Origin of the sequence: Serratia sp. Ag1 (assembly GCF_000743355.1) — a bacterium.
Taxonomy (GTDB): Bacteria; Pseudomonadota; Gammaproteobacteria; order Enterobacterales; family Enterobacteriaceae; genus Chania.
On the sequence record NZ_JQEI01000047.1, the window covers coordinates 1 to 46,484 of the forward strand.

The window sequence follows — 46,484 nt, forward strand, 5'->3', positions numbered from 1 at the left end:
AATATGCTCAGTTACCGCCACAGTTTTCACGCTGGCAACCACGCCGACGTGCTCAAGCACACCGTTCAGAGCCTGATCATTGAAGCGCTGAAAGAAAAAGAGAAACCGCTGCTGTATCTGGATACTCACTCCGGTGCCGGGCGTTATCAATTGAGCGGTGAACACGCTGAGCGCACCGGGGAATACCTGGAGGGCATCGGCCTGCTGTGGCAGCGTGACGATCTGCCGGAAGAACTGGCGGCTTACATGAGCGTGGTACATAACTTCAACCGTTCGGGCACCCTGCGTTACTACCCAGGCTCGCCACTGATTGCCCGCCAATTGCTGCGCCCGCAGGATAAAATCCACCTCACCGAGCTGCACCCGAGCGATTACCCGCTGCTGCGCAGTGAGTTCCAGAAAGATGAACGTGCCAAAGTGCAGCGTGCCGACGGTTACCAGCAGCTCAAATCCCAGTTGCCGCCCCCTTCGCGCCGTGGCCTGATCCTGATGGATCCTCCTTATGAGATGAAAACCGACTATCAGGACGTGGTCAAAGGCATTCAGGAAGGTTACAAGCGTTTCGCCACCGGCACCTATGCGCTGTGGTACCCAGTGGTGCTGCGCCAGCAGATCAAACGCATGCTGAAAGAGCTGGAAGCCAGCGGCATTCGTCGTATCCTGCAGATCGAACTGGCGGTCAAGCCCGACAGCGATCAGCGCGGCATGACCGCCTCTGGCATGATCGTGATTAACCCACCGTGGAAGCTGGAGCAGCAGATGAATAACGTGCTGCCATGGCTGCACAAAGTGCTGGTGCCCTCTGGCATCGGCCACCATCTGGTGAACTGGGTGGTTCCCGAGTAATCCCCCGCCTGGCCGCCTGCCTGGGCGGCCTGCTTATCATCGCCGTTATTTACCGACCAGTACCACCTGAATACCACTCTTACGCAACCCCTCGAGGCTTGCGGCTGAAATATCACTATCCGTGATCACCATGTGTATACGCTGTATATCAATGATCTTATGCAGGCTGGAACGATCAAACTTGCTGGAATCAGTGACCACAATGATCCGTTCAGCCACCTCACACATCCGGCGGTTGAGGCGCGCCTCATCTTCATTATGGGTGCTGACGCCGCGTTCCAGATCGATAGCATCAACCCCCAGAAACAGCATATCGAAATGGTAGTTCTGCAACGACTGATCGGCCTGATCGCCATAAAATGACAGGGATTGGCGGCGCAGGTGCCCACCGGTCATCAGCAGTTCCACGCCTTCGGCTTCCAGCAGCGCATTGGCGACGTTCATGCCATTCGTCATGGCAATCACCTCTTTATGCTGGCGCATCAGGCGTGCGATCTCATACGTGGTGGTGCCTGAGTCGAGAATAACCCGGTGACCGGGCTTGATCAGCTCTACCGCCGCACGCGCAATGCTCCGTTTCAGGGAAGTATTCAAGGAGCTTTTATCTTCCAGCGAAGGCTCCACCGGGGGAGTGGACGGATCGCATATCAGCGCGCCGCCATAAGCGCGTACCGCAATCCCCTGCTTTTCCAGAAAAGCCAGATCGTTACGGATAGTCACGGTAGAAACGCTGAAAAAAGCCGATAAGTCATTGACCTGTACGCTGCCCTGCTGGCGTAAACGCTGGATGATTTGCTCGCGTCTTTCGCTAGTCCCAATGATGCGCTTTTCGGTAACGGAATCGCTGTTATGCATAGAAGATCCTTTCATAAAATCCTTTGTTTCATTTCGCTTGGCCTATTAAGTCCTTTCTTTTGCTGGAAAGCAAGCCTTGCCCTGAAGAGCCATTAGCGGTTTCACCTGTTACCAACCTTTCGTTTCATGCCTTTTGTGAAACGGATCGCAACTTAAATATCCTTTTCTTTATTTTAATCTGACGTTAACGCAGTATAAACAGACGCAAATCGAAAGATATCACACCAAAAAACCGATATGGAGAAGAAAGTGAAACATTTAATCGAGTTTGTGGCCAACCATAAACAGGACAAACGTTGTGGTATCTTTGCGGTTTGTTCTGCTCATCCGCTGGTGCTGGAAGCCGCCATGCGGCACGCCAAAGCAACCCACTCGGCTCTGCTGATCGAAGCCACCTCAAATCAGGTTGATCAGTACGGTGGCTACACCGGTATGATGCCCGCCGACTTCCGCCGCTTCGTTTTGCAGTTAGCCGATCAACAACATTTTCCTCACCAGCATCTGATCCTGGGCGGCGACCACCTTGGCCCGAACCGCTGGCAAAACCAACCTGCCGCAGAAGCCATGGCCAAGGCCGATGAGCTGATTCGCAGCTATGTGCGCGCCGGGTTCAAAAAAATCCATCTCGATTGCAGCATGTCCTGCGCCGACGATCCGGTGCCGTTAACCGATGCGATCGTTGCCGAACGGGCAGCGCGCTTAGCGCGAATCGCCGAGCAAACCTGCATTGCGCAGTTTGGGGAATCCGATCTGGTGTACGTTATCGGCACCGAAGTGCCGGTGCCGGGTGGCGCGCATGAAACGCTGGCGGCGTTGGCCGTCACCACGCCGCAGGCGGCAAAAGCCACGCTTGCAGCCCATCACCATGCGCTGGAGCAGCAAGGACTGAGCGATATCTGGCCGCGCATTATCGGGCTGGTGGTACAGCCGGGCGTCGAGTTCGATCATACGCAAGTCATTGATTTTCAGCCACAGAAGGCGTTGGCACTCAGCCAGATGATCGAGGCTTCTGACACTATGGTGTTTGAGGCCCACTCCACCGATTACCAGACTCCGCTCGCCCTGCAACAACTGGTTCAACATCACTTTGCGATCCTGAAAGTCGGCCCAGCGCTCACCTTTGCCCTACGTGAAGCCCTGTTCTCGCTAGCGGCCATCGAACGGGAACTGCACCCGGCGCATCAGTGCTCGGGGTTGCGTGATGTGCTGGAAAGCGTGATGCAGGATCACCCGCAATATTGGCAGCAGCATTATCAGGGCAGCGGTGAAGCATTACGTCTGGCACGCGGCTACAGCTACTCTGACCGCGTGCGCTACTACTGGCCCGATCGGGATATCGACGGCGCCTACGATCGGCTGGTCAGCAATCTGGCCAGCGAACCCATTCCGCAGCCGCTGATCAGCCAATATCTGCCGCTGCAATATGCCAAAGTTCGTGAAGGGTTGATTGTCGCAACGCCACACGAACTGATTATCGACCATATCCAGGATGTGCTACGCCAATACCATGCTGCCTGCATGGGCCAATCTCCATCTATTTAACACAATGATAATAAGGGGAAAACATGCCAAACATTGTATTAAGCCGCATTGATGAACGCCTGATCCACGGTCAGGTTGGCGTGCAGTGGGTCGGTTTTGCCGGTGCCAATCTGGTGCTGGTCGCTAACGATGCCGTTGCAGAAGATTCCGTGCAGCAAAACCTGATGGAGATGGTGCTTGCTGAAGGGATTGCCGTGCGTTTCTGGCCGCTGCAGAAAGTGATCGATAACATTCACCGCGCTGCCGATCATCAGAAGATCCTGCTGGTTTGCAAGAGCCCGCAAGATTTCCTCACCCTGGTACAAGGCAACGTACCGCTCAAACGTATCAACGTCGGCAACATGCACTACGCCGAAGGCAAAAAACAAATCGCCAAGACCGTCTCTGTAGATGCTCAGGACATTAGCGCCTTCAACGGCCTGCAAGAGGCCGGTGTGGAGTGCTTTGTCCAGGGCGTCCCGACTGAACCGGCTCAGGATCTCTACAAAATTCTCTGAGGTATCTGTTATGGAAATCAGCTTATTACAAGCAGCAGCGCTGGGTCTCCTGGCCTTTATTGCCGGGTTGGATATGTTCAACGGCCTGACGCACCTGCACCGCCCGGTGGTACTCGGCCCGCTGGTGGGCCTGATTCTGGGCGATCTGCATACCGGTATTTTAACCGGCGGCACGCTGGAACTGGTGTGGATGGGGTTGGCTCCGCTGGCCGGGGCGCAACCGCCCAACGTGATTATCGGCACCATTGTCGGTACCACCTTTGCCATCACTACCGGGGTCAAACCGGAAGTCGCCGTTGGGGTAGCAGTGCCATTCGCGGTTGCGGTGCAGATGGGGATTACCTTCCTGTTCTCGATCATGTCCGGCGTAATGTCGCGAGCCGATCGCATGGCGGCCAATGCGGATACCCACGGCATTGAACGCATTAACTATATCGCGCTGCTGGTGCTCGGCATTTTCTACTTCCTCTGCGCCTTCCTGCCCATCTATTTCGGGGCCGAACACGCGAAGTCGGTCATTGATGTGCTGCCCGCACGGCTGATCGACGGCCTCGGCGTGGCAGGCGGCATTATGCCAGCCATCGGTTTTGCCGTGCTGCTGAAGATCATGATGAAGAACGCTTACATCCCCTATTTCATTCTCGGTTTCGTTGGTGCTGCCTGGCTGAAACTTCCGGTGCTGGCGATTGCCGCCGCCGCACTTGCCATGGCTCTGATGGAGTTGATGCGTAAAGAACCGACTCCGCCGCAACCTTCCCGCGTACAGCAAGAGGAATTTGAAGATGGCATCTGATACCCAGACTCTGCCGCACACTGGTGGGCAAGAAACCCTGCTCAGCGACGGTAACGACAGCACTTATGAAGATCAGACGGTTGGCGTAGAGCTGACCAGGCAAGATATCAACCGCGTGGCATGGCGCTCTATGCTGTTGCAGGCGTCGTTCAACTATGAACGTATGCAGGCCTGCGGCTGGCTTTACGGCCTACTGCCCGCGCTGAAGAAGATCCACACCAACAAACGCGATCTGGCGCGGGCGATGAAAGGCCATATGGGCTTCTTTAATACCCACCCGTTCCTGGTCACCTTTGTGATTGGCATTATCCTGGCGATGGAGCGCTCCAAGCAGGATGTGAACAGCATCCAGAGCACCAAAATCGCTGTCGGCGCACCGTTGGGTGGGATTGGCGATGCCATGTTCTGGTTGACCCTGCTGCCGATCTGCGGCGGTATCGGGGCCAGCTTGGCGCTGCAAGGCTCGATCCTTGGCGCGGTGGTGTTTATGGTGATGTTCAACGTCGTCCATCTCGGGCTGCGTTTCGGGCTGGCCCACTATGCTTACCGCAAGGGGGTGGCGGCGATCCCGTTGATTAAGGCCAACACCCGGAAGGTCGGCCACGCTGCTTCGATTGTTGGGATGACGGTGATCGGTGCGCTGGTTGCGACTTACGTGCGCCTCTCTACCACGCTGGAAATCACGGCGGGCGATGCGGTGGTGAAACTGCAAGCCGATGTGATCGACAAACTGATGCCTGCTTTTTTACCGCTGGTCTACACCCTGCTGATGTACGCCCTGGTGCGTCGCGGTTGGAGCCCGCTGCGGCTGATCGGCATCACCGTGCTGCTCGGGATTGTCGGCAAGTTTGCTCACTTCTTGTAACCCACGAATAAGGAGAGAAGACGCATGTTAAGCATCATTCTTAGCGGCCACGGTGGGTTTGCCAGCGGGTTAGAACAAGCGATGAAGCAGATCCTGGGCGAACAGCCGCAGATTATTGCCATCGACTTTCCTGAGAGCTCCACCACCGCGTTGCTGAAAAGCCAGTTTGAACAGGCAATAGCCACACTCGACGCGAGCGAAGGGCTGATATTTTTAACCGACCTGTTGGGTGGCACGCCGTTCCGCGTCGCCTCAACGCTGGCGTTGCAGAAGCCAGGGTACGAAGTGATTACCGGCATCAACCTGCAATTGCTGTTAGAGATGGTGCTGGAACGCGAAGGGCTGAGCAGTAACGAGTTTCGCCTGATGGCGCTGGAATGTGGCCACCGTGGCCTGACCAGCCTGGTGGACGAAATGGGCCGTGAGCGGACAACCGAGGTGGCTGAAGAGGGAATATGATCCCTTTCACTTCCCGGCCTTAGGTCTGTGGCCTGCGAGCGCACAGACCTTTCTTTTCCTTTTCTTTAAATCTTACCCTCGCGCACCACCTCCGCAATAATTCAATAAATAGAAAGACAAAGCTGATTATCAACACCGATCACAAACTCCGTTTTATTTCCTTTTCTTTGTTGATCTTTCATTTCGTTTTATATAGATTTTGTTTAAGCATAAAGCTGACTCAACGAAACGAAAGGTTGCCCTCTTCTGCTTTGTGCTCCCCCGTCGAATATGCACTGCTAAGGATTGAGTTATGAGTAGAACCCGCACTTCCGGCACCTCAACCTGGACCGAACAAGAGATCCGCCAGCAACCCACCAGTTGGATGGCTTCGCTGAAAAATATCGAGAGCCTGCACGCCAGCATTGCGGCTTTCCTGGCACCGCTCCTACAGAATAACGACCTGAAGATCGTCCTGACCGGTGCAGGCACCTCTGCCTTTATCGGTGACATGATTGCGCCTTGGCTGGCACGCCATACCGGCAAAAACGTGGTTGCGGTACCCACCACCGATCTGGTCACCAACCCCGCTGACTATCTGTACGCCGAGCAGCCAACGCTGTTGGTTTCTTTCGCACGTTCCGGCAACAGCCCGGAAAGCGTCGCGGCGGTTGACTTGGCTAACCAGATCGTCCGGCACTGCCACCACTTGGTGATCACCTGCAACGAAGCAGGCAGCCTGTATAAAAACGCCACCCACAGCGATAACGCACTGGCGCTGCTGATGCCAGCAGAAACCCACGATCGCGGCTTCGCCATGACCAGCAGCATCACCACCATGATGGTCAGTTGCCTGGCGGTGTTTGCGGCGGACGTGATTAACAGCACGACCTTTCAGGATGTGGCCACACGCTGCGCACAAATTATCACGACCCAAGATGATTTCAGCACCGCCCTGTTCGGCGATCTGCCCTTCAAACGCATCGTCTATCTCGGTAGCGGCGGGCTACAAGGTGTTGCGCGCGAAGCCGCGCTGAAAGTGCTTGAGCTGACAGCAGGCAAACTGGCGGCGTTTTATGACTCCCCCACCGGCTTTCGCCACGGCCCTAAATCGCTGGTTAACGGCGAAACTCTGGTGGTGGTGATGGTGTCCAGCCATCCGTACACCCGCCAGTACGATCTGGATTTACTCGCCGAACTGCGCCGCGATCGGCAGGCAATGCATGTGGTCGCTCTTGCCGCAACCACCAGCCCGGAAATTGAAGCTGGCCCGCATATTCTGCTGCCAGCGGCTCGCGAGTTTCTCGACGTCGAACAGGCGTTCTGCTTCCTGATCTACGCGCAAATTTTTGCATTAACCGAATCCATTAAAGCAGGCATCACCCCAGATACCCCTTCTGCCAGCGGCACGGTAAACCGCGTGGTGCAAGGCGTGATGATTCATCCCTGGAAAGGCTGAGAGGATTACGTTATGAGCATTATCTCCACCAAGTATCTGCTGCAAGACGCACAGGCCAGAGGCTACGCTGTGCCTGCCTTCAATATCCACAATGCAGAAACCATTCAGGCAATCCTCGAGGTCTGCCAAGAGATGCAATCCCCGGTGATCCTCGCGGGCACGCCAGGCACCTTCAAGCATATTGCCTTCAGCGAAATCTACGCGCTGTGCGCAGCCTACTCGGCAAGCTACAACATGCCGTTTGCGCTGCACCTCGATCATCACGAATCCCTCGACGACATCAGTAACAAGGTCAGAGCCGGTGTGCGCAGTGCCATGATCGACGGCAGCCACTTGCCGTTTGCCGAAAACGTTAAGCTGGTGAAATCGGTGGTGGATTTCTGCCATCGCTATGATTGTAGCGTCGAGGCTGAGCTGGGCCGTCTCGGTGGTGTGGAGGACGATATGGATGTCGATGAAGAAAGCGCGTTTTTGACCGATCCGCAGGAAGCCTGTCGCTTTGCCGCCCAGACCGGGGTCGACAGCCTCGCCGTAGCGATCGGCACCGCCCATGGCCTGTACAGCAAACGCCCGAAGATTGATTTCAAGCGCCTGGCGGCGATCCGCGAAGTGGTTGCCATTCCGCTGGTGCTGCACGGTGCAAGCGATGTGCCGGATGAATTCGTGCGCAGGGCAATTGAGCTTGGCGTCTGCAAAGTGAATGTCGCCACCGAGCTGAAAATTGCTTTCGCCGCCGCAGTGAAAAACTGGTTTGCCGATAACCCACAAGGTAACGACCCACGCTATTACATGCGCGTCGGCATGGACGCCATGAAAGCCGTGGTGCGCAACAAAATCACCGTGTGCGGTTCGGCAGATAAACTGATCCCGCAAACCTGCACCTCACAGTAAACCTAGAGAAAAAGGATCTTTTGATGAAAACCATGATAAAGAGCTCGTTACTGTTGCTGCTTGTCAGCAATGCCGCTTTCGCCGCCCAGCATCAGTTGAGTAACGACAATATCGCCATCTCGTTTGATGACAGCAACTCAGCGCTGGTGGTCAAGGATAAGGGTTCCGAGCATCAACTTTCACCCAATGAACTGTTCTTTCTCACCCTGCCGGATGAACGCGTGATCCACGCTGCCGATTTTAAAATCAAGCATGTCCAGCAGAAAGGCGATGCGCTTCATATCGATTATGACCATCAGGACTTCGCCGTTAGCGTGGTGTTGAACGTGCTGAAAGGGAAATACGCCAGCATTGACTATACCCTGCAAGCGAAGGGCCAAGCGCAGGAGGTAGCAAAAATCACCTTCTTCCCCACCAAAGGCAAATCACAAGCGCCTTACGTGGACGGCGCGATTAACAGTTCGCCCATCGTCGCCGACAGCTTCTTCATGCTGCCCAATAAGCCTATCGTCAACACCTATGCCTATGAGACCACCACTAACCTTAACGTCGAGCTCAAAACGCCGATCAAAACCGACGCACCGGTCAGCTATACCCTTTATTTCGGTACCTTTGATGAGCCAAGCCAACTGCGCCGCAGCGTAAATCAGTTTATTAACGTCATGCGCCCGCGCCCATATCAACCCTACCTGCACTATAACAGCTGGATGGATATCGGCTTTTTCACCACCTATACCGAGCAAGAAGTGCTCGACCGGATGGACACCTATGCCAATGAGCTGATTAAAAAGCGCGGTGTAAAACTGGACGGCTTCCTGCTGGATGACGGCTGGGACGATCGCACCGGCAAATGGCTGTTTGGCCCGGCGTTCAAAGACGGTTTTGGTGTAGTGAAAGCCAAAGCCGATAACCTGCACACGTCCGTGGGTCTGTGGCTTTCACCGTGGGGCGGCTATAACAAGCCACGCGATATCCGCGTTTCTCATGCTAAAGAGAATGGCTTTGAAACTGTGGACGGAAAATTTGCCCTCTCCGGCCCGAACTATTTCCATAACTTCAACCAGCAGATCGGCAAGCTGATCAAAGACGAGCACATCACTTCGTTCAAGCTGGATGGCATGGGCAACGCCAACTCGTACATTAAAGGCAGCCAGTTCGCTTCCGACTTTGATGCTTCTATCGAGCTGATTAAAAACATGCGCGAGGCTAACAAAGACCTGTTTATCAACCTGACCACCGGCACCAATGCCAGCCCGTCCTGGCTGTTCTATGCCGACTCCATCTGGCGCCAGGGCGACGACATCAACGTCTACGGTAAAGGCTCGCCCGCACAGCAGTGGATGACCTATCGTGACGCCGAAACCTACCGTTCTATCGTAAGAAAGGGGCCACTCTTCCCGCTCAATTCGCTGATGTATCATGGCATTGTCAGCGCCGAGAACGCCTACTTTGGTTTAGAGAAAGTACAAACCGATAGCGATTTTGCCGATCAGGCGTGGAGCTACTTCGCTACCGGCACCCAATTGCAGGAGATGTACATCACGCCATCCATGCTGAACAACGCCAAGTGGGATGCCTTGGCAGCGGCAGCCAAATGGGCGCGGGCAAACAGCGATGTGCTGGTCGACACCCATTGGATTGGCGGCGATCCGACGTTGCTGGAAGCTTATGGCTGGGCATCGTGGAATAAAGACAAGGCTGTTTTTGGGCTGCGTAATCCGTCAGACAAAGAGCAAAGTTACTATCTGGACCTGGCCAAAAGCTTTGAAGTGCCGCAGGGCGAAACCACCCGCTTTGCGCTGAAATCCGTCTACGGCCAAAATGCCACGCTACCCGCAAACTACAGCCAACCGGTGGTCATCACCCTGAAGCCCTTGGAGACGCTGGTGATGGAGGCAATGCCGGTTAAATAACCCTACATTCAGGCCACGCTTCACCAGAAGAAAAAACCACCTTGCCTCTGGTGGCGTGGCTTATTGAATTTCATACTCTTAATTCAAGCTCCCATTTGTGCTGACTCTACCGACAGCGTAATTCAGTCGGTCACTAAAATCATATAATGGCCCCGTGATTCAATGCGAGATAATCATCGATAATTGATGTATGACCTGACGTAGGAAGCAATCTCCCTTGCATTATGCCTACGAGATCATCGACTTGGCTAATATTTAATGATTCCCCATCAGCAGTATTTATGCTCTCTAACTTACCATTACTAAAAACAGCACCCTTATTATTATCAAACCAGTGATGTATTGTAATCTGATCAGTAGAGTTCAATATTGAAATGACAAGATTATCACTATCAGTAGGGGAACCTTTAACTCGGCTGAACCAAAGCTGGTCTATATTAATGTCATTTAAAATCAGGGTATCTACATCACCTTTGCCTAAAGTATCGTTATTGTATTCCCAGATAACATCCTTTCCGTCACCTTTATTAAAAATATAGGTATCGCTACCGTTGAAGCCTTGTAATGTATCATTCCCCTTACCACCGATTAAGATATCATTGGCATAGATACTACCATTGATTGAGTTATTTAACTCATTCCCTATCACCGTTATCTGGGCGTTATTTGATGATAACATGGTATTTGCTCTGAAATTTTCGACATTAGCTGGCAGATGAATAATTGTGTTAGCTTGAATACTACCCAAAAACTCAATAGTATCTGATGCGCCCCCATTTTTATCTTCAAAAATCTCATAACTGGCATTGGCCGCACCTATGACATATTTATCATCGCCATTTCCCCCGTAAAGATAGTTGACGCTGTTATTACCGAGGTAAAAAGTATCATTTCCATCGCCGCCGTTTAATGTTTTGACACCTGCTCCACCATAGAGAATATCCTTACCTTCTCCACCATACAGCACGTCATTACCTGCGCCGCTATGGAGCACATCATTGCCTTTTCCACCATAAAGCGTATCATTGCCATTATTTCCTTTAATAACATTATTTAAATCATTACCATATATTATATCATTGCCTTGAGTTCCATTCGCGTTTTCGATATTTGCACCATAGGCAATACCAATAGCATTGGTTCCATCATAGCTTATTGAGTTTAAGTATGATTTTTCAGGGGCAAGCTTAGGGACTTCAACATAGATTGAACTTCTGGTGCCGCCATTCAGATTGATGACTGAACCCAGGTTAAATGCGCTAACATCGAGTGTATCATTACCCCCGCCATCCCAGATGGTATCAAAAAAATTCAGCTTGTCTGGCGTATATTTGTAAGTTGTATTATCTGCATTGAAATGGGTATTCTTACCATAAATATACTGTAAAGCTTGAATATCAAGAATACCGTAGCTGATGGTTTTGGCCTCATCCAGGTATACCCCCTTAGAATTATATAAGGCCGTTTTTTCCTGCGGATAATGTAAAGAATTCCGCATCTGATTATAAGACATAAGAGTATCCAAGAGCGTAACGTCAGTGAGGTTGCTTGCCTCTTTCCACTGTCCATTAATCTTGACTTGAGTATGGCTGAGCCCCATCGCATGGCCGATTTCGTGTGCGGCAATATAAAATGAGGGTGGAACAGTGACGCCATTAGGCGGGTCGATTTTAAATACCAAGGTGCTAACGCCATTAATTCCAGTGCTGATTCCAGCAGCCCTGAAATTTATCTCATTACTCGCCATGAAGCGCAAATCACCCATTCCGCTTTTGCTTTCATCAATCTCTTTAAAAGTGACATTTGCAAAAGAGCTGAGGTTGCTCAATGATTTCCTGATTAAATCATTGTAAGGATTGTCTGCTGGAATAGGAATGTATGTGGTTCCGAACTCTGTACTGGGTACAGGATTAGTATATGAGGTTTTGGCCATACTCCATGTATAGACGTTACCACCGCCACTAGGTAATGCCTTGTATTGCCTGAAAATAAAATCGATTCCAGGGTTTCCGCTTAAAGGCAATTTTACATTTTCCATAAAATGTCCTCTTAGATGCTTTAAAAATATTAACCCTTGCAGTCATGTCTTTTGATATTTACTTAAAAAAGACTTCCATGTATCAGTAAATACCCTGCAATCTGCCAGGATATTGAATGAGAACTTCAACTAATACGGGAAATATGCGAGAGAATATTGTTAACCACCTATTGCACTGACATTCACTTCCAATGTAATTTTTCACCTCGGTCTTTTTTATATAGTTAGCCTAAGCATCAAAGTCAAGGCGATTGGCAACATGACGACGCGATCTGGCGTCACTTTTTCTGCTTCTGACGGGAGCACAAGCCTCTGCCTATCACAACTATTGACGCAATCTTTGCGACAACCCCCTGCCAGGCGTTAAACTCTAACCTTATTCGAATCACACAACTCATGGAAACCCCAGATGACGAAACATTATGATTATCTAGCAATTGGCGGCGGCAGCGGCGGTATCGCATCGATCAACCGGGCAGCCATGTATGGCCAGAAATGCGCATTGATTGAAGCCAAAGAACTGGGTGGCACCTGCGTGAACGTGGGTTGTGTACCGAAAAAAGTGATGTGGCATGCGGCACAGATCGCTGAAGCTATTCATCTCTATGGCCCAGACTACGGCTTTGATACCACGGTTAACGCATTTGACTGGAAAAAGCTGGTAGCGAACCGTACCGCCTACATTGATCGCATTCATAACTCCTACGACAACGTACTGGCTAAAAACAAAGTTGATGTGATCAAAGGATTCGCCCGCTTCGTTGACGCCCACACGGTAGAAGTCAACGGCGAAACCATTACCGCCGATCACATCCTGATCGCCACCGGTGGCCGTCCAAGCTACCCGAATATTCCTGGCGCAGAATACGGCATCAACTCAGACGGCTTTTTCGAGCTGGACGCCATGCCGAAACGCGTAGCCGTGGTGGGCGCGGGCTACATTGCGGTGGAATTGGCCGGGGTAATGAACGCACTGGGAGCAGAAACCCATCTGTTCGTGCGCAAACAGACACCGCTGCGCGCATTTGATCCGATGATTGTAGAAACGCTGGTTGAGGTGATGAACACCGAAGGGCCACAATTGCACACCGAATCCGTGCCAAAAGCCATCGTCAAAAACGCCGATGGTAGCCTGACGCTACAACTGGAAAACGGCAAAGAGTTCATCGTCGACAGCCTGGTATGGGCGATTGGCCGTGAACCCGCTACCGACAACCTGAATCTGGCGGTCACCGGGGTGAAAACCAACGCCAAAGGTTACATTGAAGTGGATAAATTCCAGAACACCAATGTAAAAGGCATCTACGCCGTTGGTGACAACACGGGTGCGGTTGAGCTGACTCCGGTCGCGGTTGCCGCTGGCCGCCGTCTGTCTGAACGCCTGTTTAACAACAAGCCGGACGAGCATCTGGATTACAGCAATATTGCTACCGTGGTATTCAGCCACCCGCCGATCGGTACTATTGGCCTGACCGAGCCACAGGCAAAAGAGCAGTTTGGCGAAGATCAGGTTAAGGTCTATAAATCTGCCTTTACCCCCATGTACAGCGCCATCACCCAGCACCGCCAGCCGTGCCGCATGAAGCTGGTGTGCGTGGGTGCAGAAGAGAAGATCGTCGGCCTGCACGGCATTGGTTTTGCCATGGATGAAATCCTGCAGGGCTTCGCCGTGGCAGTCAAAATGGGCGCAACCAAGAAAGATTTCGACAACACCGTGGCGATCCACCCAACCGTAGCGGAAGAGTTTGTGACCATGCGCTAACCGGCGCTGTTTATTCAAAGGCATTCTGACCTCAGACTGCTGACAAAGCCGGTTATTAGGGGGAGCGTGCCGAAGGGGTCGTAACGGCGTAAGCCGTCGACAAATTTGCCGGGAGCAAATTTGAACGACGTTATGTCGGCCCGTAGGGTGGGACACAGGGATGTGTCCCATCATAGCCCCTCGGTGCGCTAGACCCGGGTATCTCGGGCTAGAAGACCACTTGGTCATCAACCTCAGGCCAGATGCAAACGCATTCTGGCCTTTTTACCGATCAATCCCCTTATACATTTGCGACAGTATCAGAAGTCGATTTTTAATTTGGCATAAAAACCGTTTGAGGTGACATCGCTGTTATATGCACCGGTGTAGGAGATGCCGAACGTCGCCGCGTTGTTAAGTTTGGTTTCAATGCCCAACCCCACGCCAAGCAGATGAGACAATTTACCGCCCTGGATTTTAGCCACTCCGCTATCGGCCAGGTGCATCGTCGCTTCCGGTGTGGTGTCCCCAAAGAAACGCGTCCCATACAGATCGCTTTTCACGGCCATCTTCACGTCACCCAAGGTAAATGGCAGCGCAGCACGGGCACCCAACGTGGTGACCTGTAGATTCTGGTTATCAACGTCGGTGGTGAACTGCATATTGTTAACCGTTTCAACATAACCATTGGATTCAACATGCAACCAACCGAAACCGGCATACGACTCAACGGAATAGCTCTCCGTCGTCCATCCTGAATAGGCCGCTTCGGCAAACAGTTGGGTAATATTCACATCCGGGGAAACGGAATTGCTGGCGGTTTGATCGAGAACCTGCAAAGTGCGATGAGCATCACGACTTTGCCGGGTGTGCATCGCACCATAATTCAGCGAAACCAGGTCGGCGATGTTAGAAACACCGTACACCCCAAAGTGCAGATCGTCGCTGTCGATTTTACTCTGCCTATCCCCTTTAAAATCGGTACTGCCCGCACCGAAGTACAGGCCCAGCTTGGTGCTGGGGCTGGCATCAATTTCACCACCGATTAAAGCCGCATAAAAATCGACGTCCATGCTTGATTGGCCGTAATCCACCGTAGACCAGCTACCGATTGGCGCAACCCAAAGGCGGCCTGCACCCCCCGACGTTTCCACATAACGGCCACCGCCTACACCAACGGCCTGATCTTTAACCACCCGCGACAGGGTCATGGCATTCACAATGCTGGCATTTTGCGTATTCAGGTACATATCACTGCCGAGAGCATCGTTAGTATTGCGAACCTCATCGCCAGAGGCCATGAGCAGGGTATCGAACAAGGTGCCCGAACCGCTGCCTTCAATCGCCTGACCGATAGACCGGCCATTGTGGCTTGAGGCGTAAGAAGCGAATGTCACGTCCTGATTACGGCCAAAGCGGGCAGTCAGTGAATTACCGGAGATATCGACATCGGTTTTGAAGAATGCATACTGCGGTGTGGCTGTGGCTTGGTCGGCCCCGGTTAATGTCTCCGCAGTGACAGTTCCGGTCACTACGGTGCCATGATTAAACACCTCCTCGAACACGTCTTTATCGGTGGAACCCACGGTAATCATCGAGCCATGATTAAAGGTGAGCTGGCCTACGTTGACACTTGCACCCGTGCTGACCACATAAGTCCCGCCTGCGTTGACCTCAATATTCGCCTTATGGCTTTCGGTTGCAGCCAGTTCACCCTTCAGCGTAAAGGCATCGTTATAGCGGGCTAGAACACCGAATTTACCGCCGTTTACCGCCACGGTGCCGCTGCCAAATGACTCGGTGAAACCATACAAAGCCCCCTGTTCCACACGGGTATTGCCCTGATAGGTGTTATCACCCGTCATGATCAACGTGCCTGCACCGAGCTTCACCAGAGAACCGGTATAAAGATCGGCATCAATCCTGGCTTGAATAGCCGCCGCACGCTGGCTGTAGTAATCTTGCCGCCATTGTTCAGCATCTGCTTGGCTAACGATGTGATCCGTTGGATCGTTGTTACCGTCGTTGACCACGAAGCTGTTACCTAACTCGTAGGCTCCACCCGCCGCAATGCCCTGAGCCTGGTAGTTCTGTAGCCAAGCCAGATCTTCCTGTTCACGCGCATCCAACGCTTGCTGGCTGATATTATTGCTCCAGACGTCAAGCGGCGTGCTGGCAAGGTTGTACTCAAACTTGCCGAGGAATTGACCGGGCCCATACATGCCTTTATCCAGATCCGGCACACCCCAGCCGTAGCGAACATCGGGCACACCATCAGCCGCCGTCCAGTTTTCCAAGGTGCTACCATCCAGGTTCTGGTGGCTGGCAGTAGTAAGCAACACCTCTCGCACCTGAAGCGCACTCATATCCTGATAGCGCGAGAGCAGAACGCCCATGGCACCGGCAACGTGCGGCGCAGACATTGAGGTGCCGGATGAATTACCCCAGCCAGCCGCGCCGGTTGCTGCATTCACCGTGGTTGAGTAGATGCCACTTCCCGGTGCTGCCACGGTCCACCATTTGGCCTCGCCAGCCTCGTTCCAGGTATAAGACAGCGCGTATTTGTCAGTACCCGTGACCCGCTGTAGCCCGGCAACCGCTATCCAATGCTGCTCGGCTTCAGGATGATAATAGGGGTAAAGTGCGCGATAAAATGGATTGGCGAAGTCGCGGTTACCAGTGGTAAATATCTGCACCACCGTTGTTCCCTTCACAGCATCGTAGGCGGCGTCCACAAAGGAGGGATTGGCACCATACTTTTTATTGAAATAGAAATACTCATATTCCGACTGGGTCATATTATTTGCCGGTAGGTGAACCCCGGTGTTGCCGCCGTCATTACCGGTTGAGCCGTTGTCAGCAATACGAATATTAGTGCCCCAACTGTTATTAATCACTTCAGCACCGGCATCGACCAGCGCTTTCCAACCGGTATAGAAAAACGAATAATCCTGGAACGGGCCATAGTTATTGCCGTCAGTTCCGCCGGTATTAGCGACATAAATATCGGCCCCCCAGGCGACACCATGCATTCCTTCACCGTCGCGATTAGCCCCAACGGTGCCAGTCACGTGGGTTCCGTGCCCATCATTCACCTCGGCGATCCATTGGCCGGTAAGATCGAAGGCTTCACCCGCAGTATATTCGCCCTGTGAACCCACCGCCGACTGGGGATAACGCAAACCGGAGGAACCGTAATTACCAACCGCTGCCACCGCATGGAAACGATCGCTATTGAGATCCGGATGAATAAAAAGCAGCGCACCGGAATCCATGACGCCAACCCTGGCCCCTTGCCCGGAGAAACCCAGCATATAAGCACTGGAAGCTTTCATCGCAGCCAGGCCCCAATCTTTGCTGTACTCTTCGGTTTCCCAACTGGCTTTATCGCCAATCAGGCCCGGCTCTGCATAGGCTGCCCCGTCCATTGGCAACATGGCGGCGGTAATCGCCAAGGCAATCAGAGACTTATTAGGCGTTACCTTACCCCTTTGGGTTGCATTCGCTATGTTATGTTCTTGGTAAGCTCGGTAAAAAAATATCTTTGAAATCAATTTCATGCTGATATTCCTTTTGATGATACTTATAGACAGGATTTTTGTTCCAAGCGAGCAACGCTAGCTTGTTCGCTGCCCAATCTGTCACATATCGACAAGTATCAACATATTTTTTTACAATACGAAGAGGTTACTGATATAACGGTTTTTATTAATCAAACCGGTGGCTATAAACGACGCATAAGCCTATCCCGAATGCTCAATTGGGAGTTTTCTGTCACAAGGTAGCCTGATAAATTCGTAACTCTAAAATTCTCACCTATGATGATTGGGATACACTGATGTTCACCCACTTGCTCAGAATAATCACTTTGGCGTTCGCTGCTCTGGTGATCGGTCAATCTCCTGCATTAAGTTTCACGCTGGAAGTCACAGGGAATATCAGCCACTTTACGGATGAGGCAAATCACCGCTATATCTTTACCGATGAACAGCTATTTTCCATGCCGGTACACACGATCAGCACCACGACGCCTTGGACTCCATTGGAAAAATTTGAGGGTATTGCGCTGTCTGAAATATTGAATACTGTTGGAGCCAAGGGAACCATGATGGCGTTTTACGCGTTGAACGATTATTACATCAATATCCCCATCAGCGACGTTGAAAAATATCACATGATTCTGGCCTATAAGATGGGAGGAAATCGGCTGAAGATACGTGATTTCGGGCCATTATTTCTCATTTACCCCCGTGATGCCGGTGGGAAGGAGTTGAATTCCCCGCTGTACAATTCACGCTTTATCTGGCAAGTCTATCGGATCGAAATCAAATGAAGCTGACTCAGTATTAAACATGGCAGCAAGTTAGCGATTCCAGCGGCTTTCGCGGTATTATTTTTAGTTGCCTCTGCAGTAACGCTTTATTCTTACAGTGCGATCCTCTCCCAAAAAGGGCTGTATGCGATTGCTGGTACTCAGGAAAACTACTCTTGGTCAATTGCCAAATTTGCCATCAAGTTGTCTGAGTTCGAAACCTTCATTGAACAGCAAAAAAATACCAGCCAACGTGACATTGAAGAATTAAAACTGAAATTCGAGATCCTGTACTCGCGTTTTTCGGTGCTGGAAAAGGTCTCTGAATCTACGCAACCCTTGTATCGGGAACCCGGTTATGCGCAGGTCATCCAAAAAATGCGTCATCAGATCGATAATCTTGATGACCTGTTTAACCAGCAAAGCCTTAACTTTCAACAGATCTCACAAGCCTTAACCCAGCTCAAGCCACTGTCTATTGAAATGGCCAATCTCACGGATCATGCAGAAGTTAAACAGCGTACTGGGGCCTATGATGATTTTATCGAGAAGCGCCGCATTATTTTCTATGGGCTGGTGATTGTTATCTTTTCGGTCACCGCCCTGATCGTGATCACTTTGCTGGTTTTGCGCCAGCAACGCCTGACCATTCGGCAACAGGCGCTGGCAATCGAAGCAGAGAAAGCCACTCGCACTAAAAATGCCTTCTTGGGTGCCATCGGCCACGAACTGCGGACCTCGCTGCAAAGTATCATGTCTGCGATTGATGTCCTGGTGAATACCCAGTTCTCGGCTGAACATGCGGATACTTTCCAGCGCCTGGAGAGCGCAGCGCAACAAATTGAACGGCAGATGAGAGACTTAACCGATTATGCTCACCTGGAAAGTGGTATGATGGAACTGCGCATAGTGCCATTTAGCGCCAGAAAACTGATTAAAGAGACTGCCGACGAAATTGCCCTGCTGACGCACAAGAAAAACATCAAACTCATCTGCGAGTTAGATCTCAATACAGCGCTGATTTATTCCGATCCGCTGCGGATCCGGCAAATTCTTATCAATCTGCTGACCAATGCCTTTAAATACACCGAGCACGGAACCATTACCTTACGCAGCCGCCTTAGCAGCCAACCAGAGGGTTCGGCACTGGTTGTCGAAGTAGCCGATACCGGGATTGGTATCAGAGAAGAGGCCCTGCCACAGATTTTCCAGCCTTTTACCCAACTGGATCAGTCACATACTCGTCGCTACAGTGGCGTCGGCATGGGGTTGGCCATCGTCTACGGCTTGGTCGAATTGCTTAAAGGCTCGATTAAAGTCACCAGCGAAGTGAAAAAGGGCAGCACCTTTAGCGTCAGCATTCCTGTTGAAATCAGCACAGAGGAGCCAGCAGAAGCCAATCCACCGCCGGAAACCTCGTCGCTGAGGAAACAACAGCAGATTCTGATCGTGGACGATAACCCAGCCGTCGGCCATGCATTCATCACCTTGCTCGACAAATTGGGCTATCAGTATGAGTTGTGCAGTTCATCGGAGCGCGCCTTGCAAAAACTGCTGCGCCGCCCTTACGACGCGCTGCTGCTCGATCTGCAAATGCCCGGAATGGATGGAGCTATGGTCGCGAAACAGTTGCGTAGCCAGCGAGGCCCAAACCGCAACATTCCGATTATCGGTATCAGCGCCTATGCGCCCGAATTACTTTCTACCGAACAGCGGGCCATGTTTGATGACTACCTGATGAAACCGGTGCGCATGAGTATGCTGTCTACGTCCTTGAATGCCCTGTTTACCGCTAAAGATTAAAGCAACGCTGCAGTGCGGCTTCGATCACATGGAGCCGCACCGGTTTTTCATAAGGGCCAAGCACGTCATAATCACGCATCGCTCTGGCGATTTCAGATTCACGCAGGCCAGTGCCCAGTTGCCCGGTCAATACCAATACCGGTGCATCGGGATGATCGGAATTACGAATGGTTTCAATACACTTCTGCGCCGTTTCCTGCCCTATCAGCCAATCCACGACATAACCATCAAACGGGCTTTTATGCAGCGCCTGGCACAAGCTATCAACATCGTAGAAAGCAACGGCGTTAAAACCTTGAGCAGTAAGATATTTGGTTAATTCGTCAGCGGCCTGATGGGCGTCATCCAATACCGCAATACTTAAACGCTCATCTTCAACGCTACCAGGGCGGATTTCGATCAGCTCCACGCAAAAACGCTGGCCCGCAGGAGCCTCATTTGCGCGATAAATCGTCCACTGGCCTTCCTGCTGCAAGGCAACAAATTCAGCCAACTGGGGGCCAGCCAGCTCATCACCGATATGGCCAATGCAAGGAAGCGCGACACCGGCTACCGAAAAGATGGCATCCTGCGCCATAGTTTGGCTAAACACTGCGTATTCGGGGAGAATATCAATGATGGCCGCCGGGTTTTCACCCAAAGCCATAGCTACACGATTGATTTGCTCCAGCGTCCACGGGCTTTGCCCTTTCAGCTTACGGTGAGCGTGCGAAAAGCTGAGATCCAATATCCGACTGAGCTCTTTTGCATGCTGACGCTTACCAATCCCATGGTGAAGAAAGAGTTCCCTGACCTTGCCTGCAATCGACTGCGAATCGAATTTTTGCTGATTGTTATACATTTTATCCTTCGATCTTTTTTACTGATTTATCAGTCGCTTTGGTGCTTTCTGTGTAGAAACGTTATCGAAAACTCGCATATTATGCAATCTCAAATCAAAAGCTTGCTTGACACGCCATCTTTTATAGTCAAACATGGCATGAAAAGCTACATATTATAAAAACGATACTAGACTCATCCGTTCATAATAACCATAACAGCACCAGGGAAATTTTGAACCGGTCGCAGTTCCTGAAATCAGGACGTATGCATCAGGTGTTCTGCAAGCCGTGTGTAGTTTAGCCATCGTGCTAGTCGTTTTACCCACCATTGAACCGGGCCCGCAAGGGTTCCGGTTTTTTATTGGCTGCAATGCCCCGTAGCGATGGATGATGCTCTTGCCAAATTGCAGCGCTATCCATAAAACGCGCCCTGCTCGAGATGCATAAAGTGGTATTGTGTAGGGGGGTTAAAAACGATTCAGCGTTTTTTCATGCAATGAAAAGCGATTATACCCAAAATAATTCGAACTGCCTGTAGGCAGCCACCAGGAGCATAGCGGACTGTGTGACTGAGGCGAGGGTGCGCAGCCAACACCCAAGCAACTTGAAGTATGACGGGTATAAATTCACGCTAACGCCATAATACTAAAAAAATAATAGCCAGAAACTGACTTAGAGCCTATCCCAATAGGCTCTTATCCTTACTTATTCCTCGCGTCTTCTTCGGCTTGGCGAATGATGGCTTTTGCCATCCATTGGGTGACATCTTGAATATCATCAAGCTCTAAACCCCAGATATCTTTCAACACCAAGAAAACTTCTGAACCATAAATCAGCGAGAATGCATGAATCACGCGCTGCAACGCCTCTGGCGGCAATTTGTGTTCCAACGGTTCCACCGCCAGTTTCAACAGGCGCTTACGGTTACCGCGCACAAACTTTTCGCCTGGCGTAGCATGGGCCCACTGTTGCAACGACAATTGCAGCGCCGCACGCAGTGCCCCCTCATGCCGCTCCATCTGCGGATAAGCAAACGCCAGCAGTTGCTGAATGCGTTTCAGTGCGTCGTCATCTTGCGGTTGCCATTCAAGGATCGGCCCCAGGCTTTCTGTCACCACAGCGGCAATCAGTGCACTTTGGGTGGGGAAATAGCGATAGGCTGTCGCGCGGGAAACCTGCGCATGCGCCGCCAGTTCAGTGATAGAAGGGAATACTCCGCTGTCGTAGAGCGCCATGGCGCTACTCAGCAGCAAATGGCGGGTTTTGGCTCTGGTATGCGTCAGAGATTCATCCCGCGGCGCGGGGAATGCGTTTATTGGCACGTCAACCTCGAACTTCCTCGTATCATCCAGCCCTGGAGCAGATACGGTAAAAGCGTAACCGGCAGGATCCTGGTCCACCAGCACAAAAAACAAGCTAAAACGGCCAATAACGAGATATTTATCACATTATTGGCTAATTAACACTTGCATAAATGATACTGCAGTCTCATTATGTCTACAAAACAAGCTGTCGTATCTTATTGTCCAACACCAGGGTTCCAAAGCTAAAATAATAATTATTTTTATAATCAAACTGTTCGGACATCTGTCCGAACCTTTTTCCAGGAACAAACGATGAGACACACCCCGGCTTTTGTCTATATTGCTACCACAGCAGATACCAAAGGACAAGAGCTGGAGTATGTACGCAATCTGCTCGCCAATCTCGGTTTACCCCCACTGACGCTCGATCTTTCCACTTCAGGAACGCCCTCTGCTTATCCGGTTGACGTTTCCGCAGCAGAAATCGCCAGTTACCATCCCGAAGGTGCGCAGGCCGTTTTTTGCCGTAATCGTGGCTTGGCCATCGCCGCCATGGCTGTCGCCTTCGAGCGTTTCATGCTGACACGCCATGATGTCGCCGCCCTGCTTGGTTTAGGGGGTTCTGGCGGAACCGCCATCATCACACCGGCCATGCAGCAGTTGCCGATTGGCCTGCCGAAATTAATGGTGTCCAGTATGGCGGCAGGCGATGTCTCCGGGTATGTCGGAGCCAGCGATATCGCCATGCTGTATTCAGTCACCGACATTGCTGGGCTGAACCGGATTTCACGCAAAGTCTTGAGCAATGCCGCCAACCAGATTGCTGGGGCGATACGTTTTCACGTAGATGATGCGGCTGACAGCAAACCAGCCACCGGTTTGACCATGTTTGGTGTCACTACGCCCTGCATCAAAGCCGTCACTCGTGCGATTGAAAATGAGTGGGACTGCCTGGTATTCCATGCAACCGGCAGCGGCGGGCGGGCAATGGAAAAGCTGATCGACAGCCATTTACTCAACGCCGTGTTGGATCTGACGACGACCGAAGTCTGTGACTATCTGTTCGATGGGGTTTTAGCCTGTAACGAAGATCGCTTTGGTGCGATTGCCCGTACTGGTATCCCCTGTGTGATGTCCTGCGGAGCGCTGGATATGATCAATTTCGGCCACCCGAAAACTATCCCGGCCCACTATGCCGACCGACATTTCTACAATCACAATACTCAAGTGACGCTAATGCGTACAACGGTTGAAGAAAATACGCACATGGGCCGTTGGATAGGTGAAAAGCTCAATGCCTGCGAGGGTGAGATCCGCTTCGTATTACCCACTGGCGGTGTTTCCGCGCTGGATGCCCCAGGGCAACCATTTTGGGATCCGGCAGCGCTGAGTGCATTTATCGCTTCGCTGGAGCAAACTCTGGTGCAAACCACAAAGCGCCAGTTGATTAAAACACCGTATCACATCAATGATCCGCTGTTTGCGAATGTGGTGATAGAACAATTTCATGCCATTGTCCCTGTGGCTGGATAATTAGCCTCGTCATACTTCAAATGGCTTGGCGGCCACAACAAAAAATGGCCAGATATTAATCCGGCCATTTCATCGGGTGAAGTCTTAATTATTGCGCGGCAGGCTGCTGCCCTTTCATTTTATTCATATGTTCTTTCATCTTCTGTTCACGCTTTTGATAATTGTCTTGGTATTGTTTTTTCTGCTCTGGAGTCAGCAGGTTATACATTTTATTTTCCGCTCTGGCACGTTCCAGCATCCGCTCAGATTGCACTTTACCGATCGCATCAATCTGCTCTTTGGCTTTGGCTTCATCAAAGCTTTCTGCAGCAACCAGGTTATGCAATGCCTGGCGCTCATCACTCGCCTGCGGGCCACGCTTCTGATGTGATTCTTTCATAATGTCGCGCATTTGTTGACGCTGTTGTTCTGTCAGATTCAAACCGGCAAACGGACCACCTTTATCTGAGCCATTGTGATGCATCATTTTCATCGGGGCAGTACCCGTGGCGGGTGCTGCAGTATCAGCGGCCAGAGCTGCAGAAGCAGAACCCAATGCTAAAGTTGAAGCAACAAATAAAGCCATCAGTTTACGCATAGTTATTTCCTCAAAATTACTCTTCATCAGGAGCGCTGTACGTTAACAGGCTCATCGTGTCGTCGAAAATAATAGTAGTCTGATGAACATAGAGTAATGCGATGGAGTGTAAACTTTTTAAAACATTAAATAGCTTTATGCATCAATTATGAATAAATTATGGATAAGGTGTCGGTAATTTGAAAGTTTGCATTACGCCAACAGGTGAACCGCTCTATTTTTGCCTGCTCGCGCTTTCACCCCAGCGATAACTCTGGCTGGATAAGGTGGAAAACAACCGATTTTCGCACACTTGGCAGTTCTCTTTTACACTCTATTTCAGATATTCCTTAAGCAAAAGTGACCTGGTAAAGCGAAAATTGCCTCTATAATTGTTCCACTGCTACCCGATGACTCACAAAAGGCGGTTTACCTGATGGGGATCTCTGCGTTACCGGGCCTAAAGTCAGCCGTTCCCCCATCAGAAATGCCCGATTACTCTGCTTTCTTGAGGAACGATCATGCTCGCAGACCAAGGCCCTACGCTACTTAACGCCCACTTTGGCACCAGCAGCCCCTATTGGCATCTGGCCTTTGACAGCAATGCTCTGGAACTGACAGCGATTAAAGGCAAAACCCACATCGCCGTGGCGCTAAGCGAACTGCAGGCGGCCAAAATTCGCCGCCTGAGCGGGATCACCGCCAGTCTGGACATCACCATTCTGTTAGGTGGCCAACCGATTCACCTCCACCTGGTAGGCCGCCGGGTCAATAAACAGCAATGGGCGGGCACCGCCTCCGCCTACACCGATACACAAGCCGTTGCTCGCGATCTGGTACACGGCCTGTCATTTGCCGAGCAGGTTGTTTCTGAAGCGAATTCAGTGATTGTGATTGTTGATCAGCATGGTCGCATTCAACGCTTCAACCGCCTGAGTGAAGAATACACCGGCCTGCAAGAGCAGGATGTGATCGGCAAAAACGTGTTTCAGATGTTTATGAGCCCGGAAGAGGCCAGCGCCTCACGCCGGAACATTGCCGGTTTTTTTCGTAACGGCTCCTCTTACGAGGTTGAACGCTGGATAAAAACGGTCAAAGGTGAACGGTTATTCCTGTTCCGCAACAAATTCGTGCACAGCGGCAGCGGCAAGAAAGAAGTATTCCTGATCTGCTCCGGCACCGACATTACCGAAGAGCGCCGCGCGCAGGAACGCCTGCGGGTGCTGGCGAACACCGACACCATCACCGGTTTGCCAAACCGCAACGCTATTCAGGATTACGTCAACCAGGCAATTAACGAACGCGGCGACAACAATGTCGGGTTGGTCTATCTCGATCTCGACAACTTCAAGAAAGTGAATGACGCCTACGGCCATATGTTTGGCGATCGTTTGCTGGTGGAGGTTTCACGCGCCATTCTCGGCTGCCTGAAAGAAGAGGAAATACTGGCCCGGTTGGGGGGCGATGAGTTTCTGGTCTTGGTGCGCAAGGCCGACAGCACCGCCACACTGCAAGAACTCTCACAGCGCATTATCGATCGCCTGAAAATACCGTTCCGCATCGGCCTGATTGAGGTCTATACCGGTTGTTCAATCGGTATTGCCCTGTGCCCAGAACACGGTGCCGATCTCGATAGCCTGATCCGCAGCGCAGATACCGCCATGTACGTTGCCAAAGAGAACGGTAAACGCACCTTTACCGTGTTCTCACCGGAAATGAACCGGCGCGTTGCGGAATATATGTGGCTGGATACCAACCTGCGTAAAGGGCTGGAGCAGAACCAGTTAGTGGTGTATTACCAGCCGAAGATCAACACTTGCACCGGTGAGGTGCACAGCGTCGAATCGCTGGTACGATGGGACTCACCAGAACGTGGGCTGATCCCACCGATGCAATTTATCTCGTATGCCGAAGAATCCGGGCTGATCGCCCCGCTTGGCCGCTGGGTGTTAGAAACTGCCGCCAAACAGGCAGCAAAATGGCAACGCCAAGGGTTGAAGTTGCGGGTGGCAGTGAACCTCTCACCACGCCAACTGGTAGATGACAGCGTCGTCGACGATTTTATCCGTGTCCTGAAAGAAAACCAGATCTCACCCTGTACGCTGGATTTTGAGTTAACAGAAAGCAGCCTGATTGAAGATGAAAACAGAGTACAAGAGGTGATTGGCCGCTTGCGATCGCTCGGTGCGCAGGTGCATCTGGACGATTTTGGCACCGGTTACTCCTCATTGGCGCAGCTGGCACGCATTCCGCTTGATGCGATCAAGCTGGATAAAAGCTTTGTGCGCGGGGTGAATCTCGCTCCGGTGTCGCAATCATTGATACGGGCGATCGTCGCTACCGCCGAAGCGTTGCAGTTCCGGGTGATTGCCGAAGGTGTCGAAACAGAAAGCGAGAACCAGTTTCTGGACAGCGTCGGGGTTAATGAAAAGCAGGGGTTCCTGTTTGCGCAACCGATGCTCCCAGAGGCTCTGGAGCAATGGCTGACATCGTATAGCCCGCAACCTCAGCAAAAGGATGCGGGCTAGCGTTAATGGCCTTAATTAATTACCCGGCACGAAGCAGGTTCTGCGCATGACGATCCTGCAGCATCACCAAGCGTTCAATGTAGGCAATATCTTTCTCTTCAATGGTAAAGGCTGCCTGCACCCAATCCTCGGTGATATCCATCAGTTCCGAGCGCGTCAATTGCAGCACCCGCTGGCGGGCACGCAACATGGCGCGCATACCGTTCAGCTTGGGCCGAATGGTATCGATGAAAGTACGGGTCGCCATGTAACCATCATCCGGCTGGAACAGTTGATCCACCAGCCCACGGCTTTCAAACCATTCAGCCGTGTGTGATTCACCGGTCCAGATCAGCTCTTCTGCCAGCTTCATACCCGCCTTACGTGCTACCAGCGAGTATCCCCCCATCCCAGGGAACAGGTTGAAGGCAATTTCCGGAAACCCCATGCGTGCATTGTTCTGTGCCAGCACAAAGTGATGTGCCAATGCCGCTTCAAAACCACCGCCCAGCGCACTGCCCTCCACCATGGCGATACTGATCGCTCCGGTATCAAAACCACGAGCGGCCGCGTGAACGCAGTCAATGCAGGCCCGTGCATAAGCCATCATCGATTCGCGTTTGCGGTTTTTGATCGCTTCGGCAAAGAAGTTCAGATCGCCCCCGACGTTAAACATATTGGGAACCAGCGAACCCGTTACCCAAAAGTCAAACTGCAGCGACGATTCTTTTGCCGCATGCCCCAATGTCATGATGTCTTCAATGAGAGCATGGCTAAAGCATGGACGTGGTTCAGCACGCAGCATCATCCACATGATGTGCCTTTCCTCCTCATAGTAAGCGGAAATTTGTGACAAGTTACCGGCTTCAAGAAATGGACGACAGTTTGGGTGATTGAATAATTTCATAGGACCTTCCATTTTTTCTATTGATGAGAAATAAACCCGTTCAGCCCTTACGGCTGCGACAGGCACAGCACGTGTGAAAACGCTGCACCCTATGTTGAGTAAACGCCTTCTTAGGGGGTCAATAGATAAAAATTGAAGGTATGCGACTGAAAACATATGTGTAGTGAATGACACAACGGCACATCACAGGCACATTTTGGTATAATCGACGTGACAACCTCTGCAGCAGATGACGAGAGGCTGCCTTATTTTATCGTTAAGGAATCATGACGTAATGCGTACAGGGCCAGACAAAACACCTCACCAGCCGCAAAAGCGCACGCTCTCTGGCTTTTCCCGTTTGGTTGAGCAGGTGAAAGCCTGGCCCAGCGTCGCCCATCTGTTACGGGCCGCTGATCGCTTCAACGACCGCATGGGCAGCCAGTTTGGTGCAGCCATCACCTACTTCTCTTTTCTTTCACTGATTCCGATCCTGATGGTCTCATTTGCGGCGGTGGGTTTTGTGCTAGCCTCCAACCCGGACCTGCTGGCTGAGCTGATCGGTAAAATCGTTAACAGCATCAGCGACCCTACGCTCGCCAGTACCCTGAAGAACACCGTGAATACGGCAATTCAGCAACGTACTACCGTTGGCCTCACCGGTTTGGCATTGGCGTTGTATTCGGGTATCAGTTGGATGGGGAACTTACGTGAAGCGATCCGCGCTCAGTCGCGTGATGTCTGGGAACGTAACCCGCAGGATCAGGAAAAAATCTACTTCCGCTACACGCGTGACTTTGTTTCCCTGACCGGTTTGCTGATTGCCCTGATCGTAACGCTTTCGTTGACGTCGATCGCCGGTTCCGCTCAGGCCGCTATCGTGCATGCGCTTGGGCTGGATGGCATCGAATGGCTGCGGCCTGCGATGACGCTGATTGCGTTGTCCATTTCCATCTTTGCCAATTATCTGCTGTTTCTGTGGATATTCTGGATGCTGCCGCGCCATAAGCCGAAGAAAAAGGCCCTGTTGCGCGGTACGTTACTTGCCGCTATCGGTTTTGAAGTGATTAAGTTTGTGATGACCATGACGCTGCCACAGGTCGCCAGATCGCCTTCCGGCGCAGCGTTTGGCTCGGTGATTGGCCTGATGGCATTTTTCTACTTTTTTGCCCGTCTGACGCTGTTTTGTGCCGCCTGGATCGCCACGGCGCAGTACCAAGAAGACCAGGTGGCGAAGTAAAGCACCATCCCCGGCTGGATGTTTACCCTAGACGAAGGCCTAATCTCCAGCCAATAGCGAAAACCAGCACAACCCACTAGCTTGCAACTTTTCTTTTCCTATTTTACCGCCGTTACCTCTGCATATTTATTATTTAGCCACGTTTAAAACCAAATACAAACCAGACATTAAAACATTAGTCTTTTTAGCAGGTTATCCACAGAATTGTACAAAGTTACGTCATTGAAAAGGTATTTTGCTGTGACTAGAATGGCTTTTTACAAATCCAGAATATAAGAAACAACTATGCAAGCCTCCATCGCAACAACCCTAGACACCGAAGAGGTGTCTACACCGGTTAATTCCCGAAGAAAAGTGATTGTCGCCTCACTGGTGGGTACCGCCATTGAGTTCTTCGATTTCTATATTTACGCCACCGCCGCCGTTATCGTCTTCCCGCATATTTTCTTCCCACAAGGCGATCCTGCTGCGGCAACGCTACAATCGCTGGCCACCTTCGCTATCGCCTTTGTGGCCCGGCCAATCGGCTCTGCACTCTTTGGCCACTTCGGTGATCGTGTCGGGCGCAAGGTGACGCTGGTTGCCTCGCTGCTAACCATGGGGATTTCCACCGTGCTGATCGGCTTGCTGCCAAGCTACGAAACCATCGGCATCCTCGCCCCCATCCTGCTGGCGTTAGCCCGCTTTGGTCAGGGTCTTGGATTAGGCGGGGAATGGGGCGGTGCTGCCTTGCTGGCCACCGAGAATGCGCCCGCGCACAAGCGTGCGCTGTACGGCTCTTTCCCTCAGTTGGGCGCGCCAATCGGTTTCTTCTTTGCCAACGGTACCTTCCTGCTGCTCTCCTGGCTGCTAACCGACCAGCAGTTCATGACCTGGGGCTGGCGTGTGCCATTTATTCTCTCTGCCGCGTTGGTGTTGATTGGCCTGTACGTGCGTGTTTCGCTGCACGAAACCCCGGTCTTTGCCAAAGTAGCCAAAGCGGGCAAGCAGGTAAAAATCCCGCTCGGTACGCTGCTCAGCAAGCATTTGAAGGCCACCATCCTCGGTACCTTTATCATGCTGGCGACCTATACGCTGTTCTACCTGATGACCGTCTACTCCATGACTTACGGCACGGCGGCAGAACCACTGGGGTTGGGCTATTCGCGCAATAGCTTCCTGTGGATGCTGATGGTGGCGGTAATTGGGTTTGGTGTGATGGTGCCGATCGCCGGTTTGCTGGCAGATGCCTTTGGCCGCCGCAAAACCATGATTGTGATCACCCTGCTGATGATCGCCTTCGCCTTCACGTTCCCGAGCCTGTTGGGCTCCGGTAATCAGGTGCTGGTGATGGCCTTCCTGCTGTGCGGCCTGAGCATTATGGGCCTGACCTTCGGCCCGATGGGTGCCTTGCTGCCAGAGCTGTTCCCGACCGAAGTCCGTTATACCGGGGCTTCTTTCTCGTATAACCTGGCTTCGATTCTGGGGGCTTCTGTCGCTCCGTATATCGCCACCTGGCTGGCCAACCACTACGGGTTGTTTTACGTTGGCATGTACCTGGCCGCCATGGCGAGCCTGACGCTGATCGCCCTCTTATTGATGAAAGAAACCCGCCATCAATCGTTGTAACCTTTCCACGGCCTCTGACTACAGGGGCCACTTTTATTTTCCTCTTCGTCAGCCTATCGTTGCCAGAGTTGGTTATTATCGCTATCAACCTTAGCCCATAAAAAAGAGGAATAGAGATGCCTTACGTCAATATCAAGATTACCCGCGAAGGTGCCACCGCCGAGCAGAAAAAACAGCTTATCGCCGGGGTTACGCAATTGCTGGTTGATACGCTGGGTAAAAACCCGGTGACTACCGTAGTAGTGATTGAAGAAGTGGAGACCGACAACTGGGGTATCGGCGGCAAGAGCGTGACTGACCTGCGCGCCGCCGCCAAATAACCGGCCTTACACTGATGGACGATGGGAAACGCCACGTTTCCCGATCTCGATCATAAAATAATTAAAACGCCGTTTTATTTTTATTGACACCCCCTACCCTTGCGTTGAGACTATACCCAAAATAATTCGAATTGCTTGTAGGCGGCCAGCAACGGAGACCCCAGGAGCATAGCCCACTATGTGACTGGGGCGACGGTGCGCAGCCAACACCCAAGCAATTTGAAGTATGAAGGGTATAAATGTAACTCATATCAGTCAGGGATTATCATGAACAGCAAAAAGCTTGCCGTAATCGGCGAATGCATGATCGAACTGTCGCAGAAAGGCGCAGATCTCAGCCGCGGATTCGGCGGTGACACCCTCAACACCGCAGTCTACATTGCCCGTCAGGTTCCGCAGCAGGCACTGAACGTGCATTACGTTACCGCACTCGGTACCGACAGCTTCAGCAAGGAGATGTTGCACGCCTGGCAGCAGGAACAGGTGAAAACCGATCTGATTCAGCAATTGGAGAATAAGCTGCCGGGGCTGTATGTGATCGAAACCGACGATACCGGTGAACGCACCTTCTACTACTGGCGTAACGACGCCGCAGCCCGTTACTGGCTGGACGGCCCGCAGGCAGAAAGCCTGTGCGCACAGCTGGCACAGTTTGATTATCTGTACCTCAGCGGCATCAGCGTGGCGATCCTCAACCCTGCCAGCCGGGCAAAACTGCTGAACCTGCTGCGCCAGTGCCGGGCCAACGGTGGCAAAGTGATCTTTGACAACAACTATCGGCCACGTCTGTGGCAAAGCAAGGACGAAACCCAGCAGGCCTACCGCGATATCCTGTCCTGCACCGACATTGCTTTCCTGACGCTCGATGATGAAGATCTGCTGTGGGGTAAACAACCGGTTGAGCGGGTGGTGAGCCGCACGCGCGATTTCGGCGTGAATGAGATCGTTATCAAACGCGGCGCAGACTCCTGCCTGGTATTCAGCGCCGACGGGCAGACGTATGACGTCCCTGCGGTGAAACTGCCGAAAGAGAAAGTGATTGATACCACCGCCGCCGGTGACTCATTCAGCGCGGGTTATCTGGCACTCCGCCTGATCGGCGGCGATGCGGTGAGCGCCGCCCAACGTGGCCACCTGACCGCCAGCACGGTAATTCAGTACCGTGGGGCCATCATCCCACGTGAGGCCATGCCGCAGTAACTTCTCCGCCATTGAGGATGCAAAAAGGCCAGCGACAATGCTGGCCTTTCTCATTCAGATCAAAATGACAGGGTGGGGTGCTCAATGCCACAGGCTTTAGCATAGCGAACGATCGTTTCAATACTGGACTTTGTTACGTTGTTCTCCATCCGGCTGACAGTTGAGGCATTCACACCCATCGCCTTGGCTACCTGAGCACTGGTTAAACCGGCGATTTTACGCCATTCTGCCAGCGTTGCCTGTAAATGCTCTTTGCGCATTTCCTCTTCAAGTGCGGTCTTAAACTCGCTGTTCTGCATCATTTCAGCCTGTACTTGTGCATGAGTTTTATACTTTGTCATTCAGCATCTCCTCTAAACGCTGTATAGCCAAATCGATCTCACTCTGTGGGGGTTTTTGGTGTCTTTTTAATAAACACTCTCAGTAAAAAAATTCTCTCCCCTTTTTGGTATACCCACAAACCACGAGCGATATCCCTCCCCATAGTCCGAATTTCATAAATTCCATTGCCTAGCGGTTTTGTATCCAGTTCTCTCAGCTGACGTGGGTCGATTTCCAACTTACTGATTAGCCTTGATAGCTTCGCACCAACAATCGGGGGTAACGCCTTGACTTCCTTTTCAGCTTCATAGTGGTAGATTACGGTAAACATCTGCCCGCCTGAATTCCCAAGTGATATTTGCATTGTAATGCAATTTTATTTACCCAGAAAACAACCGCTCAAAACCTAAAGACGTTTTTAAAAAGAAAGGGGAGCCGTTAAGCTCCCCCTTGTCTTTCTACTGGCCTCAGCATACTAAGACCAACAGTAATAGCGTTTAGCCCGCAACCGCAATACGTTTCATATCGGTCATGTAGCCACGCAGTTTGCGGCCAACAGATTCGATGGGGTGGTTACGCACCGCTTCGTTCACGTCACGCAGTTGGGCGTTGTCAACCGAAGTGCCAGCAACAGATTTACCCAGATCGCCCGCCTGCAGGGTTTTCATAAAATCTTTCAGCAACGGCACTGCCGCGTTGGCGAACAGGTAGTTACCGTATTCCGCAGTATCCGAGATCACCACGTTCATTTCATACAGACGCTTACGCGCGATGGTATTGGCGATCAGTGGCAGCTCGTGCAGTGATTCGTAGTAAGCAGACTCTTCGATGATGCCGGAATCCACCATGGTTTCGAACGCCAGTTCAACGCCCGCTTTCACCATAGCGACCATCAGCACGCCGTGATCAAAGTATTCCTGCTCGCTGATTTTGCCCGCAAACTGTGAAGCGTTTTCGAACGCGGTTTTACCGGTCTCTTCACGCCAGGTCAGCAGTTTCACATCATCTGCCGCCCAGTCAGCCATCATACCGCTGGAGAATTCACCAGAGATGATGTCGTCCATGTGTTTCTGGAACAGCGGAGCCATGATGCCTTTCAGTTGTTCAGACAGCGCGTAAGCACGCAGTTTAGCTGGGTTGGACAGGCGATCCATCATCAGGGTGATCCCGCCCTGCTTCAGCGCTTCGGTGATGGTTTCCCAACCGAACTGAATCAGTTTTTCTGCGTAAGCCGCATCGGTGCCTTCAGCTACCAGTTTGTCGAAGCACAGCAGAGAACCGGCCTGCAACATGCCGCACAGAATGGTCTGCTCACCCATCAGATCCGATTTCACTTCTGCTACGAAGGAAGATTCCAGCACGCCCGCACGGTGGCCACCGGTTGCTGCTGCCCATGCCTTGGCAATCGCCATGCCTTCGCCTTTTGGATCGTTTTCCGGGTGAACGGCGATCAGGGTCGGCACACCGAAACCACGCTTGTATTCTTCACGTACTTCAGTACCTGGGCACTTAGGCGCTACCATCACTACGGTGATGTCTTTACGCACTTGCTCACCCACTTCAACGATGTTGAAACCGTGGGAGTAACCCAGCGCTGCGCCGTCTTTCATCAGCGGCTGTACGGCACGCACTACAGAAGAGTGCTGCTTGTCTGGCGTCAGGTTAACCACCAGATCGGCCTGTGGGATCAGCTCTTCATAAGTGCCTACCTTGAAGCCGTTTTCAGTGGCTTTACGCCATGAAGCGCGTTTCTCTTCGATAGCTTCTTTACGCAGCGCATAGGCTACGTCCAGGCCGGAATCACGCATGTTCAGACCTTGGTTCAGCCCCTGCGCACCACAGCCGACAATCACCACTTTTTTGCCTTTCAGGTAGCCCGCTTCATCAGCAAACTCGTCACGCGCCATAAAACGGCACTTACCCAATTGCGCCAACTGCTGACGCAGGTTCAATGTGTTGAAATAATTAGCCATGGTTTACTCCGGTAAGATGTAAGGTTCATTCCCCGCTCGGTTCATGCGGGACAGGTTGCGTTCAATGTATAACAGGAATTGTGTTGCTTAAATTGATATATTACGAATGTGATATTGCAATTTATGCAACACTCTCGCTGCGAGCGTACTGATATGGATTTACGTGATCTAAAACTGTTTCTGCATCTGGCTGAAAGCCATCACTTTGGCCGCACCGCTAAAGCGATGCACGTCAGCCCGTCTACGCTTTCCCGCCAGATCCAACGGCTTGAGGAAACGCTTGGGCAAGCGCTGTTTCTGCGCGACAACCGCACCGTACAACTGACTGACGCCGGTGAACAGCTGAAAGTGTTTGCCCAGCAAACGCTGCTGCAATATCAGCAACTCAAGCATGCGCTTGGCCAGCACGGCCCCTCGCTGAGCGGCGAACTGCGGTTATTCTGTTCAGTTACCGCTGCCTACAGCCATTTACCGCCGATCCTGGATCGCTTCCGCGCCCAGCACCCCTTGGTGGAAATCAAGCTGACCACTGGCGATGCCGCCGATGCGGTGGACAAAGTGCAGTCCAACGAGGCCGATCTCGGCATCGCCGGGCGGCCAGAAACCCTGCCCACCAGCGTGGCCTTCACCCAAATTGGCGAGATCCCGCTGGTGCTGATTGCCCCGGCCCTGCCGTGCGCGGTACGCGCTCAGGCCTTTGCCGATCAACCTGACTGGGCCAATATCCCCTTTATCCTGCCGGAGCACGGCCCTTCACGCAAACGTATCGAGCTGTGGTTCCGCCGCCAGCGCATTGCCAACCCATTGATTTATGCCACCGTCGGCGGTCACGAGGCGATTGTTTCGATGGTCGCCCTCGGCTGCGGCATCGCGCTGATCCCGAGCGTGGTGGTGGACAATAGCCCGGAACCGGTGCGCAATCGCATTTCAACGCTGGACAATATTTCCATGGTTGAACCGTTCGAACTGGGCGTTTGCGTGCAGAAAAAACGCCTCAATGAACCGCTGATCGAGGCGTTCTGGCAATTGCTCTACCCAAAATAATTTAAACGAAGCTAATAGCGCTACGGTTTGAAAGAGAAAGATAACAATGCCCTATGGATTTCAAATTGTAGCTAGGCGGCAAGTGAGCACATCCCCAGGAGCTTACCCAAGTAAGTGACTGGGGTGTGCAAACGCAGCCAACAACGCTACGGTTTGAAAGACGACGGGCATTCATAGATCTGCTGGATCGATCTGCTTCATCGCTTCGACCTGCATCAACCAATGGTAAAGCGGTTCTAGCTGCAGGAAGCCTTGCGTCAGCAGGGAAACCAGCTCGGCGCTGAACAGTTTTTCCACCTGGTTGTCGGTGACCATCACCGCAAAAGATTTGCGGTTGTACCAGGTGGCGATCTCAGGAGCCTGCTCTTTCACCAGCGGGCGTTTGTAGCTTTCGCCCACCAGTTCAAACGGCGCACGGCAGCACGCGGACACCGCTAAAAACGGCTGTGGCCGCTGCCGCAGCGTGTGGCGGAACAGGTCCATCGTCGGTTTGTTGGCACTGTAATAGCCTAATCCGTAACGCAGCATGTCCGGCCCCAGCTCAAAGAAATACACTGGCGCGTCTTTCCAATCCTTGCTGGGCCGTTTGAACGTTAACCACATGCGGCTACGGTAGCGCGATTTATCATGGGAGAAACGCGTGTCGCGGTGTATACGCGACAGCGTTTTACCAATCGCTGGCCGGGTTTCGAAGTACGGATCGATCGCCAGCATCGCCTGGCTGAGTGCTTCCACCAGCGCACGGAACGGCGTTAACAGCTCACGATCATACACATCGCGGTTCGCTTCAAACCACTCTTTGTCGTTCTCAATCCGCACCTGCTGAAGAAAATTCAACCCTTGCTGACTGAAACCGGTGAACTCATTAGCCATGCGCTGCCCTTGTCGCTGATTTCAGCCTTGCAGGAAGAAACGGAATGATGGATTGTGAGTTTCATCGTGACAATCGTAGCCCAACGCCGTCAGATGCTGCTCGAACTCCGGCTCGCTTTGCGACAGCTCAAAACCCGCCAGTACGCGGCCAAAATCAGTGCCATGGCTGCGGTAATGGAACAGGGAAATATTCCAGTGGGTTCCCAACGTCTGCAGGAACTTGAGCAATGCGCCGGGCGACTCTGGGAATTCGAAGCTGTACAGGCGCTCACGCAGCGGTTTCGAAGGCCGCCCGCCGACCATGTAGCGCACGTGCAGTTTCGCCATTTCATCGTCAGACAGATCCACGACCTGATAGCCACCGCTGTTCAACTCGTTGATGATCTCCAACCGCTCGGTACGGCCACGCGTTAAACGCACACCGACGAAAATGCACGCATGATCGGCATCGGCGTAACGGTAGTTGAACTCGGTGACCGCACGGCCACCCAACAGTTGGCAGAACTTCAGGAAGCTGCCTTTCTGTTCTGGAATGGTCACCGCCAGCAGCGCTTCACGCTGTTCACCCAGTTCGCAGCGTTCGGAAACATAACGCAAACCATGGAAGTTCACGTTGGCACCGGAAAGGATGTGCGCCAAGCGCTCGCCCTGAATATTGTGCTGCTGCACGTATTTCTTCAGCCCGGCCAGCGCCAATGCCCCCGAAGGCTCAGCAATGGCCCGCACGTCTTCAAACAGATCTTTCACCGCTGCGCAGATTGCGTCACTGTCGACGATGATCACATCGTCCAGATACTCGCGGCACAGGCGGAAGGTTTCGTCGCCAATACGTTTCACCGCCACGCCTTCGGCAAACAGCCCGACACGCGCTAAATCCACCGGTTGCCCAGCATCCAGCGCCGCACGCAGGCAGGCTGAATCCTCGGCTTCCACACCAATCACTTTGATCTGCGGCATAAGTTGCTTGATCAGCACCGCCACACCCGCCGCCAAGCCGCCACCGCCGACCGGGACGAAAACCCGATCCAGGTGCGCGTCTTGCTGCAGCAGTTCCATGGCCAGCGTGCCCTGCCCGGCGATCACCATCGGGTGATCAAACGGCGGCACAAAGGTCATCCCCTGTTGCTGAGAGAGCGCTATCGCTTTAGCTTTGGCTTCGTCGAAATTGGCACCGTGTAACAACACTTCACCACCAAAACTGCGTACCGCATCGACTTTGATGTCTGCGGTGGATACCGGCATCACGATCAGGGTTTTGATCCCCAACCGGTTGCCGGAAAACGCTACGCCCTGCGCGTGATTCCCCGCCGAAGCGGTGATCACGCCATGCGCTTTCTGTTCTTCCGTCAGGCTGGCGATCATTGCGTAAGCCCCGCGCAGCTTGAAGCTGTGCACCGGCTGGCGATCTTCACGCTTCACCAGAATGGTATTGCCCAAACGCGCAGAGATTTTATCCATCGCCTGCAACGGGGTGACCTGAGCCACCTCGTAAACTGGCGAGCGCAGCACCGCTCGCAGGTATTCCGCCCCACAGGGGGCGTCGGATAAGGGAAGGGAAACCGCCATGTGTGTTAGCCCCCGAGCTTGCTTTTGTCGCGTACTGCGCCTTTATCGGCGCTGGTAGCCAGCGTCGCGTAAGCGCGCAGCGCATAGGAAACCTGGCGTTCACGGGCTTTTGGCGTCCAGGCAGCGTCACCGCGCGCCAGTTCCGCTTCGCGGCGGGCAGCTAGCTCACTCTCAGATACGTCCAGAGCGATAGCGCGTTGCGGGATGTTGATATCGATCATATCGCCGTCCTGCACCAAGCCAATCATGCCGCCGCTGGCGGCTTCCGGTGATGCGTGACCGATCGACAAACCTGAAGTACCGCCAGAGAAACGGCCATCGGTGATCAAGGCACAGGCTTTGCCCAGGCCCATGGATTTCAGATAGGTGGTCGGATAGAGCATTTCCTGCATGCCCGGCCCGCCTTTCGGCCCTTCGTAGCGGATCACCACCACGTCGCCAGCCACGACTTTGCCACCAAGGATCGCGTCTACCGCATCTTCCTGGCTCTCATACACTTTGGCCGGGCCACGGAAGAGCAGGCTGTCTTTGTCCACGCCTGCGGTTTTCACGATACAGCCGTCTTCAGCCAGATTGCCATACAGCACCGCCAAGCCACCGTCCTGGCTGTAAGCATGCTCACGCGTGCGGATACAACCTTCCTGACGATCAGTATCCAGCGAATCCCAGCGGCAATCCTGCGAGAATGCCTGCGTGGTGCGGATGCCCGCCGGGCCAGCGGCATACATTTTTTTCACCGCTGCGTCTTTGGTCAGCATTACGTCATAAGCTTCCAGCGTCTGCGGCAGGCTCAGCCCCAGCACGTTACCCACATCGCGGTTCAACAGCCCAGCGCGATCCAGCTCACCCAGGATGCCGATCACACCACCAGCACGGTGCACGTCTTCCATATGGTACTTTTGCGTGCTCGGTGCCACTTTGCACAAATGCGGCACTTTGCGCGACAGGCGATCGATATCCGCCATGGTGAAGTCGACGTCGCCTTCCTGCGCCGAGGCCAACAGGTGCAATACGGTGTTGGTGGAACCGCCCATGGCGATATCCAGCGTCATGGCGTTTTCGAACGCGGCTTTATTGGCGATATTGCGCGGCAGGGCGCTTTCATCGTCTTGCTCGTAGTAACGCTTGGTCAGTTCGACAATGCGCTTACCGGCATTGAGGAACAGCTCTTTACGATCGGCGTGGGTCGCCAGCAGCGAACCGTTACCCGGTTGCGACAGGCCGAGTGCTTCGGTCAGGCAGTTCATCGAGTTAGCGGTAAACATGCCGGAGCAGGAACCACAGGTCGGGCAGGCGGAGCGTTCAATCTGCTCGCTGTCGGCATCGCTGACGTTCGGGTTGGCCCCCTGGATCATCGCATCGATCAGATCCAGCTTGATAATTTTATCTGACAGTTTGGTTTTACCGGCTTCCATCGGGCCGCCGGAAACGAAGATCACCGGGATGTTCAGGCGCATTGCCGCCATCATCATCCCTGGGGTGATTTTGTCACAGTTGGAGATGCACACCATCGCATCGGCGCAGTGGGCATTGACCATATATTCCACCGAGTCGGCGATCAGTTCACGCGACGGCAGGGAATACAGCATACCGCCGTGCCCCATGGCGATCCCATCGTCCACGGCAATGGTGTTGAACTCTTTCGCCACGCCGCCGGAGGCTTCGATCTGTTCTGCAACCAGCTTACCCAAATCGCGCAGATGCACATGACCCGGGACGAACTGGGTAAAAGAGTTGACCACCGCAATAATCGGTTTGCCGAAATCGGCATCGGTCATCCCGGTCGCGCGCCATAATGCGCGGGCACCCGCCATATTGCGGCCATGGGTGGTGGTGGCGGAACGGTACTTAGGCATGCTTTTTCACTCCAAATGAATTCATTTTATGTTTATTGTCAGTAATTAATTATTGATTCACAGGATCCAGCCAACCGTATTTATCTGCGGTTTTACCGGTAAACAGGCCGAAGAACGCCTGCTGGATCTGCTTGGTAATTGGGCCACGTTTGCCAATCCCGACCTGGATGCCATCGACGCTGCGCACCGGGGTGATTTCCGCTGCGGTGCCAGACATAAACACTTCGTCCGCCAGATACAGTGACTCACGGGAAAGCACCTGCTCACGCACTTCCAGCCCCAAATCCTGCGCCAGCTTAATGATCGCGTCACGGGTGATGCCCGGCAAGGCAGACGAGGTGAATGGCGGAGTGAACAGCACGCCATCTTTCACTTCAAACAGGTTCTCACCGGCACCTTCAGAGATGTAACCATGAACGTCCAGCGCAATCCCTTCCTGATAGCCGTGGCGGCGTGCTTCGCTGCCCACCAACAGGGAGGAGAGGTAGTTACCCCCCGCTTTGGCAGCGGTTGGAATGGTGTTTGGTGCGGCACGGTGCCAAGAAGAAACCATCGCGTCGATACCTTGCTCCAGCGCCTCTTCGCCCAGATATGCGCCCCAAGGAAACGCAGCGATAATCACGTCAGTTTTATAGCCCGGTGGTGGGTTCACCCCCATACCCACATCGCCGATAAACACCAGCGGGCGGATATACGCGCTCACCAGATTGTTTTTACGCAATGTTGCGCGGCAGGCTTCCATCAGTTCATCGACGCTTTGCTCCACCGGCATACGGTAAATTTTTGCCGAATCATGCAAGCGCTGCATGTGTTCACGGTGGCGGAAAACAACCGGCCCCAGGTGGGAATCATAGCAGCGTACGCCTTCAAATACCGAGGTGCCGTAATGCAGCGCATGTGACATCACGTGTACTTTGGCATCAGCCCAGGGAACCATCTCACCATTGAACCAAATGTAATCGGCTTTCTTCGTCATTGTTCCATTCCTTGTGGCGCAATCAGGCGCGTATTTGTTGTGATAGCTGTTGCTGAACCTCAACGCTGGAAACATCCATCAGCTTACTTAACTGTGATGACAGTAAATCCACAGAGCGCTGGCTGGCAACGGTCAATTCAATATTAATATTGTCGGGATTGATCCCCGCAGCCATATTCATGGCGCAAACCTGAAAGCCACGGTGGCGTACCACACGCAATACGCGCTCCAGCATTTCGGGGCGGAAGCGAGCCTGGATCGAGAGTTGATGCTGCATCATGATACTTTCTCCAACATAGTTTCGTTACCTGCGCCCGGCGGTACCAGCGGCCAGACGTTCTCAAGCTCATCAATAGAAACCTGCAGCAGATAAGCCCCTTTGCTGTTGAGCAAAGCATCAAGCGCGTCTGCGACCTGGTCTTTACGGGTAATACGCTGGCCGGGGATGCCGAAGGCACTGGCCAACATCAGGAAATCGGGGTTATCAGAGAGATTGGTTTCGCTGTAACGCCCGTCAAAGAACAGTTGCTGCCACTGACGAACCATCCCTAAACGCTGGTTGTCCACTAAAACGATTTTCAGCGGCAACTGCTTGCGTTTGATGGTGCCCAGTTCCTGCACGTTCATCATGAAAGAACCGTCGCCAGAGACGCAAATCACCATGCTCTCAGGGTTGGCTATCTGGGCACCTACCGCAGCGGGGACACCAAAGCCCATCGTACCCAGGCCGCTGGAGGTGATGAAGTTCTCTGGGCGCTCGAAAGTCATATGTTGCGCAGCCCACATCTGGTGCTGGCCCACATCGGTGGTCACGATGGTATTCGCCAGTGTCCGTTCCGACAGTTGCTTCAATAGCAGCGGGGCATAAATTGGCTGGCCAGGATGATCGTAGCGCCAGGCGTGCATCTCTTTCAGCTCAGCCACCCGTTGCTGCCAGGCGCTGATATTTACCGGCTGTTGCAGCGCTGGCAGCAGGGTTTTCAAATCACCGTGCAACGCAACATGCACTTGGCGCAGCTTGCTCATTTCTGCCGGATCGATATCCAGATGGATCACTTTGGCATGCGGCGCAAAAGCGTTCAGCTTGCCGGTTACACGGTCGTCAAAACGGGCACCCACGGCGATCAGCAAGTCACACTCCTGCACCGCAAAGTTGGCCGCTTTGGTGCCGTGCATACCCAACATACCGAGATAATACGGATGTTCGGCGTCAGGAGCGCCCAAGCCTTTCAGGGTGGCAACGGCGGGGATCTGGGTTACCGCGATAAACTCGCGCAGCGCTGGCACCGCCTGTGCCATACCCACACCGCCACCGATATACAGCATTGGCTTTTGTGCCTGAGCCAGCAGCCGCTTGGCCTGAGCCAGTTCCGCCACCGGGTGTTCCAGTTCTGCCTCTACTGGCAGCAGATGAGGCGGTAAATCGCCCTGGGCCAACTGGATGTCTTTCGGGATATCGATCAGCACCGGGCCAGGACGGCCACTGGTGGCAATAGCGAAAGCTTCCGCCATAATACCCGGCAGCGCTTCCAGAGACTCCACCAGAAAACTGTGTTTGGTGCAGGCCAGCGACAGGCCCAAAACATCGATCTCCTGAAAAGCATCAGTACCAATCAGTGCGGAACCGACCTGACCAGTGATAGCCACCACCGGCACTGAATCCAGCAGCGCATCCGCCAAACCGGTGATCAAATTAGTGGCCCCAGGGCCAGAGGTGGCGATACAGACGCCGACTTTACCGCTGGAGCGGGCATAACCAATAGCCGCTATCGCCGCCCCCTGTTCATGGCGACACAGTAGGTGTTCTACCCCGCCGTCATACAATGCGTCGTAGACCGGCATAATTGCGCCGCCCGGATAGCCGAATACCGTATCCACTCCCTGCGCACGCAACGCTTGAACTACCCACTGAGCACCATTCATGGTTATTTCCCTGCCTTACTGCGATAAAGGCAGGATTTTATTCCGTTGTTCATTCTCTGCTCCTCGTTTTGCTTTACTCTTGGCATAAAAAAACCCCCGGACCTGACGGTGCGGGGGTTCTCTTGCGATTCTGGCTTGTTTTCTAAGCCTTTATTCGTCCAAGTGCAGCCCCGCACGGTGGGATAATAATCACCACCACGCTAATCACGACTAGGCTAATCACTTGGATAAAGGTTTTCATTATTGGCTTGTTCACTGTGCTTGCGTCGAACTAATACCTACAGAGTTACCATAGCAGCAGGGGGGATGACAACAATTTTTTGCGTTATTATTCATCGTGATCTGGTCATACCTCAAGCAAACTGCCAGTAATTCAAACGGTAACATCCGCAACGGTGACTTTACCCTGCGACATAACCTCAGCAAAACCTAGGGCGGATTGTTAAGCAATATTACTGAGAAATGCGTACAGTTGCGCAAACTCGTGTTCATTGCCTGAATCAGGCAAACTTTAATTACACATCACCACGCAAGTCAGCCATTCTCTGCGCGCATCTCCTGCGTAACTCCCACATCATGTTGCCTTCAGCAAGGAGAGCAATATGTCACTGGCGCTAATTTATACCCGTGCCACTATCGGCGTTCAGGCCCCGTCGGTCACCGTGGAGGTTCATATCAGTAATGGTTTGCCAGGCCTGGCATTAGTTGGTCTGCCGGAAACCACGGTCAAAGAAGCACGTGACCGAGTCCGTAGCGCGCTAATCAACAATGGCTTCACCTTTCCGGCTAAACGGATCACCGTTAATCTGGCCCCCGCCGACTTACCCAAAGAAGGTGGGCGCTATGATTTACCTATTGCACTGGCGATCCTCGCCGCTTCAGGGCAGTTGCCTGCCGACCAACTGATGCGCTATGAATTTCTCGGCGAGTTGGCGCTTTCTGGCACTTTGAGAGCGGTCAATGGCGCGATCCCGGCAGCAATAGCGGCAACAGAAGCAGGCCGGGAATTGATTCTGGCGGCGGCCAATGGCAAAGAGGCGGGTCTGTTGCCAGACAACAATACGCGAGTAGCGGAACACTTGCTGGAAGTTTGCGCTTTCCTGCAAGGTAAGGGCAATCTGCCAAACGCAGTCGCCCCACCTGCGGCAGAAACACCAGTGGAAACTGCCGATCTGCAGGAGATCATCGGCCAGGAGCAGGCAAAGCGAGCGCTGGAAATTGCCGCAGCCGGTGGCCACAACCTGCTGTTGCTCGGGCCACCAGGCACCGGCAAAACCATGTTAGCCAGCCGGCTCAACGGTTTATTACCCCCATTGAGCGATCAGGAAGCTCTGGAGAGCGTTGCGGTTGCCAGCCTGCTGCATCACCCCGACGAAGCGCTGCCATGGCGACAAAGGCCGTTCCGCGCCCCTCATCACAGTGCTTCAATGGCAGCACTGGTTGGCGGGGGCTCATTACCTCGTCCAGGGGAAATATCCATGGCACATAATGGCGTGCTGTTTCTTGATGAATTACCGGAATTCGAGCGGCGAGTGCTGGATGCACTGCGTGAACCGCTCGAGTCAGGTGAGATCGTGATTTCTCGCACCATGGCCAAAGTACGTTTTCCGGCCCGGGTTCAGCTCATTGCAGCGATGAACCCTAGCCCTACCGGGCACTACCAAGGTGTGCATAACCGCACACCGCCACAGCAAGTCCTGCGCTATCTTGGCCGACTCTCCGGCCCATTTCTCGATCGCTTTGACTTGTCGATCGAGGTCCCACTGTTACCACCCGGAATGCTGAGTAAGCAACGCAGCATTGGTGAAAGCAGCCTGCAGGTGCGCCAACGAGTGTTGCAGGCACGAGAACGGCAGCTCACGCGAGCGGGAAAGGTGAATGCGTTACTCAATAACCGCGAAGTGGATCGGGACTGCCATTTGCCAGCAGCAGAAGCGGACTTTCTGGAGTCGACATTGAGCAAACTGGGGCTATCGGTGCGTGCCTGGCATCGCATCCTGAAAGTAGCGCGCACATTGGCAGACTTAGCCGGGGAAAAAGATATTGATAAACGCCACCTGAGCGAAGCACTCAGCTACCGCAGCATGGATCGGTTGTTAATGCAGTTACATCGTAGCCTAGAGTAAAAAATGGGGCCAACGGGCCCCATAGTAAATCAGTCATCGCTATCAGTGTAATCTTCCACTACGTCAGCTTGCGGCTTGCCACCTGACAATGTATGGAACTTTTTCGGGCGGCGAGTGCGCGCCAGATACTTGGCCCATACTTTCTCTTGTTCGGTCACGGGTTCACGCTCGCCACGACACATTGCGACGAACAATTGTTCCTCCTCAGTGGTTGGCTGACGTTTACCTGCGTCCAACTCGTTAAACGCATACCCGAAACGCTCTAGCAATTGCGCTTCTTTAATGGTGAAATCGCCGTGGCGGGAAAACCCGCGAGGATAGTGTTTATTATCAAAAAAACGATTGTTTGTGGTGTAGCTATCCGCCATCTGACACGCTCCTAATTCTCTCATGGCCGTGCTGTTTATGGCGCGGAGTATTAGATAGGCTTGACATTGTGTAAAACAAAACATTTAAATCTTAACGACAAAAAAAATTGGAGATAGGTGTGGATACCGAATTACTGAAAACCTTTTTGGAGGTCAGTAGAACGCGTCACTTTGGCCGGGCAGCGGAATCCCTGTACTTAACGCAGTCAGCAGTGAGTTTCCGCATCCGCCAGCTTGAAAATCAATTAGGTGCAAATTTATTCACCCGTCACCGTAATAATATTCGGCTGACACCAGCCGGCGAGCGGTTACTGCCCTATGCTGAAAGCCTGATGAATACTTGGCAACTGGCAAAAAAGGAAGTTGTGAGGACATTACAGCACACCGAACTTTCAATCGGTGCGACAGCATCACTGTGGGAGGCCTACTTGACCCCATGGTTACAGTCTCTCTACCAACAGCGGGAAGCCTTACAATTGGAGGCAAGGGTTGCGTTACGCCATTCGTTGGTGAAACAGCTACATGAAAGGCAACTCGATTTGCTGATTACCACTGAGCCACCCAAAATGGATGAGTTGGCGAGCCAGTTACTGGGGAATTTCTCGCTACGGTTATTTTCCTCAGTTCTGCGTGATAAACAGGCACCAATGTCTTATATCAAGCTGGAATGGGGAGCTGACTTTCATCAGCAGGAAAGCCGCATGCTGGAAAGCGAAAACATACCAATGCTGACCACCACTTCGGCGCACTTAACGCGTCAATTGCTGGAAACTACCGGAGGCTGTGCTTTTCTGCCCAGTCAGTGGGAAAAGGAATACCCGGGATTGGTTGCAGCAGCCGATATGCCAGCCGTTGTTCGCCCACTCTATGCCGTGTGGTTGCAAAATAGCGACCAGCAACCGCTCATCCGCCAGTTATTGAAAATACCTTTAAATACCGCAATCTAGGGCGCCATAACGGCTTCTACAGTGTTTTAGCTAGCTGCCTAGCCCAAACATGCATATCGTCTTCTGAAAGCCGGCAGATGCCCATCATGATCTTGTCTTTCTAAGAACTTAATTGCGCCTTGGATAACGTCACTGGGTTGTGAATGGCAATTCAACGGAGGGGGTTTTAGGTGTGATAGGTTTGGGAGCTTTGAAGCAAAAAACCCTTTGCCTAAGCAAAGGGTTTTAATATGGCAGGGGCGGAGAGACTCGAACTCGCGACACCCGGTTTTGGAGACCGGTGCTCTACCAACTGAGCTACGCCCCTAAATTTTTCTTAACATTATGCCCGCTAAAACTAGCAGGCATAATCTTAATAAGTGGCGGAACGGACGGGGCTCGAACCCGCGACCCCCTGCGTGACAGGCAGGTATTCTAACCAACTGAACTACCGCTCCACCGATTCTTTCATGCGGTATCGCTTGATACCGGTGAAATCGCTTCTGCGACCTCACTATTACCAGATGTCACTCTGATAACCTTTGTTTGATGCCTGGCAGTGTC

38 protein-coding genes, 2 tRNA genes and 1 pseudogene are annotated in these 46,484 nt (G+C 52.7%); 21 read left to right on the forward strand and 20 right to left on the reverse strand.

Annotated features, from left to right (window positions below; genetic code table 11):
- Positions 1-3 precede the first annotated feature (3 nt).
- Positions 4-846, forward strand: a complete 843-nt coding sequence (locus IV04_RS21815; RefSeq protein ID WP_037403341.1) for a 23S rRNA (adenine(2030)-N(6))-methyltransferase RlmJ — start codon at positions 4-6, stop codon at positions 844-846.
- Between the two features lie 45 nt (positions 847-891).
- On the opposite strand, the gene IV04_RS21820 is transcribed toward IV04_RS21815, so the two are convergent.
- Positions 892-1,701: a DeoR family transcriptional regulator gene (locus tag IV04_RS21820; protein ID WP_037403343.1), complete on the reverse strand. Its 810-nt coding sequence runs from the start codon at positions 1,699-1,701 to the stop codon at positions 892-894.
- A 249-nt stretch (positions 1,702-1,950) separates the two neighbouring features.
- On the opposite strand from IV04_RS21820, the gene kbaZ reads away from it, so the two are divergent.
- The 8 genes from kbaZ to IV04_RS21860 all read left to right on the forward strand — a co-directional run bounded on the left by kbaZ (position 1,951) and on the right by IV04_RS21860 (position 10,099).
- Entirely contained in the window at positions 1,951-3,243 is a 1,293-nt protein-coding gene (gene kbaZ / locus IV04_RS21825; protein ID WP_037403344.1) for a tagatose-bisphosphate aldolase subunit KbaZ, read from the forward strand.
- A 23-nt stretch (positions 3,244-3,266) separates the two neighbouring features.
- Positions 3,267-3,740, forward strand: coding sequence for a PTS N-acetylgalactosamine transporter subunit IIB (gene agaV, locus IV04_RS21830; protein WP_037403345.1), 474 nt, complete (start codon positions 3,267-3,269; stop codon positions 3,738-3,740).
- 10 nt (positions 3,741-3,750) lie between these two features.
- Positions 3,751-4,533 (forward strand): PTS N-acetylgalactosamine transporter subunit IIC, encoded by a 783-nt coding sequence (agaW, locus tag IV04_RS21835; RefSeq protein ID WP_037403346.1) that lies wholly within the window; start codon positions 3,751-3,753, stop codon positions 4,531-4,533.
- Positions 4,523-5,398 carry a PTS N-acetylgalactosamine transporter subunit IID gene (agaE, locus tag IV04_RS21840; protein WP_037403347.1) on the forward strand — a complete coding sequence of 292 codons (876 nt, stop codon included), beginning with the start codon at positions 4,523-4,525 and terminating at the stop codon, positions 5,396-5,398. The genes agaW and agaE overlap by 11 nt, the downstream gene beginning before the upstream one ends.
- Positions 5,399-5,422: 24 nt before the next feature.
- Positions 5,423-5,857, forward strand: coding sequence for a PTS galactosamine/N-acetylgalactosamine transporter subunit IIA (agaF, locus tag IV04_RS21845; protein WP_037403348.1), 435 nt, complete (start codon positions 5,423-5,425; stop codon positions 5,855-5,857).
- A gap of 292 nt (positions 5,858-6,149) precedes the next feature.
- Positions 6,150-7,295: an SIS domain-containing protein gene (locus IV04_RS21850; protein WP_037403349.1), complete on the forward strand. Its 1,146-nt coding sequence runs from the start codon at positions 6,150-6,152 to the stop codon at positions 7,293-7,295.
- 12 nt (positions 7,296-7,307) lie between these two features.
- Positions 7,308-8,186: a tagatose-bisphosphate aldolase subunit KbaY gene (gene kbaY / locus IV04_RS21855; protein WP_037403351.1), complete on the forward strand. Its 879-nt coding sequence runs from the start codon at positions 7,308-7,310 to the stop codon at positions 8,184-8,186.
- Between the two features lie 23 nt (positions 8,187-8,209).
- Positions 8,210-10,099 carry an enterotoxin gene (locus tag IV04_RS21860; protein WP_037403352.1) on the forward strand — a complete coding sequence of 630 codons (1,890 nt, stop codon included), beginning with the start codon at positions 8,210-8,212 and terminating at the stop codon, positions 10,097-10,099.
- A gap of 139 nt (positions 10,100-10,238) precedes the next feature.
- Here the strand turns inward: IV04_RS21860 and IV04_RS21865 are convergent, their stop codons facing one another.
- The gene (locus IV04_RS21865) at positions 10,239-12,137 is read right to left on the reverse strand and encodes a calcium-binding protein (protein WP_037403353.1); all 1,899 of its coding nucleotides are present in this window, start codon (positions 12,135-12,137) and stop codon (positions 10,239-10,241) included.
- Positions 12,138-12,546: 409 nt separating this feature from the next.
- Here IV04_RS21865 and gorA point away from each other — a divergent pair, with 409 nt between their 5' ends.
- Entirely contained in the window at positions 12,547-13,899 is a 1,353-nt protein-coding gene (gene gorA / locus IV04_RS21870; protein ID WP_037403354.1) for a glutathione-disulfide reductase, read from the forward strand.
- Between the two features lie 299 nt (positions 13,900-14,198).
- Here the strand turns inward: gorA and IV04_RS21875 are convergent, their stop codons facing one another.
- Positions 14,199-17,438: a S8 family serine peptidase gene (locus tag IV04_RS21875; RefSeq protein WP_081893272.1), complete on the reverse strand. Its 3,240-nt coding sequence runs from the start codon at positions 17,436-17,438 to the stop codon at positions 14,199-14,201.
- A 278-nt stretch (positions 17,439-17,716) separates the two neighbouring features.
- Here IV04_RS21875 and IV04_RS21880 point away from each other — a divergent pair, with 278 nt between their 5' ends.
- A complete protein-coding gene (locus IV04_RS21880) occupies positions 17,717-18,211 on the forward strand; it encodes a molybdopterin-dependent oxidoreductase (RefSeq protein WP_152562938.1) in 495 nt (164 codons plus the stop codon).
- A gap of 183 nt (positions 18,212-18,394) precedes the next feature.
- Positions 18,395-19,993 carry an ATP-binding protein gene (locus IV04_RS21885; protein WP_231566314.1) on the forward strand — a complete coding sequence of 533 codons (1,599 nt, stop codon included), beginning with the start codon at positions 18,395-18,397 and terminating at the stop codon, positions 19,991-19,993.
- Here the strand turns inward: IV04_RS21885 and IV04_RS21890 are convergent.
- Together IV04_RS21890 and IV04_RS21895 are read right to left on the reverse strand one after the other, a co-directional pair.
- Positions 19,983-20,834 carry a helix-turn-helix domain-containing protein gene (locus IV04_RS21890; RefSeq protein ID WP_037403360.1) on the reverse strand — a complete coding sequence of 284 codons (852 nt, stop codon included), beginning with the start codon at positions 20,832-20,834 and terminating at the stop codon, positions 19,983-19,985. The genes IV04_RS21885 and IV04_RS21890 overlap by 11 nt on opposite strands.
- 681 nt (positions 20,835-21,515) lie before the next feature.
- On the reverse strand, positions 21,516-22,136 hold the full coding sequence (locus tag IV04_RS21895; RefSeq protein ID WP_037403391.1) for a TetR/AcrR family transcriptional regulator: 621 nt from the start codon (positions 22,134-22,136) through the stop codon (positions 21,516-21,518).
- Positions 22,137-22,430: 294 nt separating this feature from the next.
- Here IV04_RS21895 and IV04_RS21900 point away from each other — a divergent pair, with 294 nt between their 5' ends.
- Positions 22,431-23,651, forward strand: coding sequence for a Tm-1-like ATP-binding domain-containing protein (locus IV04_RS21900; protein WP_037403362.1), 1,221 nt, complete (start codon positions 22,431-22,433; stop codon positions 23,649-23,651).
- A gap of 88 nt (positions 23,652-23,739) precedes the next feature.
- Here IV04_RS21900 and spy read toward each other — a convergent pair whose 3' ends face one another.
- Complete coding sequence (spy, locus tag IV04_RS21905; protein WP_037403364.1) at positions 23,740-24,228, reverse strand: ATP-independent periplasmic protein-refolding chaperone Spy; 489 nt, start codon at positions 24,226-24,228, stop codon at positions 23,740-23,742.
- Between the two features lie 500 nt (positions 24,229-24,728).
- Here spy and pdeR point away from each other — a divergent pair, with 500 nt between their 5' ends.
- Positions 24,729-26,735 carry a cyclic di-GMP phosphodiesterase gene (gene pdeR, locus IV04_RS21910; protein ID WP_037403365.1) on the forward strand — a complete coding sequence of 669 codons (2,007 nt, stop codon included), beginning with the start codon at positions 24,729-24,731 and terminating at the stop codon, positions 26,733-26,735.
- 19 nt (positions 26,736-26,754) lie between these two features.
- Here the strand turns inward: pdeR and IV04_RS21915 are convergent, their stop codons facing one another.
- Positions 26,755-27,621: a crotonase/enoyl-CoA hydratase family protein gene (locus IV04_RS21915; protein ID WP_037403367.1), complete on the reverse strand. Its 867-nt coding sequence runs from the start codon at positions 27,619-27,621 to the stop codon at positions 26,755-26,757.
- 274 nt (positions 27,622-27,895) lie between these two features.
- Here IV04_RS21915 and yhjD point away from each other — a divergent pair, with 274 nt between their 5' ends.
- From yhjD to IV04_RS21935, 4 genes are all read left to right on the forward strand, one after another.
- The gene (yhjD, locus tag IV04_RS21920) at positions 27,896-28,840 is read left to right on the forward strand and encodes an inner membrane protein YhjD (RefSeq protein ID WP_051916940.1); all 945 of its coding nucleotides are present in this window, start codon (positions 27,896-27,898) and stop codon (positions 28,838-28,840) included.
- 285 nt (positions 28,841-29,125) lie between these two features.
- Complete coding sequence (locus tag IV04_RS21925; protein ID WP_037403368.1) at positions 29,126-30,448, forward strand: MFS transporter; 1,323 nt, start codon at positions 29,126-29,128, stop codon at positions 30,446-30,448.
- A gap of 116 nt (positions 30,449-30,564) precedes the next feature.
- Positions 30,565-30,768 (forward strand): 2-hydroxymuconate tautomerase family protein, encoded by a 204-nt coding sequence (locus tag IV04_RS21930; RefSeq protein WP_037403369.1) that lies wholly within the window; start codon positions 30,565-30,567, stop codon positions 30,766-30,768.
- 267 nt (positions 30,769-31,035) lie between these two features.
- Positions 31,036-31,968, forward strand: a complete 933-nt coding sequence (locus IV04_RS21935; RefSeq protein ID WP_037403370.1) for a sugar kinase — start codon at positions 31,036-31,038, stop codon at positions 31,966-31,968.
- Positions 31,969-32,027: 59 nt separating this feature from the next.
- Here IV04_RS21935 and IV04_RS21940 read toward each other — a convergent pair whose 3' ends face one another.
- From IV04_RS21940 to ilvC, 3 genes and pseudogenes are all read right to left on the reverse strand, one after another.
- Positions 32,028-32,309 carry a helix-turn-helix transcriptional regulator gene (locus IV04_RS21940; protein ID WP_037403372.1) on the reverse strand — a complete coding sequence of 94 codons (282 nt, stop codon included), beginning with the start codon at positions 32,307-32,309 and terminating at the stop codon, positions 32,028-32,030.
- Positions 32,296-32,620, reverse strand: a pseudogene (locus IV04_RS21945) (type II toxin-antitoxin system RelE/ParE family toxin). Before IV04_RS21945 ends, IV04_RS21940 begins: the two are co-directional and overlap by 14 nt.
- 166 nt (positions 32,621-32,786) lie before the next feature.
- On the reverse strand, positions 32,787-34,262 hold the full coding sequence (gene ilvC / locus IV04_RS21950) for a ketol-acid reductoisomerase (protein ID WP_037403373.1): 1,476 nt from the start codon (positions 34,260-34,262) through the stop codon (positions 32,787-32,789).
- A 153-nt stretch (positions 34,263-34,415) separates the two neighbouring features.
- On the opposite strand from ilvC, the gene ilvY reads away from it, so the two are divergent.
- A complete protein-coding gene (gene ilvY, locus IV04_RS21955; RefSeq protein WP_037403394.1) occupies positions 34,416-35,306 on the forward strand; it encodes an HTH-type transcriptional activator IlvY in 891 nt (296 codons plus the stop codon).
- Between the two features lie 171 nt (positions 35,307-35,477).
- Here the strand turns inward: ilvY and IV04_RS21960 are convergent, their stop codons facing one another.
- The 7 genes from IV04_RS21960 to ilvL form a co-directional block, all read right to left on the reverse strand.
- Entirely contained in the window at positions 35,478-36,179 is a 702-nt protein-coding gene (locus IV04_RS21960) for a DUF2461 domain-containing protein (RefSeq protein ID WP_037403374.1), read from the reverse strand.
- Between the two features lie 21 nt (positions 36,180-36,200).
- Positions 36,201-37,745 carry a threonine ammonia-lyase, biosynthetic gene (gene ilvA / locus IV04_RS21965; protein ID WP_037403376.1) on the reverse strand — a complete coding sequence of 515 codons (1,545 nt, stop codon included), beginning with the start codon at positions 37,743-37,745 and terminating at the stop codon, positions 36,201-36,203.
- A gap of 5 nt (positions 37,746-37,750) precedes the next feature.
- Complete coding sequence (gene ilvD / locus IV04_RS21970; protein WP_037403378.1) at positions 37,751-39,601, reverse strand: dihydroxy-acid dehydratase; 1,851 nt, start codon at positions 39,599-39,601, stop codon at positions 37,751-37,753.
- Positions 39,602-39,650: 49 nt separating this feature from the next.
- Positions 39,651-40,577, reverse strand: a complete 927-nt coding sequence (locus IV04_RS21975; RefSeq protein ID WP_037403380.1) for a branched-chain amino acid transaminase — start codon at positions 40,575-40,577, stop codon at positions 39,651-39,653.
- 22 nt (positions 40,578-40,599) lie between these two features.
- Complete coding sequence (gene ilvM, locus IV04_RS21980) at positions 40,600-40,857, reverse strand: acetolactate synthase 2 small subunit (protein WP_037403382.1); 258 nt, start codon at positions 40,855-40,857, stop codon at positions 40,600-40,602.
- Positions 40,854-42,500 (reverse strand): acetolactate synthase 2 catalytic subunit, encoded by a 1,647-nt coding sequence (gene ilvG, locus IV04_RS21985; RefSeq protein ID WP_037403384.1) that lies wholly within the window; start codon positions 42,498-42,500, stop codon positions 40,854-40,856. Before ilvG ends, ilvM begins: the two co-directional genes overlap by 4 nt.
- A 142-nt stretch (positions 42,501-42,642) precedes the next feature.
- A complete protein-coding gene (gene ilvL / locus IV04_RS25550) occupies positions 42,643-42,741 on the reverse strand; it encodes an ilv operon leader peptide (RefSeq protein ID WP_072010951.1) in 99 nt (32 codons plus the stop codon).
- Between the two features lie 361 nt (positions 42,742-43,102).
- Here ilvL and IV04_RS21990 point away from each other — a divergent pair, with 361 nt between their 5' ends.
- Positions 43,103-44,626, forward strand: a complete 1,524-nt coding sequence (locus tag IV04_RS21990) for a YifB family Mg chelatase-like AAA ATPase (protein ID WP_037403385.1) — start codon at positions 43,103-43,105, stop codon at positions 44,624-44,626.
- Positions 44,627-44,655: 29 nt separating this feature from the next.
- Here IV04_RS21990 and IV04_RS21995 read toward each other — a convergent pair whose 3' ends face one another.
- On the reverse strand, positions 44,656-44,994 hold the full coding sequence (locus tag IV04_RS21995) for a DUF413 domain-containing protein (protein ID WP_037403386.1): 339 nt from the start codon (positions 44,992-44,994) through the stop codon (positions 44,656-44,658).
- 119 nt (positions 44,995-45,113) lie between these two features.
- Between IV04_RS21995 and hdfR the strand changes: the two genes are divergently transcribed.
- Complete coding sequence (hdfR, locus tag IV04_RS22000) at positions 45,114-45,941, forward strand: HTH-type transcriptional regulator HdfR (RefSeq protein ID WP_037403387.1); 828 nt, start codon at positions 45,114-45,116, stop codon at positions 45,939-45,941.
- A 231-nt stretch (positions 45,942-46,172) separates the two neighbouring features.
- Here hdfR and IV04_RS22005 read toward each other — a convergent pair.
- Positions 46,173-46,248 (reverse strand) — tRNA-Trp (locus tag IV04_RS22005).
- A 53-nt stretch (positions 46,249-46,301) separates the two neighbouring features.
- Positions 46,302-46,378: transfer RNA gene (locus IV04_RS22010), tRNA-Asp, on the reverse strand.
- Positions 46,379-46,484 lie beyond the last annotated feature (106 nt).

What these genes read in the sequence shown, in the direction of transcription:
- IV04_RS21815 (WP_037403341.1), top strand. Translation starts at nt 4, where the DNA reads ATGCTCAGTTACCGCCACAGTTTTCACGCTGGCAACCACGCCGACGTG.
- IV04_RS21820 (WP_037403343.1), bottom strand. Translation starts at nt 1,701, where the DNA reads ATGCATAACAGCGATTCCGTTACCGAAAAGCGCATCATTGGGACTAGC.
- agaV (WP_037403345.1), top strand. Translation starts at nt 3,267, where the DNA reads ATGCCAAACATTGTATTAAGCCGCATTGATGAACGCCTGATCCACGGT.
- agaW (WP_037403346.1), top strand. Translation starts at nt 3,751, where the DNA reads ATGGAAATCAGCTTATTACAAGCAGCAGCGCTGGGTCTCCTGGCCTTT.
- agaE (WP_037403347.1), top strand. Translation starts at nt 4,523, where the DNA reads ATGGCATCTGATACCCAGACTCTGCCGCACACTGGTGGGCAAGAAACC.
- agaF (WP_037403348.1), top strand. Translation starts at nt 5,423, where the DNA reads ATGTTAAGCATCATTCTTAGCGGCCACGGTGGGTTTGCCAGCGGGTTA.
- IV04_RS21850 (WP_037403349.1), top strand. Translation starts at nt 6,150, where the DNA reads ATGAGTAGAACCCGCACTTCCGGCACCTCAACCTGGACCGAACAAGAG.
- kbaY (WP_037403351.1), top strand. Translation starts at nt 7,308, where the DNA reads ATGAGCATTATCTCCACCAAGTATCTGCTGCAAGACGCACAGGCCAGA.
- IV04_RS21860 (WP_037403352.1), top strand. Translation starts at nt 8,210, where the DNA reads ATGAAAACCATGATAAAGAGCTCGTTACTGTTGCTGCTTGTCAGCAAT.
- IV04_RS21865 (WP_037403353.1), bottom strand. Translation starts at nt 12,137, where the DNA reads ATGGAAAATGTAAAATTGCCTTTAAGCGGAAACCCTGGAATCGATTTT.
- gorA (WP_037403354.1), top strand. Translation starts at nt 12,547, where the DNA reads ATGACGAAACATTATGATTATCTAGCAATTGGCGGCGGCAGCGGCGGT.
- IV04_RS21875 (WP_081893272.1), bottom strand. Translation starts at nt 17,438, where the DNA reads ATGAAATTGATTTCAAAGATATTTTTTTACCGAGCTTACCAAGAACAT.
- IV04_RS21880 (WP_152562938.1), top strand. Translation starts at nt 17,717, where the DNA reads ATGTTCACCCACTTGCTCAGAATAATCACTTTGGCGTTCGCTGCTCTG.
- IV04_RS21890 (WP_037403360.1), bottom strand. Translation starts at nt 20,834, where the DNA reads ATGTATAACAATCAGCAAAAATTCGATTCGCAGTCGATTGCAGGCAAG.
- IV04_RS21900 (WP_037403362.1), top strand. Translation starts at nt 22,431, where the DNA reads ATGAGACACACCCCGGCTTTTGTCTATATTGCTACCACAGCAGATACC.
- spy (WP_037403364.1), bottom strand. Translation starts at nt 24,228, where the DNA reads ATGCGTAAACTGATGGCTTTATTTGTTGCTTCAACTTTAGCATTGGGT.
- pdeR (WP_037403365.1), top strand. Translation starts at nt 24,729, where the DNA reads ATGCTCGCAGACCAAGGCCCTACGCTACTTAACGCCCACTTTGGCACC.
- IV04_RS21915 (WP_037403367.1), bottom strand. Translation starts at nt 27,621, where the DNA reads ATGAAATTATTCAATCACCCAAACTGTCGTCCATTTCTTGAAGCCGGT.
- yhjD (WP_051916940.1), top strand. Translation starts at nt 27,896, where the DNA reads ATGCGTACAGGGCCAGACAAAACACCTCACCAGCCGCAAAAGCGCACG.
- IV04_RS21925 (WP_037403368.1), top strand. Translation starts at nt 29,126, where the DNA reads ATGCAAGCCTCCATCGCAACAACCCTAGACACCGAAGAGGTGTCTACA.
- IV04_RS21930 (WP_037403369.1), top strand. Translation starts at nt 30,565, where the DNA reads ATGCCTTACGTCAATATCAAGATTACCCGCGAAGGTGCCACCGCCGAG.
- IV04_RS21935 (WP_037403370.1), top strand. Translation starts at nt 31,036, where the DNA reads ATGAACAGCAAAAAGCTTGCCGTAATCGGCGAATGCATGATCGAACTG.
- IV04_RS21940 (WP_037403372.1), bottom strand. Translation starts at nt 32,309, where the DNA reads ATGACAAAGTATAAAACTCATGCACAAGTACAGGCTGAAATGATGCAG.
- ilvC (WP_037403373.1), bottom strand. Translation starts at nt 34,262, where the DNA reads ATGGCTAATTATTTCAACACATTGAACCTGCGTCAGCAGTTGGCGCAA.
- ilvY (WP_037403394.1), top strand. Translation starts at nt 34,416, where the DNA reads ATGGATTTACGTGATCTAAAACTGTTTCTGCATCTGGCTGAAAGCCAT.
- IV04_RS21960 (WP_037403374.1), bottom strand. Translation starts at nt 36,179, where the DNA reads ATGGCTAATGAGTTCACCGGTTTCAGTCAGCAAGGGTTGAATTTTCTT.
- ilvA (WP_037403376.1), bottom strand. Translation starts at nt 37,745, where the DNA reads ATGGCGGTTTCCCTTCCCTTATCCGACGCCCCCTGTGGGGCGGAATAC.
- ilvD (WP_037403378.1), bottom strand. Translation starts at nt 39,601, where the DNA reads ATGCCTAAGTACCGTTCCGCCACCACCACCCATGGCCGCAATATGGCG.
- IV04_RS21975 (WP_037403380.1), bottom strand. Translation starts at nt 40,577, where the DNA reads ATGACGAAGAAAGCCGATTACATTTGGTTCAATGGTGAGATGGTTCCC.
- ilvM (WP_037403382.1), bottom strand. Translation starts at nt 40,857, where the DNA reads ATGATGCAGCATCAACTCTCGATCCAGGCTCGCTTCCGCCCCGAAATG.
- ilvG (WP_037403384.1), bottom strand. Translation starts at nt 42,500, where the DNA reads ATGAATGGTGCTCAGTGGGTAGTTCAAGCGTTGCGTGCGCAGGGAGTG.
- ilvL (WP_072010951.1), bottom strand. Translation starts at nt 42,741, where the DNA reads ATGAAAACCTTTATCCAAGTGATTAGCCTAGTCGTGATTAGCGTGGTG.
- IV04_RS21990 (WP_037403385.1), top strand. Translation starts at nt 43,103, where the DNA reads ATGTCACTGGCGCTAATTTATACCCGTGCCACTATCGGCGTTCAGGCC.
- IV04_RS21995 (WP_037403386.1), bottom strand. Translation starts at nt 44,994, where the DNA reads ATGGCGGATAGCTACACCACAAACAATCGTTTTTTTGATAATAAACAC.